46 protein-coding genes and 1 riboswitch are annotated in these 57,671 nt (G+C 41.7%); of the genes, 26 read left to right on the forward strand and 20 right to left on the reverse strand.

Annotation, left to right across the window (positions count from 1 at the left end; all coding sequences use genetic code 11):
• Nucleotides 1-301 precede the first annotated feature (301 nt).
• Complete coding sequence (locus AB6N04_RS02580; protein ID WP_369310368.1) at nucleotides 302-556, forward strand: helix-turn-helix domain-containing protein; 255 nt, start codon at nucleotides 302-304, stop codon at nucleotides 554-556.
• A 175-nt stretch (nucleotides 557-731) separates the two neighbouring features.
• Here the strand turns inward: AB6N04_RS02580 and AB6N04_RS02585 are convergent, their stop codons facing one another.
• Together AB6N04_RS02585 and AB6N04_RS02590 are read right to left on the reverse strand one after the other, a co-directional pair.
• A complete protein-coding gene (locus tag AB6N04_RS02585) occupies nucleotides 732-1,727 on the reverse strand; it encodes a hypothetical protein (protein ID WP_369310369.1) in 996 nt (331 codons plus the stop codon).
• 260 nt (nucleotides 1,728-1,987) lie between these two features.
• Nucleotides 1,988-2,824, reverse strand: a complete 837-nt coding sequence (locus AB6N04_RS02590; RefSeq protein ID WP_369310370.1) for a MurR/RpiR family transcriptional regulator — start codon at nucleotides 2,822-2,824, stop codon at nucleotides 1,988-1,990.
• Between the two features lie 394 nt (nucleotides 2,825-3,218).
• Here AB6N04_RS02590 and AB6N04_RS02595 point away from each other — a divergent pair, with 394 nt between their 5' ends.
• The 9 genes from AB6N04_RS02595 (at nucleotide 3,219) to iolB (ending at nucleotide 16,025) form a co-directional block, all read left to right on the forward strand.
• The gene (locus tag AB6N04_RS02595; protein WP_369310371.1) at nucleotides 3,219-4,730 is read left to right on the forward strand and encodes a CoA-acylating methylmalonate-semialdehyde dehydrogenase; all 1,512 of its coding nucleotides are present in this window, start codon (nucleotides 3,219-3,221) and stop codon (nucleotides 4,728-4,730) included.
• Between the two features lie 12 nt (nucleotides 4,731-4,742).
• Complete coding sequence (gene iolD / locus AB6N04_RS02600) at nucleotides 4,743-6,680, forward strand: 3D-(3,5/4)-trihydroxycyclohexane-1,2-dione acylhydrolase (decyclizing) (protein ID WP_369310372.1); 1,938 nt, start codon at nucleotides 4,743-4,745, stop codon at nucleotides 6,678-6,680.
• 507 nt (nucleotides 6,681-7,187) lie between these two features.
• Nucleotides 7,188-8,174 carry an inositol 2-dehydrogenase gene (gene iolG / locus AB6N04_RS02605; RefSeq protein WP_369310373.1) on the forward strand — a complete coding sequence of 329 codons (987 nt, stop codon included), beginning with the start codon at nucleotides 7,188-7,190 and terminating at the stop codon, nucleotides 8,172-8,174.
• A gap of 418 nt (nucleotides 8,175-8,592) precedes the next feature.
• On the forward strand, nucleotides 8,593-9,999 hold the full coding sequence (locus AB6N04_RS02610) for a sugar porter family MFS transporter (RefSeq protein WP_369310374.1): 1,407 nt from the start codon (nucleotides 8,593-8,595) through the stop codon (nucleotides 9,997-9,999).
• Between the two features lie 54 nt (nucleotides 10,000-10,053).
• A complete protein-coding gene (locus AB6N04_RS02615; RefSeq protein ID WP_369310375.1) occupies nucleotides 10,054-10,482 on the forward strand; it encodes a PTS sugar transporter subunit IIA in 429 nt (142 codons plus the stop codon).
• Between the two features lie 325 nt (nucleotides 10,483-10,807).
• Nucleotides 10,808-11,941 (forward strand): Gfo/Idh/MocA family protein, encoded by a 1,134-nt coding sequence (locus tag AB6N04_RS02620; RefSeq protein ID WP_369310376.1) that lies wholly within the window; start codon nucleotides 10,808-10,810, stop codon nucleotides 11,939-11,941.
• Nucleotides 11,942-11,966: 25 nt separating this feature from the next.
• A complete protein-coding gene (iolC, locus tag AB6N04_RS02625; RefSeq protein WP_369310377.1) occupies nucleotides 11,967-13,874 on the forward strand; it encodes a 5-dehydro-2-deoxygluconokinase in 1,908 nt (635 codons plus the stop codon).
• 28 nt (nucleotides 13,875-13,902) lie between these two features.
• Nucleotides 13,903-14,796, forward strand: coding sequence for a myo-inosose-2 dehydratase (iolE, locus tag AB6N04_RS02630; protein ID WP_369310378.1), 894 nt, complete (start codon nucleotides 13,903-13,905; stop codon nucleotides 14,794-14,796).
• Nucleotides 14,797-15,194: 398 nt separating this feature from the next.
• The gene (iolB, locus tag AB6N04_RS02635) at nucleotides 15,195-16,025 is read left to right on the forward strand and encodes a 5-deoxy-glucuronate isomerase (RefSeq protein ID WP_369310379.1); all 831 of its coding nucleotides are present in this window, start codon (nucleotides 15,195-15,197) and stop codon (nucleotides 16,023-16,025) included.
• 101 nt (nucleotides 16,026-16,126) lie between these two features.
• Here the strand turns inward: iolB and AB6N04_RS02640 are convergent, their stop codons facing one another.
• Nucleotides 16,127-16,768: an NAD(P)-dependent oxidoreductase gene (locus AB6N04_RS02640; RefSeq protein WP_369310380.1), complete on the reverse strand. Its 642-nt coding sequence runs from the start codon at nucleotides 16,766-16,768 to the stop codon at nucleotides 16,127-16,129.
• Between the two features lie 442 nt (nucleotides 16,769-17,210).
• On the reverse strand, nucleotides 17,211-18,221 hold the full coding sequence (locus AB6N04_RS02645; protein ID WP_369310381.1) for an FUSC family protein: 1,011 nt from the start codon (nucleotides 18,219-18,221) through the stop codon (nucleotides 17,211-17,213).
• A 208-nt stretch (nucleotides 18,222-18,429) separates the two neighbouring features.
• Here AB6N04_RS02645 and AB6N04_RS02650 point away from each other — a divergent pair, with 208 nt between their 5' ends.
• The gene (locus AB6N04_RS02650; protein ID WP_369310382.1) at nucleotides 18,430-19,050 is read left to right on the forward strand and encodes a malonate decarboxylase holo-ACP synthase; all 621 of its coding nucleotides are present in this window, start codon (nucleotides 18,430-18,432) and stop codon (nucleotides 19,048-19,050) included.
• A gap of 147 nt (nucleotides 19,051-19,197) precedes the next feature.
• On the opposite strand, the gene AB6N04_RS02655 is transcribed toward AB6N04_RS02650, so the two are convergent.
• Nucleotides 19,198-19,827 carry a glutathione S-transferase family protein gene (locus AB6N04_RS02655; RefSeq protein WP_369310383.1) on the reverse strand — a complete coding sequence of 210 codons (630 nt, stop codon included), beginning with the start codon at nucleotides 19,825-19,827 and terminating at the stop codon, nucleotides 19,198-19,200.
• Nucleotides 19,828-20,183: 356 nt separating this feature from the next.
• Here AB6N04_RS02655 and AB6N04_RS02660 point away from each other — a divergent pair, with 356 nt between their 5' ends.
• The 5 genes from AB6N04_RS02660 (at nucleotide 20,184) to tehB (ending at nucleotide 24,656) form a co-directional block, all read left to right on the forward strand.
• On the forward strand, nucleotides 20,184-20,741 hold the full coding sequence (locus AB6N04_RS02660; protein ID WP_369310384.1) for a cytochrome b: 558 nt from the start codon (nucleotides 20,184-20,186) through the stop codon (nucleotides 20,739-20,741).
• Nucleotides 20,742-20,754: 13 nt separating this feature from the next.
• Entirely contained in the window at nucleotides 20,755-21,333 is a 579-nt protein-coding gene (locus AB6N04_RS02665) for a YceI family protein (RefSeq protein ID WP_369310385.1), read from the forward strand.
• Nucleotides 21,334-21,615: 282 nt separating this feature from the next.
• Nucleotides 21,616-22,389: a topoisomerase IV gene (locus tag AB6N04_RS02670; RefSeq protein ID WP_369310386.1), complete on the forward strand. Its 774-nt coding sequence runs from the start codon at nucleotides 21,616-21,618 to the stop codon at nucleotides 22,387-22,389.
• A 180-nt stretch (nucleotides 22,390-22,569) separates the two neighbouring features.
• A complete protein-coding gene (locus AB6N04_RS02675) occupies nucleotides 22,570-23,649 on the forward strand; it encodes a linear amide C-N hydrolase (protein ID WP_369310387.1) in 1,080 nt (359 codons plus the stop codon).
• A gap of 119 nt (nucleotides 23,650-23,768) precedes the next feature.
• Nucleotides 23,769-24,656, forward strand: coding sequence for an SAM-dependent methyltransferase TehB (gene tehB, locus AB6N04_RS02680; RefSeq protein ID WP_369310388.1), 888 nt, complete (start codon nucleotides 23,769-23,771; stop codon nucleotides 24,654-24,656).
• Between the two features lie 52 nt (nucleotides 24,657-24,708).
• Here the strand turns inward: tehB and clcA are convergent, their stop codons facing one another.
• Nucleotides 24,709-26,094, reverse strand: a complete 1,386-nt coding sequence (gene clcA, locus AB6N04_RS02685) for a H(+)/Cl(-) exchange transporter ClcA (RefSeq protein WP_369310389.1) — start codon at nucleotides 26,092-26,094, stop codon at nucleotides 24,709-24,711.
• 306 nt (nucleotides 26,095-26,400) lie between these two features.
• Between clcA and hcp the strand changes: the two genes are divergently transcribed.
• Nucleotides 26,401-28,053, forward strand: a complete 1,653-nt coding sequence (gene hcp, locus AB6N04_RS02690; protein ID WP_369310390.1) for a hydroxylamine reductase — start codon at nucleotides 26,401-26,403, stop codon at nucleotides 28,051-28,053.
• Between the two features lie 110 nt (nucleotides 28,054-28,163).
• Nucleotides 28,164-29,168 carry an NADH oxidoreductase gene (hcr, locus tag AB6N04_RS02695; protein WP_369310391.1) on the forward strand — a complete coding sequence of 335 codons (1,005 nt, stop codon included), beginning with the start codon at nucleotides 28,164-28,166 and terminating at the stop codon, nucleotides 29,166-29,168.
• Nucleotides 29,169-29,270: 102 nt separating this feature from the next.
• Here the strand turns inward: hcr and AB6N04_RS02700 are convergent, their stop codons facing one another.
• Nucleotides 29,271-29,507 carry a HEAT repeat domain-containing protein gene (locus AB6N04_RS02700; RefSeq protein ID WP_369310392.1) on the reverse strand — a complete coding sequence of 79 codons (237 nt, stop codon included), beginning with the start codon at nucleotides 29,505-29,507 and terminating at the stop codon, nucleotides 29,271-29,273.
• Nucleotides 29,508-30,064: 557 nt separating this feature from the next.
• Nucleotides 30,065-30,237, forward strand: a riboswitch (M-box (ykoK) riboswitch).
• A 74-nt stretch (nucleotides 30,238-30,311) separates the two neighbouring features.
• Between AB6N04_RS02700 and AB6N04_RS02705 the strand changes: the two genes are divergently transcribed.
• Nucleotides 30,312-31,382: a magnesium transporter gene (locus AB6N04_RS02705; protein ID WP_369310393.1), complete on the forward strand. Its 1,071-nt coding sequence runs from the start codon at nucleotides 30,312-30,314 to the stop codon at nucleotides 31,380-31,382.
• Between the two features lie 32 nt (nucleotides 31,383-31,414).
• Here the strand turns inward: AB6N04_RS02705 and AB6N04_RS02710 are convergent, their stop codons facing one another.
• Nucleotides 31,415-31,948 (reverse strand): SprT family zinc-dependent metalloprotease, encoded by a 534-nt coding sequence (locus AB6N04_RS02710; RefSeq protein ID WP_369310394.1) that lies wholly within the window; start codon nucleotides 31,946-31,948, stop codon nucleotides 31,415-31,417.
• Nucleotides 31,949-32,057: 109 nt separating this feature from the next.
• Here AB6N04_RS02710 and AB6N04_RS02715 point away from each other — a divergent pair, with 109 nt between their 5' ends.
• The 3 genes from AB6N04_RS02715 to AB6N04_RS02725 are packed head-to-tail and all read left to right on the forward strand — an operon-like array spanning nucleotide 32,058 to nucleotide 33,238.
• Nucleotides 32,058-32,384 (forward strand): ArsR/SmtB family transcription factor, encoded by a 327-nt coding sequence (locus AB6N04_RS02715; RefSeq protein WP_369310395.1) that lies wholly within the window; start codon nucleotides 32,058-32,060, stop codon nucleotides 32,382-32,384.
• Nucleotide 32,385: 1 nt separating this feature from the next.
• The gene (locus tag AB6N04_RS02720) at nucleotides 32,386-32,823 is read left to right on the forward strand and encodes a YeeE/YedE family protein (protein ID WP_369310396.1); all 438 of its coding nucleotides are present in this window, start codon (nucleotides 32,386-32,388) and stop codon (nucleotides 32,821-32,823) included.
• Nucleotides 32,824-32,827: 4 nt separating this feature from the next.
• On the forward strand, nucleotides 32,828-33,238 hold the full coding sequence (locus AB6N04_RS02725) for a DUF6691 family protein (RefSeq protein ID WP_369310397.1): 411 nt from the start codon (nucleotides 32,828-32,830) through the stop codon (nucleotides 33,236-33,238).
• 57 nt (nucleotides 33,239-33,295) lie between these two features.
• Here the strand turns inward: AB6N04_RS02725 and metK are convergent, their stop codons facing one another.
• Nucleotides 33,296-34,447 (reverse strand): methionine adenosyltransferase, encoded by a 1,152-nt coding sequence (metK, locus tag AB6N04_RS02730; RefSeq protein ID WP_369310398.1) that lies wholly within the window; start codon nucleotides 34,445-34,447, stop codon nucleotides 33,296-33,298.
• A 919-nt stretch (nucleotides 34,448-35,366) separates the two neighbouring features.
• On the opposite strand from metK, the gene speA reads away from it, so the two are divergent.
• Both speA and speB read left to right on the forward strand, forming a co-directional pair.
• Entirely contained in the window at nucleotides 35,367-37,271 is a 1,905-nt protein-coding gene (speA, locus tag AB6N04_RS02735; protein ID WP_369310399.1) for a biosynthetic arginine decarboxylase, read from the forward strand.
• Nucleotides 37,272-37,721: 450 nt separating this feature from the next.
• Nucleotides 37,722-38,642: an agmatinase gene (speB, locus tag AB6N04_RS02740; protein WP_369310400.1), complete on the forward strand. Its 921-nt coding sequence runs from the start codon at nucleotides 37,722-37,724 to the stop codon at nucleotides 38,640-38,642.
• A gap of 90 nt (nucleotides 38,643-38,732) precedes the next feature.
• On the opposite strand, the gene AB6N04_RS02745 is transcribed toward speB, so the two are convergent.
• From AB6N04_RS02745 to AB6N04_RS02775, 7 genes are all read right to left on the reverse strand, one after another.
• Nucleotides 38,733-42,083 carry an ImcF-related family protein gene (locus tag AB6N04_RS02745; RefSeq protein ID WP_369310401.1) on the reverse strand — a complete coding sequence of 1,117 codons (3,351 nt, stop codon included), beginning with the start codon at nucleotides 42,081-42,083 and terminating at the stop codon, nucleotides 38,733-38,735.
• A complete protein-coding gene (locus AB6N04_RS02750; RefSeq protein WP_369310402.1) occupies nucleotides 42,073-43,209 on the reverse strand; it encodes a hypothetical protein in 1,137 nt (378 codons plus the stop codon). The genes AB6N04_RS02745 and AB6N04_RS02750 overlap by 11 nt, the downstream gene beginning before the upstream one ends.
• 3 nt (nucleotides 43,210-43,212) lie before the next feature.
• Nucleotides 43,213-43,479, reverse strand: coding sequence for a PAAR domain-containing protein (locus AB6N04_RS02755; protein WP_369310403.1), 267 nt, complete (start codon nucleotides 43,477-43,479; stop codon nucleotides 43,213-43,215).
• A gap of 244 nt (nucleotides 43,480-43,723) precedes the next feature.
• Nucleotides 43,724-44,638 carry a formylglycine-generating enzyme family protein gene (locus tag AB6N04_RS02760; RefSeq protein WP_369310404.1) on the reverse strand — a complete coding sequence of 305 codons (915 nt, stop codon included), beginning with the start codon at nucleotides 44,636-44,638 and terminating at the stop codon, nucleotides 43,724-43,726.
• Nucleotides 44,639-44,640: 2 nt separating this feature from the next.
• Nucleotides 44,641-45,531 (reverse strand): formylglycine-generating enzyme family protein, encoded by an 891-nt coding sequence (locus tag AB6N04_RS02765; RefSeq protein ID WP_369310405.1) that lies wholly within the window; start codon nucleotides 45,529-45,531, stop codon nucleotides 44,641-44,643.
• 33 nt (nucleotides 45,532-45,564) lie between these two features.
• Nucleotides 45,565-47,823 (reverse strand): hypothetical protein, encoded by a 2,259-nt coding sequence (locus AB6N04_RS02770; protein WP_369310406.1) that lies wholly within the window; start codon nucleotides 47,821-47,823, stop codon nucleotides 45,565-45,567.
• 12 nt (nucleotides 47,824-47,835) lie between these two features.
• Complete coding sequence (locus AB6N04_RS02775) at nucleotides 47,836-50,349, reverse strand: type VI secretion system Vgr family protein (RefSeq protein ID WP_369310407.1); 2,514 nt, start codon at nucleotides 50,347-50,349, stop codon at nucleotides 47,836-47,838.
• Between the two features lie 739 nt (nucleotides 50,350-51,088).
• Between AB6N04_RS02775 and AB6N04_RS02780 the strand changes: the two genes are divergently transcribed.
• A complete protein-coding gene (locus AB6N04_RS02780; protein ID WP_369310408.1) occupies nucleotides 51,089-51,868 on the forward strand; it encodes an acetoin reductase in 780 nt (259 codons plus the stop codon).
• 65 nt (nucleotides 51,869-51,933) lie between these two features.
• Here AB6N04_RS02780 and AB6N04_RS02785 read toward each other — a convergent pair whose 3' ends face one another.
• Nucleotides 51,934-52,809: an alpha/beta fold hydrolase gene (locus tag AB6N04_RS02785; protein WP_369310409.1), complete on the reverse strand. Its 876-nt coding sequence runs from the start codon at nucleotides 52,807-52,809 to the stop codon at nucleotides 51,934-51,936.
• Between the two features lie 151 nt (nucleotides 52,810-52,960).
• On the opposite strand from AB6N04_RS02785, the gene AB6N04_RS02790 reads away from it, so the two are divergent.
• The gene (locus AB6N04_RS02790) at nucleotides 52,961-53,209 is read left to right on the forward strand and encodes a helix-hairpin-helix domain-containing protein (protein ID WP_369310410.1); all 249 of its coding nucleotides are present in this window, start codon (nucleotides 52,961-52,963) and stop codon (nucleotides 53,207-53,209) included.
• Here the strand turns inward: AB6N04_RS02790 and AB6N04_RS02795 are convergent.
• The 3 genes from AB6N04_RS02795 to sgrR all read right to left on the reverse strand — a co-directional run bounded on the left by AB6N04_RS02795 (nucleotide 53,206) and on the right by sgrR (nucleotide 56,936).
• Nucleotides 53,206-53,937 carry a TerC family protein gene (locus tag AB6N04_RS02795; RefSeq protein WP_369310411.1) on the reverse strand — a complete coding sequence of 244 codons (732 nt, stop codon included), beginning with the start codon at nucleotides 53,935-53,937 and terminating at the stop codon, nucleotides 53,206-53,208. The two genes, AB6N04_RS02790 and AB6N04_RS02795, sit on opposite strands and share 4 nt — an antisense overlap.
• 71 nt (nucleotides 53,938-54,008) lie before the next feature.
• The gene (gene mutH, locus AB6N04_RS02800; RefSeq protein ID WP_369310412.1) at nucleotides 54,009-54,692 is read right to left on the reverse strand and encodes a DNA mismatch repair endonuclease MutH; all 684 of its coding nucleotides are present in this window, start codon (nucleotides 54,690-54,692) and stop codon (nucleotides 54,009-54,011) included.
• A gap of 564 nt (nucleotides 54,693-55,256) precedes the next feature.
• Nucleotides 55,257-56,936, reverse strand: coding sequence for an HTH-type transcriptional regulator SgrR (sgrR, locus tag AB6N04_RS02805; RefSeq protein ID WP_369310413.1), 1,680 nt, complete (start codon nucleotides 56,934-56,936; stop codon nucleotides 55,257-55,259).
• Nucleotides 56,937-57,671: the final 735 nt, after the last annotated feature.

Consider the following 57,671-nt stretch of genomic DNA (forward strand, 5'->3'; position numbering starts at 1 on the left):
ATTTAAAAATCTATTGTACAATTATAATGTTATTACGAGATTAATCCGAAAAAGATTGTTTTAGTTGTTATTTGTTGAATAAAAATGTGACTTGCATCAATAATTAAATGTAACATTGAAAGTAAATAAGTTATTTTATTTCAATGTGTTATTTCTGTTTTGGCTTTTTTTGATGAGTGAGATAGTCTTATTATGACGTGTTTAACTTAAATTTTATTATCATAAATCAATTTATAGAGTTAAATCTGATGATAATTTACGCATCCATTATTTATTTTGTTTTAAAAAATTAGGGGGAATTATGAGTAAAAATAATATCGCTAAAATGTTAGGTATTAAAATTCGTATGCAGCGTGAAAGTCATAAAATGAGCATTAAGCAAACAGCTACTTTAATTGGTGTTTCAGAGGATGAAATGAATCGTTTTGAGAATGGTGACAGCTGTATTGATGTTGATTCATTGTTTCAGTTTGCCTATCTGTTTAATTTAGAGCCAACGACTTTCTTATATGGCGTGGTTAACATTAATAGTGGAGCGCGTAGCACATTGCATTAACCCGTTATCGTTTTAAAACGTTATTAGATGATTAATTAATTAGATGAATTAATAACGGTTAGTATTTTAATTCGCTTTTTAGTGTATTCAAAAAATGAAAGCTGACGATAATTTAAATGATTTCAGCATGTTAAAATAAGTCACTACTTAACTTATTCGATTTTTGTGTTTTATCTTAAATAAAGCCACTAATATTTAGCTGGTTTATTATTTGATTAGTGAGTTTATTAGTTTGTAACCAGTGAGATACCTGTACTGATTTTGTATCACCACGTAGCTTCAGAACAAACTGATCTAGCTGCCTAACAATAACATTATCTTCATTAATATTCTGATTTTCTTGGTTAAAAACGAGTTTGTTTTCTACTTCATAGCTATGGTTACACTGCTTAAGGGACAGTTTATCGGATAGGTATCCGCTATTAAAAAACAGTTCAAATGAAATGAGTAACCCGCTTTTATGGCGAAGGTTTATGATGAGTACATCACCATCCTCCATTTTTGCGAACGGATGTGAATATTGAATTGAAGCAGTGGTTAGCGAAAAATCGGGTAATAACAGAAGGAGTAATTCAACTTGCTGCGTTAGTACGCTACGCAGTGTATTGAAAGGTAGTCTGTTTTCAGGTTCTATGATCCGATGGGAAGAAAGTCGTAATAACCCTGTTTCAGTTCCATTGTTGGCTAATAAAGAGGATTTTAATTGAGCAAATGACGCTTCAAAAGAAAGTATAGGGCTGTAATTGATGCGAGCCTCGTTACGCTTTGCTCGTTTAACTAACTCATTTAGCTCAGATTCATCATAATTTGGGATATTATTGAGTAAAAGATCTTTACCCGCATCAATAACACGTTCTATCGTAAATTTGAGTAACTCATCACTGCAAACGGAAGTCATAATGATGGAGTTTACTTCCTCATTATTAACTACTTCCTCTATTTTCCGCTTTTGACACATAAAATAGGTCATGGAAGGTAGAGGTGGATCGATATTGCAAACACCTTTGAGTTCACAGTGGTGTGAGCTTAATTTAATTGCTTGAATATAAGGTAAATTCTGGGTGTGTGTGCCAATTAAACCAACACCAGTACGCTCTAGGGACATGATGGAATGCTGCTCTTCAAGTAAACGAAGATGACCAAGTAAATACAGAAAATGTGTGTTTACCATGCTTTTATCCCTACGTTTGGTGTATATCATAAATTTACATAATCTCAACATAGCAGGGTGAAATAATAATTTCATTTGAATGTTTTGTTGGAACTTGTATTTTCTGATGTAACTCACAATTTATCGAAAATAATGTCAGAAAATCACAGTTAAGATGTCGAGTTATACGAAAAAACGCAGGGTGAGTTAAGAAAACAGATATAAGGTAAGCAAAGGGAAGGCGCTTAAATCATGGAGGTGTGAGGTAAGCGCCTTTAAAGTTAAACGAGTTTACTGCCTTGCCGATAGGCTAAGGCAACGGTCAATGATTGTGCTAAACATAATGTGGCGGATTGAGAGCGAAACGCATCAACTTGTGCTTCTTTGATCACAAAACATACATCACTAAAGCTGGCTAATGGACTAATTTGGCTATCGGTGATGACAATCTGTTTTGCCCCTGCCTGCGCAGCTTTTTCACTTACCATTACGGTTTCTGAAGCGTATGGCGTGAAGCTAATGGATATCACAACATCATTTTCGCTGATCCGACTTATTTGTTCTTTAAACATCCCACCGAGGCCATCAATTAACACAGGTCGACACTCTAAATGGCTAAGAGCATAGCTTAAATAAGTCGCGACACTAAAAGAACGGCGTAAGCCAATAATATAAACATTTTGTGCATCCGCTAACAATGACACCGCTTTTTCCATATCTTCTGCGGGTGTTCTAGCCGCCATTTGTTGTAAGGCTTGGGCGTTAGAATGGGCGAATTCTTTTAAAATATGCGCAGGATCATCACTTAATTCTTGTTCACTATCCATTTCACGAAAGAGCCTCGCTCTATCGGTATAACTCGCGGTTTCCTCGACTAAATTCATACGAAACAGTTGTTTCATTTCATTAAAGCCACTGAAATCGAATGCATTTGCAAAACGGATCAGCGTGGATGGCGGTACGTTGGCCTCTTTGGCAATAACAGCAACAGTATCAAATGCGACACTGTTAGTGTTGTCGAGGACATACCTTGCCACCTGTTGTAAGCGTTTGCTTAGCTCGTCATAACGAGCACGAACTTGCTCTTGAAACTCATTTAAATTTGATGCACTTGACATATAACCTCCATGATTTGGCTCTAATTGTAGTTGTTTTGTGCCGTTAGTCGAATCTTTTTGAAACAATTAGTTCATATGACGCCGCCTTTTCTCTACTGTTATCTTAACTAATTTGAGCTTCAGTCAGTAAATTGAATGGCTTAGCGCAAATTTTTCTTTTTGTTCAATAGGCAGTGTAGCAACATTTTTCATGATAAATAGGCATGCTAATTGCTTGGATAGTGGATGAAAAGAGTTTTTGAAACACACGTCTTTAACGTGAATAGAAAATTTCATAAAAACTTTGTCTGGATCACATATATTGAATGTTATTTCAATTTCAGTTGAAAATGAAACAAATATTTCATATACATTAAATAACACAAAGTAACTCTATCAGCTAAAGAGAGGCAGCATGGAACAGATTCATAATTTCATTGGTGGTGAAATCGTATCCAGTCAAAGTGGGCGTTTTGCGCCAGTATTTAACCCTGCAACAGGGACGCAAATTGCACAAGTCGGACTTAGCAGCGCTGATGAAACAAAAAACGCCATTAAAGTTGCGCATAAAGCCTTTCCTAAATGGGCTAAATTATCACCATTAAAACGCTCTCGTATCCTGTTTAAATTCAAGTCATTACTTGAAGATAATATGGATGATTTAGCACGTTTGATTTCGAAAGAACACGGTAAAGTTTTTTCTGATGCGCTTGGTGAGTTAACGCGTGGCCTTGAAGTGGTTGAATTTGCTTGTGGTATTCCACACTTACAAAAAGGTGAACACTCCGCTAATGTAGCGACTGGCGTCGATAGCCATTCATTAATGCAACCATTGGGGGTGTGTGCAGGTATCACACCGTTTAACTTCCCTGCAATGGTGCCAATGTGGATGTTCCCAGTAGCGATTGCAACGGGGAATACTTTCGTTTTAAAACCGTCAGAGAAAGATCCTTCTTTGGCATTAGCATTGGCAAAACTGTTAAAAGAAGCGGGTTTACCCGATGGGGTGTTTAACGTTGTACAAGGGGATAAAGAGTCCGTCGATGTATTATTGACAGCCCCTGAAGTACAAGCGGTGAGTTTTGTTGGTTCAACACCAATTGCGGAATACATTTATACCACCGCATCTGCCCATGGTAAGCGTTGCCAAGCATTAGGTGGTGCAAAAAATCATTGTATTTTAATGCCAGACGCGGACATGGGACAGGCGGCAAATGCCATTATGGGGGCTGCTTTTGGTGCTGCGGGTGAGCGCTGTATGGCCTTGTCCGTTGTGCTAGCGGTGGGGGATGAAACCGCGGATGCGTTGATTGAAAACTTGAAAGGCCAAATTGCCAAAATGACCGTGGGCCCTGGTATTACTGAAGGCAAAGAAAACGACATGGGGCCGGTGATCTCAGCACAGCATAAAGCTAAAATTTGTGACTATATTACCAGTGGTGAAAAACAAGGTGCGACCTTGTTAGTTGATGGTCGCGATTTTAAAGTCACAGGCTTTGAAAATGGTTATTTCGTCGGGCCAACATTATTTGATAATGTCACCCCTGAAATGGACATTTATAAAGAAGAAATTTTTGGGCCGGTTCTTGCCATCGTGCGTGTTCCTGATTTTGAAACAGGTTTAAAACTGATTAATCAACACGAATATGGCAATGGAACAGCCATTTTTACTCGTGATGGTGAAACGGCACGTGAATTCCAAGAGAATGTGCAAGCGGGGATGGTCGGAATTAATATTCCAATCCCTGTTCCGATGGCGTTCCATAGCTTTGGTGGATGGAAACGTTCAATTTTTGGCCCCTTAAATGTGCATGGAAATGACGGTGTACGCTTTTATACACGCATGAAAACAGTGACAAGCCGTTGGCCTGCGAGTGTGCGCTTAGAGCATCACGAAAGCAGTTTCACAATGCCCACCATGGAATAAATGGAGACCCAGATGAATAAGCAGAAAATGACCACAGCTCAAGCATTGGTAAAGTTTCTTAACCAACAATATGTTGATGTCGATGGTGAGCAGTATCCGTTTATTCAGGGAGTATTTACGATTTTTGGCCATGGTAACGTTGTAGGTTTAGGACAGGCGCTTGAAGAAGCGCCAGGTCACCTGCGCGTTTATCAAGGATGTAACGAGCAAGGCATGGCGCATATTGCAACAGGTTTTGCTAAGCAAAAGAAACGTAAACAAATTTTTGCAGTTACCTCTTCTGTAGGTCCTGGTGCGGCGAATATGATCACCGCTGCTGCGACCGCGACGGCAAACCGTATCCCATTGTTATTATTACCGGGTGACACATTTGCTACCCGTCAACCTGATCCTGTTTTACAACAAGTTGAGCAATATGGTGATGGTACAATCAGCACCAACGATTGTTTCCGCCCTGTTTCCCGTTATTGGGACCGAATTTCACGTCCAGAACAATTGATGGCAGCAATGGTTAATGCGATGCGTGTGTTAACTGATCCCGCCGATACAGGGGCGGTGACCATTTGTTTACCACAAGATGTGCAAGGAGAGGCGTGGGACTACCCTGACTACTTCTTTGAAAAACGCGTTCATCGTATCGAGCGCCGTCCTGCAACCACGGTGAGTATTGAAGAGGCAGTTGCCTTAATCCAACGTAAGAAAAAACCGCTATTAGTGTGTGGCGGCGGGGTGCGTTATTCAGAAGCGCATGATGCATTTGTGCAATTTGCAGAAAATTACAACATTCCATTTGGGGAAACCCAAGCAGGGAAAAGTGCCATTATAGCCAGCCATCCACTTAATGTGGGAGGGATAGGAACAACGGGAGGATTAGCCGCCAACTTACTGGCTAAAGAAGCCGACCTTGTTATTGGTGTCGGTACGCGGTTTACTGATTTTACTACAGCTTCTAAGTCTTTGTTTAGCAATCCTGAGGTTAAATTCTTAAATATCAATGTAGCGGAATTTGATGCAAGTAAATTGGATGCGTTAAAAGTGGTCGCAGATGCAAAAGAAGGGCTGCAAGCACTGGATGCCAAAATGAAAGGGACAGGCTACCAAGGACAATGGGGCGATGAAATCAAACAGGCTAAAGCACAATGGAAAAATGAGCTTGATCGTTTGTTTAGCATTCAGTATCAACCGTTGGATTTTGTACCAGAAATTGCCGGGCACCTTGATGATAAGCTCGAAGAGTATCGTAAAGCACTGGGCACGGAATTAACACAGACTCGTGTACTGGGGCTGATGCAGCAACATATGGAAGACAATGCCATCATTGTGGGGGCTGCCGGCTCATTACCCGGTGATTTACAACGTATTTGGTTGCCAAAACAACCTGATACCTATCATTTAGAGTATGGCTATTCTTGTATGGGGTATGAAATAGCGGCCGCTGTCGGTGCTAAAATTGCAGCACCTCAACAGCCTGTGTATGCGATGGTCGGCGATGGCTCTTATTTGATGTTACACAGTGAATTGCAAACGGCTATCCAAGAGAACATTAAAATTACCATTTTATTGTTTGATAACGCAGGGTTTGGTTGTATTAACAATTTACAGATGAGCCAAGGCATGGGCAGTTTTGGGACTGAAAACCGTCATAGAAACCCACAAACAGGCTTAATGGATGGGCCATTAGTGAAGGTCGACTTTGCCAAAAATGCCGAAAGTTATGGTTGTAAAAGTTATCGGGTACACGATGAAGCTCAGTTGGTGGAGGCCCTTGAAGGGGCTAAAGAACACTCTGGTTGCGTATTGATTGACATTAAAGTGTTGCCAAAAACAATGACAAATGGTTATGAAGCTTGGTGGCGTACAGGTACGGCACAAGTGTCTGAGAAACCAGAAATCGTTGCGGCAGCCGAGCGCATTAAGCAAATGGTTGAGAACAACGTTCGCCTCTATTAATGGCTGTTTTGTTTATCTGAAAATTGTCATCGGCGGTTACTGACCGCCGAAAATAGGCTTGGAGGTACTCTCTCTAACGTCAACATCGTCAGGTAGGGTCGTTATTGGAAAATTTGCAAGGATTGCATTTCACTTTATATTCTACGTGGCTAATTTACCTGTTAGCTTTGTCTACTTATGCCCAGCTTTTGCTGGGTTTTTTTATGGTTTTAATGGTTTAAAAAACAATATGTTGAAATATATATTCCAAAAAATGGTGTCGCTAAGATGTTAAAAGAAGTATTGAAAGAAAATAGCGCAATAAAGTGCAGACTTTATTGTCAAATATTGATAGGTTGCATTATTGTTTTGTGATCTAAGCGACACTAAAAATCCACTTTAATGTAACATTTGTTACCTAGCGCCCAAAAATATAATTTCCAAATAATTATAAATTGAAATGAACGTTTTATTTGGTATATTTCTTACTATCCAAATAGTGGATTTAAAGTATCAAGGAGCATTTGAATGTTCAACATAGCACTATTCGGCGCAGGACGTATCGGACAGGTTCATGCTGTTAATATTGCCGGCCATAAAGAAACCGCACTTTATTCTGTTATCGATCCCTATCAACCCAATGCGGTTGCCTTGGCTGAAAAATACCAAGCAAAAGTGCAAACCACAGAAGAAGCAATGCAAGACCCGAATGTTCATGGTGTGCTGATTGCCTCTGCGACAGATACTCACGCTGATTTAATCGAACTTGCAGCGAAACACAAGAAAGTGATTTTCTGTGAAAAACCCGTTCACCTTGACCTTGAGCGTGTTAGACAGTGCTTAAAAAGCGTTAAAGAACATAATGTGCCATTGTTTATTGGCTTTAACCGCCGTTATGACCCACAATTTCGCCACCTGAAAAATTTATTCCAACAAGGCGCAATTGGTAAAGCCGAATCCTTAATTATTACTTCTCGTGATCCGTCTCCTCCACCAGCAGAATACGTTAAAGTGTCTGGCGGCATGTTCAGAGACATGACAATTCATGACTTTGATATGGCGCGCTTTATGATAGGCGAAGAGCCATGTTCAGTATTTGCTCAAGGCAGCAATGTGGTTGATCCTGCCATTGGTCAAGCTGGTGATATTGATACTGCATTTATTATTCTAAAATTCCCATCGGGTGCAATGGCTACGATTTCTAATAGTCGTCGTTCAGGTTACGGCTATGATCAGCGTATTGAATTACACGGTGAAAAAGGTCTACTCACTGCGGGGAATATTAAAGAAAACAGTGTGTCATTGTTAAGCGAAGCAGGGGCTTTATCGGCGAAACCAGAGTATTTCTTCTTACAACGTTATCATGAAGCTTATAAAGCCGAGTGGGAACACTTTGTGGATATTTTAGCCGGTCGCGCCACATCAGAAACGACAGGAACAGATGGTGAGTTAGCGCTGTATTTGGCGGATAAAGCACTTGAGTCATTAAAATCAGGTAAAGAAATTAAGTTGTAGCTTGTCTTTTTGACGATGTTTTAAATTCGATGACCAATCTGCGGGCGAAAAACTATTTTCGTCCGCCAATACAATGCCAAATATATTTAAATATTTTTCTAATAAATTAAATATAAAAAAATAGTGGACTTTGTTCTTAATTAAAAAACGCTACAGACTTTTTATATTCCGATATAGATTGAGGACTTTTTACAATCTTATTTTTTGTTCCTTTTGTTAACTTGTTGTATTCATTGTATTTAATTGAACTCCCTCTAATGGAGAGATTTAAAAACATAATGGAAGTTAATCAAATAGCGATTCAATTCAGCGTGTTAAAAAGTGTTTTCATTATTTAATCCTTAAATTAACGCATTGACTTAAATACTGAAAAGGCATTTTTTGACTGACATAATGATTCAAATAATAAGGTAATAATATGTCATTAATAATGAATCTCAACCAACAACAACGAAAAAGGTTGCACCAAATTACATTGGTAGCCACCTTTGGCGGATTGCTTTTCGGGTATGACACCGGTGTCATCAATGGCGCATTTTCATCATTAAAAGAAAATATGGGGCTCACGCCAACGACAGAAGGTTTAGTGATGAGTGTTCTGTTAGTTGGCGCCGCGCTCGGTAGTGTATGTGGCGGGCGTATTGCTGACTATGTGGGGCGACGGACTTACTTACTGTACCTGTCTTTTTTATTCTTATTTGGTGCTTTTTTATCCGCTGCTGCGCCGAATATTGAAGTCCTATTAGTTGCTAGGTTTATTCTAGGGTTCGCTGTCGGTGGGGCTTCCGTGACTGCACCTACCTTTATCTCTGAAGTCGCACCGACAGAGATGCGGGGTAAATTAACAGGGCTAAATGAAGTCGCGATTGTTATCGGTCAATTAGCGGCGTTTGCAATTAACGCTATTATCGGTTCTATCTGGGGGCATTTACCTGACGTTTGGCGTTATATGTTGCTTGTTCAGGCTGTTCCTGCTTTGTGCTTATTATTTGGTATGTGGAGAGCGCCAGAAAGCCCACGTTGGTTAATGAGCAAAAATCGCCGTGAAGAAGCACTGGCTATTTTAAAGCAAATTCGTCCTGAAAAACGTGCATTGCAAGAGTTCGACGATATTGTCACATTGTTGGATGTTGAATCCGCAGAAGCCAAGAAAAATCCCGATGCCTATAAACGAAATCTAGCACTTATCTTCAATACCCCGTGGATTTTTAAATTGGTTCTCATTGGCATGGTGTGGGCAGCATTGCAGCAAACCACGGGTGTGAACGTCATTATGTACTACGGTACAGAAATTTTAAAAACAGCCGGTTTTTCTGAGCAAACATCGTTAGTTTTCAACGTACTTAATGGGGTGTTCTCCGTAGGTGGTATGGTTATTGGTGTACTGTTTTTAGTCGACCGCTTTAAAAGAAAAACGTTAATTGTCGGTGGTTTTGCACTGATGGCCTCATTACACTTATTAATCGCGGCGACGGATTACTTCTTAACAGGAGATGTGAAAGCCACGTTAATTTGGTTATTAGGTGCCGTGTTTGTAGGCGTGATGCAAGGAACGATGGGGTTCCTTACGTGGGTTGTATTGGCTGAGCTATTCCCTCTGAAAATTCGAGGCTTATCCATGGGGATCTCGGTTTTCTTTATGTGGATCATGAATGCGATTGTTAGCTATTTATTCCCAGTGTTGCAGGCAGAGCTAGGATTAGGTCCAGTGTTCTTGATTTTCGCTGTAATAAACTATCTCGCTATTGTTTTTGTCGTGAAGTTATTGCCTGAAACATCAAACAAATCTTTGGAACAGCTGGAAGAAGAGTTGTCGTCAATGTAATTACTGTGCATTCACAAGGTGAATGCACTCAATGAATTTACAAGAGGGTGGAATATGATTGAACAACTGACCACACAAAGTCTGCATTTAGGTTGCCAAGCGAGAAATAAAGCCGAAGTCTTGCAGATGGTTGGCGCTGAATTCAAACGTAAGGGCTATGTTGACAGGGATTGCGTCCACTTTTTAGCTGAACGAGAACAGCAAATCTCAACTTTTTTAGGAAATGGCATTACATTACCGCACTTGCCTAAATCAGCAAATGATATCATTTTGCACAGCGGTGTTGAGATTTTCCAATTTCCGGATGGCGTAATATGGGACAGAACCAATGTGATGTTTATTGCGATTGGTGTGATTGCAAAATCAAGAGAACATATTGATGTACTCAGAGAAATTGCCTTGATTTTTAGTGATGAATTTATTGCCAATGCGCTGTCGCTAACATCAAGTAAAGAAGAGTTTTTAAGTATTCTTCATCGTTAATATTTTCGTTGGGAAGCGGATAATTGTACGCTTCCCATTTCCTCTTATTTATCCTTTTTTATTCCATTTCATTTCACTAATTTCAAATTCGTTTCATTTTTTATGCCTGAAATCTCCGTTTTATAAGTTATTTTATTATTTTAATCTCTTTTAAATTATGTGATTACAGAAAAATTCATACCAGATCACATAATGAAATTAATATTTCTGATTGTGTTGTAAATGAAACAAATATTCCGTATAACGGTATTGTCAAATCAAAAGTATTCAATAAAAGCATTCGGATAGCCATTGCGCCAGACAGAATGTGCGAGGGAGAGAACAAATGAAAGAAATCCGTATTGGTATGATTGGAACTGGCTACATAGGGCGTGCTCATGCGATTGCTTATGCACAAGCATCAACGGTTTTTCCACTAAAAGGAAAACTCGTGCGTGAAATGATTGCGGAAGTGACCCCCGAGTTAGCACAAACCCGCGCACAGGAAATGGGCTTTAACCGTTCAACGGATGATTGGCGCAAATTGGTCGCCGATCCAAATATTGATGTGGTGGATATTTGTTCTCCTAATTTTTTACACAAAGAAATGGCAATGGAAGCGATCAAACATGGCAAACATGTTTATTGTGAAAAGCCATTAGCCCTCAATTCTCATGATGCAAAAGAGATGGTTGCTGCCGCAGAAAAAGCGGGGGTAAAAACCTTGGTTGGGTTTAATTATATGAAAAACCCTACCGCTCAGTTAGCGAAGGAAATCATCACCAATGGTGAAATCGGGGATGTGATCCACTTCTATGGTACCCATAACGAAGACTATATGGCAGATCCCAAAGCACCAATCCATTGGCACTGTTTTAAAGAAAAAGCGGGATTAGGAGCGTTGGGGGATCTTTGTGCACATATTATCAATATGGCGCAATACTTGGTTGGCGATATTGAAACGGTTTGTGGCGATATGGAGATTGTCATCAAAGAACGCCCGGAGAAAGCAGGCTCTTCAGTGATGGTGGCGGTAGAAAATGAAGATCAGGCACATGCGATGGTGCGTTTTGCTGGTGGTGCAATGGGGGTGATTGAGACTTCCCGCATCGCCTCGGGTCGTAAAATGGGACTAACCTATGTGGTTACAGGTACAAAAGGCACCTTGTCATTTACCCAAGAGCGCATGGCGGAATTGAAACTGTATCGTCACGATGAGCCATCGAACCGCCAAGGATTCAAAACAATCTTAGTTGGACCTGAACATCCAGACTATGCACCATTTTGTGGTGGTGCGGGTCATGGTATTGGTTTTAACGATCAAAAAACAGTCGAAGTACGCGATTTAATTGATGGTATTGCGACAGATAAACCCATATGGCCAGATTTTGAAGAGGGCTGGAAAGTGTCGCGTATTTTAGATGCTATTGCATGTTCTTACGAAGAACAGCGTTGGGTCAAAGTAAAAGAAATCAATTAATTCTGTTGCAGTTAAGGGGTGATTAATGGATAGGCAGAAGAAGTTAGATGTTATCTGTATGGGCCGTATTGCCGTTGACCTATACGGACAACAGATAGGTTCTCGTTTAGAGGATATGAGTACGTTTGCCAAATATTTGGGGGGCTCATCAGGTAATGTTGCATTCGGCACAGCTATACAAGGGTTGAAATCATCAATGCTAGCTCGTGTGGGGGATGAACACATGGGGCGCTTTTTACGCGAGGAGTTACAACGCGTAGGATGCGACACTAGCCATCTGATCACAGATAAAGACAGATTAACCGCGTTAGTGATTTTAGGCATCAAAGACCAAGATACCTTTCCACTGATTTTCTACCGTGATAATTGCGCAGATATGGCCATCACACCGGATGATTTTAGTGAAGAATATATCGCGTCCTCCCGTTGCTTAGCGATTACAGGCACGCATTTATCGAACCCGAAAACCCGTGCTGCGGTGTTGAAAGCACTGGAATATGCAAAACGGAATAATGTTAAAACTGCAATTGATATCGATTATCGTCCCGTATTGTGGGGGTTAACCTCTTTAGGTGATGGTGAAACACGTTTTATTGCCTCAGACACGGTTACGCAGCAACTGCAAGAAGTGTTAGGGATGTTTGACCTGATTGTTGGAACCGAAGAAGAGTTCCATATTGCAGGGGGAACAACTGACACCGTCCAAGCATTGAAAAATATTCGCCAACTAACAGATGCTGAATTGGTGTGTAAACGTGGTTCATTAGGGTGTTCAGTATTCAGTGGCGCAATCCCAGAAACCTTAGATGAAGGCATAACCGTACAGGGTGTTCGAGTTGATGTACTTAACGTGCTAGGTGCGGGCGATGCGTTCATGTCTGGCTTGTTGAGAGGCTACCTAAACGGAGACGGTTGGGAAAAAGCCTGTGCCTATGCGAATGCATGTGGTGCACTGGTGGTTTCACGTCATGGTTGTGCGCCTGCGATGCCAACAAAAGTCGAGTTAGATAACTACCTTGAGCGCGCAGCGGCTGTACCACGCCCTGATCTTGACCCAGTCTTGAACCATCTGCACCGTGTCACAACGCGTAGTACACAATGGAATGAACTTTGCGTGATGGCATTTGACCATCGCATTCAGTTTGTGGATATGGCACGCACCGCTGGGGTGGATATTGCTTGTATTCCATACCTGAAAAAACTGATTTTCCGAGCCAGTCTTGAAGTGTCACAAGAAGCGAATTTACAAGGTAAAGCGGGTTTATTATGTGACAGTACTTTTGGGCAAGATGTGCTAAATGATGTGACGGGGCGTGGCTGGTGGATTGGGCGTCCAATTGAATTACCTGCTTCAAGACCATTGTGCTTAGAACACGGCAATATTGGCTCCCAACTGGTGAGCTGGCCGAAAGAGCATATTGTGAAATGCTTGGTGTTCTTCCACCCAGAAGATAATCATCCGCTACGTTTAGAGCAAGAAAAAACCGTTCAAGAAGTGTATAGCGCATGCTGCCAATCGGGTCATGAGTTATTGCTTGAAGTGATTCTACCTGCGGACATGGAGCGTAATGATGAACTGTACTTACGTGCTATTAAACGCTTCTATAACTTAGGTATTAAACCTGATTGGTGGAAATTACCCCCGCTAAAAGCGGAAAATTGGGATGCAGTGGACGCCTTAATTCAAGAGCGTGACCCATATTGCCGTGGCGTGGTGTTATTAGGGTTAGATGCCCCGCAAGATGAGCTGCAAGCAGGCTTTAATGCCGCAGCAGGAAAATCAATCGTTAAAGGATTCGCAGTGGGTCGTACTTTATTTGGTAAACCATCATTAGAATGGATGAAAGGTGAGCTGAATGATGACGAGCTGGTGCAGAAAATTAAAACAAACTATTTAAACCTGATAGCCCTATGGCGTCAGCGTAAACAATAATCCCTTTTACCTACACAGGAGCTTCATCATGGCAATCCAACTTGGTATCAACCCTTTGACATGGACCAATGATGATTTACCCACACTGGGGGCGGAAACGCCACTGGAAACTTGTTTGACGGAAGGTCGTCAGGCGGGGTTTGCAGGCTTTGAATTGGGCAACAAATTCCCACGTAAAGCCGACGTTTTAGGGCCAATTTTAAAACAGCACGATTTACAATTAGTATCTGGCTGGTACTCGGGGGAGCTCTTAACCCGCAGTGTGGAAGAAGAAATTGCAGCCGTACAAGAGCACCTAGCATTACTGCGTGATCTTGGTGCAAAGGTTATGGTGTTTGCTGAAGTAACCCATTGTATTCATGGGGATCAAAATAAACCCGTGCATATGCGCCCACTTTTCCCAGCAGATAAATGGGAAGAGTATGGTAAAAAGCTGACAGAGTTTGCGAAATATACGTTATCTCAAGGGGTTAAAATTGCCTATCACCACCATATGGGAACGGTAATTGAATCTGCTGAAGATGTAGATAACTTAATGAAACATACTGGGGACGAAGTGGGTTTACTCCTCGATACAGGTCATTTAACGTTTGCAGGGGCAGATCCTGTTGAAGTGGCAAAACGCTGGGCAAAACGTATTAACCATGTGCATTGCAAAGACGTGCGTGCTGATGTGCTTAAAGATGTGAAAAACCGCAAAACAAGCTTCTTAGATGCTGTGTTGGCGGGGGTTTTTACCGTACCAGGTGATGGCTGTGTTAATTACCCAGAAGTCTTCAAGGTATTGAAGAATAGCCAGTATGAAAATGGTTGGTTAGTTGTGGAAGCAGAGCAAGACCCTGCGATTGCACATCCATTGACTTATGCCACCTTGGGGTTCAATAACTTGCATAAATTCGCTAAGGATGCAGGGCTGATCTAAGCGTTAGTTATATTTTAGTTTGTGGGGTTTTGGCTGCGTTTGCCTACCTAGGGGCTGTATATTTTTGCTGCTGAATTTACCGCTAAAAAAGGGCGAAAAACAATCCACAGGATGGATATGTCAATCAAGGGACGATTATGTGAATGAAGTTTGATGCTTAAAATGTAGCCCTACGGGGCCGATTAAAGCAGGTTTCACTTATTTGATGCGACGTTGAGAGGTGCTTGTCGAATTCACTCGGCAGCGAACCTCTCCCCTTACCTAAAATGGCGTTAATTCGAATAAAAATGGTCATTAACGATAAGCAGCCTCTAGCCACAAACTGATTTAATTGATGAAACAGTTAGTGTCTGAAAAGAATTATCTAACTAGAACCTAAAAAGTGTCAGAGGAAAGTTATGTCAAAACTACTGTCGAAATACCATGCTCCAGATGCACATAAGCGTACTCAGCATATTACACCGCAGATTGCTAACTGGGGATATGTACACTTTGATGTATACGAATTGAAGCAAGGTGAATCCATTTCGTTACCTGCGTCTGAAAACGAAATGTGTTTAGTACTAGTGGCTGGTAAGGCGACAATCAGTACACCAAATCAAAAGTTTGAAAATATTGGTGATCGCATGGATCCGTTTGAACGGAAAAAACCGTATGCGGTATATGTGACGGCACAAGAGTTTGCTGAAGTTAAAGCTGAAACTGCATTGGAACTTGCCGTTTGCAGTGCGAAAGGAAAAGGGACTTATCCAACCCGTCTAATTGGTCCTGATGATATTGGCGCAGAGCAACGAGGTCATGGTTATAATAAACGTTATGTGCACAATATTTTGCCAGATGATAAAGCCGCGGATAGCTTATTAGTTGTCGAAGTGTTTACGGACGAAGGCTGCACCAGCTCATACCCTAGCCATAAACATGACACCGATAATGAACCCAATGAAACCTATTTAGAAGAAACCTATTATCACCGTTTGAATCCACCACAAGGTTTCTGCATGCAACGTGTTTACACTGACGACCGTGAATTAGATGAGTGTATGGCAGTGTATAACAAAGATGTGGTTATGGTGCCAAAAGGGTATCACCCAATGGCAACTGTGGCAGGCTACGATAACTACTATTTAAATGTGATGGCAGGGCCGACACGTAAGTGGTTATTTACATGGGAAAAAGACCATAATTGGGTCAATAGCGATGTGTATACCGCCAAACACAAAGGGCAGTAAGTTGTTACCTGCAATCGTGAATAAAGTGAAATAAAGTTGTAAGCACCAAATCTGTTATCTATTTTGCCGGTAAAATTTTTTACCGGCTTTTTTCTGATTAATTAATAGGCTGCCGTAAATTGTTGGCGAATAAACTGAGCATTATTCACTTCATCAAGGAGAGCAACGGCAAAATCTTCAACTGAAATTTTCGCTGGTACGTTGCCATTCATTAACAATTCAGTGCCTCCCAAACGGAAGGTTTCTGTGCGTTCACCGGGTTCAAGCATGGCAGCGGGGGAAACATAGGTCCAATCAAGGGTATCTATAGTTTGTAACTGATTTTTGAATTCACGCATCGCTTGTGCACCCGGTTTAATTTCAGCGGGGAAATCAGGGGAATCAATTAAATCCATATTAGGCGCGATTTTTAAACTACCTGCACCACCCACAACAATAAAACGTTTCACCATGGCTTTTTGTACCGCTTGTAAAATAGCATGGTTTCCTGTGACAGTATCTTGGTATAAATTCGGGTTTTTCCAGCCACCATTGAATGCACTAATCACCACGTCTTGGCCTTTAAGGCGAGAGGTTAGCCAAGCAACATCCGTAACATCTCCAGATTCTGTTATCAAATGAGCGTGTTGTGGCAAAGTGTTACTGTGGCGAGAAATGGCGGTAACTTGATGCTGGCGGCGCAGCGCTTCAGCAACTAATGCTTTTCCCACAAATCCTGTTGCACCAATGATCGATATTTTCATACGTCACCCCTAGTGTTGTTTGATTATGTAAATATCATCTTATTAAAGTATAGGGTAGATTTATCTTCTACGGAATGTACTTAGTGCATTTTTTTGATTTTGCGTGTGACCGGTTAACTTGCGAGGAATATGAACAATCAGAAAATGCCGTTACCCTAGGGGCTGTTTATCTTTGCTACTGATTTCTACAGCCCAAAAAAGCTCAAAAAAACAATTCCCAAAATGGCAAAGTGGATCCGGCGTACTGACTGACGACGATTTGAATCAACTATTGTCCTTAAACGCTGCCCTACGGGTTCGATTAACGCACGTTTCACTCATTTAATGGTGCGTTGAGAGGCTTTTGCCGAGTTCACAAGGCGCAGAACCTCTCGCCTTGCCTAAAATGGCTATAATTCGAATAAAAATTGACCATCAAAGGTCAACAGCCCCCTAGTAAAGCCTATTGCTGTGGGGTATTAACTTTTTCGCCAGTTTGCTGAGTTGGGGTTCCTTCTCGGAATAATTTTAAAATAATACTTGTTATGATAGCAATTGCGCCGCCTAACGCAGTTTCCAGTACGCGGTCAAATAGCAATTCATAGGTTGGGTGCCGCCAATAAACCACTTGCTCAAGCACAGATAATATCAAACTGGTGACAACAAATGTCATAAAGGTATAACTGTGGTGAAAACTCATTGGCATTAAAAAAGCAAAAACAACCATTGCAATTAAACCAATATACGGCATCAATGGCGTATTAAATAAAAAAAACAGTAACAAAACAGAAATTAGACTACCTAAGACCCTTTGCAAAGTAATTTTGATGATACTTTCTGACTTGGGATGTAAGACAAACACAAAGGTCAGCAGCGTCCAATAAAAGTGCCCAAGGTCGATAAAACGTGGAATAGCCAAAGCGAGTAGCAACCCAAGTGCATAGGTCATTGATCGAGGAATAATGTTTTTACGCAGGGTAAATAAATTTCGTTCAACTAAGGCGCTGGTGATCACACTGTGGCGTGTCATTTTATGGCTAAGTACATAATAGGTAATGAGTGTTACACCACTACCAATAATAAAGCCCAGTGCCAAACTTTTGGAGATATCCGGCAAAATAGTGCCGATTGTCGACATGATGATCATAAATTTCATGGTTAGATCCATAGCAGGATCAGTGCCGTACAATTGGTAATAAATAAACGAGAAGATAGCGAGGTAAAGATAAAATGCGGTACCAAGGCGTAGAGTATCACCAATAAAAATTGACACTAAAATCATCAATAAACAAAACGTGGTATAGGCGTAGTTTTTATATTCTTTGGCTGCATTAAACAAATTAAAGGAATACAAGGTTGAGAAGGCTGCCCACATGGCTGCTTGAGCATCTAAAATCGTAAAAGCGGTCACTGCGCTAAAAAACATGCAACTGGTAAAAATAATTCCATCGTGTATAGCCGGAAACGCTCTCATAATACGACGCTCATAAAATGATATTTAACTTATTAATTATTAAGGTAATTAGATAATAAGCACCTTGGGATTTCAAGGGGAAATGGCGATTTTACCAGATTGGGAATAAATGTTATGACTCAAGCAAAGTCGAGGTAACTTCTGTTTTTATATGACAAAAAAGGCATAATAGGCAAAGAGCAGTCGTCACAATCATTAAGGTAAAACAATGCAAATAATCAATCCTCATGATTTTGTTTGGGTCGGTAATAATGAAGATGTCGAGGTAGGATCGCTTCCACAATGGGTGGAGGCCCAGTGGAATTGTAAGTTACCATTGACGGTATACCGAGATAAAGCAGAAGACGCAAACATTACAGTCGCAATACGGGGTATCAAGCCCCATCAACGTGTTACGACACAAATTAAAAAATCAGCGATCACCCATATCATGAACGTAGAATCATTGGTTGCTGATTCCGTTGAATTGCAACGGTCGATGTTTATTGCATTGCCGCCTGTGCAGGTCTTATGGTTAATCTCACAAACAAAATGGCCGTGGAAATGGGGAGTAACAGGCAGTTGTGCTTATACATTGGCGACTGATATTCAAAGTATGTTATCTGATTGCGATCTTGATGTGGTACTACGCTGTCCAACGCGCCACCAAAAAGAAGATTTTGCTGAATTTGCGATTAAAGCCAATACGCCTTATTGCCCTATCGATATTCATGTGGAAACCCCCAAAGGTGGCTTTTCTTTAGCGGAATGGTTTAAAAATGAGCAAGTGACATTGCATACCCCGCAAGGGGATGTGATGACGGCAGATCCTTGGGATGAAAGCCTATAAATTGTATTTGTCGTAAAAATGCACGTAATACGTTTGTTTGTTAAGCAAATCGTTTAATTATTAATTTTGATGTTCGTGCAGGTGATTTTTTACCGAACGATAATCGGCTAAAAATGGCGCAGCGGAGCAATTCCCTGCGCTATTTTGTTAGTGATCAATATGCGGTTCTTGAATACCGGCTTGTCGCCATTCTTGCATGGCTGGCAAACTTAGCATACGGGCAACCCATTGCTGTGCCGCTGTATTAACCGGCAACTGGTAACTGTGAATGCGAAACGCAACAGGTGCATAAAACGCATCCACTGCTGTAAATTCACCTCCTGCAAGCCACGGCCCCCCAAATTTTTTTAGTCCTTCTTGCCATAATTGTGAAATGCGATCGAGGTCTGCTTGTAACTCACGGGATATCTCTTTTAATGGCACATTACGAGAAATATCCATTGGGCATTGTTGGCGCAGTGTGGTGAAGCCTGAATGCATTTCGGCGCTGGCACTGCGCGCCCATGCTCTTGCAACACGGTCGGTTGGCCATGCTTGCGGGTGATCTTCTGCGATATATTCACAAATCGCTAAGGAGTCCCAAACCGTCAGATTTCCATCGACTAAGCAAGGGACTAAACCACTTGGCGAAAAACGACGAAATTTGTCATGGCTACTTTTGCCACTTTCAAAAAAACAGATATTTTCGTTAAAAGGAATTTGCAACGCTTTTAACAAAACCCAAGGGCGCAATGACCAAGAAGAGTAATTTTTGTTCGCTATCCAAAGAGTATACATAGGCAAACCTGCAAATAAAGAAGGGAGGATACCAATGTAAAAGGAATAGAATGGTTCTACAAATATTTTTTATCCTTAAAAAGAATATAACGGATAAGCATAAGATAGAAATAATGGCATTATTAAAAATAAGATATCACGGTGATTTACAAAACTGGAAAAAACTTTATTTAAATTTTATGATCCCATATAGACAAAATGAAATAACAAACTATTTTTTATAATGGTGATCGTATTTGAATATCTTCAACAAAATATTTGTTTAACTTTGGGATAGGAATAAAATTAATTTCACCTTATGATTATTATGGCTTAGTTAATTAAATATCACCTTCATCTTTAACTGGTTTTTTATCATGCAATGGAAAAATAATACAACCCGTTATGGGCACTTAACTCTGCTCATTCACTGGTTAGTCGCGATTGTCGTATATGGAATGTTCGCCTTAGGTTTATGGATGGTGACACTGGGCTATTATGATAGTTGGTACCATCAAGCACCGGAGATCCATAAAAGTATAGGAATACTATTATTTATTGTTATGGCATTTCGTGTAATTTGGCGTTTTATTTCACCGCCACCAAAGCCATTACCAACCTATAGCAAATTAACTAAAGTCAGCTCTATAACTGTTCAAATTCTGATATATATTATTTTATTCAGTATATTGATTAGCGGTTATTTAATTTCAACCGCTGATGGTCAGCCAATCAGTGTATTTGGTTGGTTTGATGTCCCAGCTTTATTTACAGGTGCTGCAACACAAGCGGATACCGCGGGTGAAATTCACTTGTACCTCGCTTGGGCAGTCGTTCTATTGTCAGTTCTACATGCGGCTGCCGCATTGAAACATCACTTTTTTGATCGTGATATTACATTAAAAAGAATGTTGGGTTTTAACCCCGATAAGTAACGTGGAGATAATTATGTTGAAGAAAACGGTTCTTGGTCTGGCTTCTGGCGCACTATTTTTAACAGCAGGTTCTGCGCTTGCGCAAACGTACCAATTTGATAAGCAAGGCCAACACGCTTTCATCGAATTTCGTATTCAGCATTTAGGTTATAGCTGGGTATACGGTAGCTTTAAAGATTTTGATGGTACCTTTACTTATGATGCAAAAGACCCATCAAAAGACAAAGTTGAAGTTACTATCAAAACGGGTAGCGTAGACACTAACCATGCAGAGCGTGATAAACACTTGCGTAGTGCAGACTTTTTAAATGCGTCTAAATTCCCAGAAGCGAAATTCGTTTCAACGGAAGTGAAAAAAGAGGGCGAAACTTATAAAATTACGGGTGATTTCACCTTAAATGGTGTCACAAAACCTATCACATTAGATGCAAAATTAATGGGTGAGGGTAAAGATCCATGGGGTGGATACCGTGCAGGTTTTGAAGCACAAGGTAATATCAAACTGAAAGATTTTAATATTAAGTCTGATTTAGGCCCTAAATCTCAAGAAGCTCAACTGTTGATTTCAGTTGAAGGTGTTCAAACAAAATAATTTGATTTTCCCCCTCTGGTAAATACACCTGAGGGGGATTTTGTGTGTCAATCCTTTCGTTTTTCTCTTGTAATTTCCCTTATTCCTATAGCTAGCCTTCATTGATACAGGCTAAAATAGCCACTATCACTTTTTTCAGGTTAATTCAGGACGTTATCTTAATGCACACTATAATTACCTAAATGACATAGTGTCATCAGGGGGTTAAGCATTTGGTAAGAAAACCTAATACCATGAAAACGCGAGTAGTTATTGGTTTGATTAAGAAAAGGCAGGGCGACTTTGAATACAAATAGTTCACGTAAAACCGCATTGATTGTTAGCATTATATTTATTGCATTTGCCGTCGGTTTTTACTGGTTAAGCAAAGATAATAATGTGTTATCTACGGATAACAATACCGCTATCCACTCAGAAGCGTTGGCGCAAGCTGAAAAAGAGCTGCCAATTATTGCGACAGTGAAAAAAATCAGCCCTGAAACCTACCAAAGTTTTGAGCATCTGATCACACAGTATTATCCTGAAAATGAAGATATTCGTCGCCAATTATTTGACCAAATCGTCGGCAGTGTAATGAAACTCGTTGTTGAGCGGATGGAATATGTGTCTGATGATGCAGTGATAAATTTTACCGCCAAAGTAAATGATTACCTTAAAGTTTTATTGGAAGAAGATCCAACAGGAAAGACCTGTTTTTATTCGCTGTTTCCTCATTTAAGAGAAACGGCAGAGATCATTCCACCGAAGAAAAGCCAAGCGGTTTTATTAAAACAAATCCAAGCAACCAATGAATTATTAATTTCCAGTGAGGCGGGTAAAACTCAAGCTTTAATGCCACCAACCGAATACGCGGAAATATTGGGTCAATTAGCATCTGGACTAAGCACTAAATATGGCGCCGACGCGGCTATTCTTGGGAATTTAAAAGCAGGTCAAAAATCCCCTGCATTAGCTTGCCAGGTTTCTATTAGTTTTTACGATGAAATCCTTGCGATCCCTGATAATGGCAAAAAAGCGGCATTATTACGTTCTTTATTTTCATCGGTGAATAATTAGTTTTTGGCTAAACAATAGCATCTCGTCATGAGATGCTATTACGTATGATCAATTATTACATTTCTTTTGTTCACATCTTCTGCCATTTTTTATACTTTATCTACGCACATCTTAGCATTTGCATTTATGTAGTATGCTTATTATATCAATATGTTAGTTTTAACCTTTTTTGGAGGTGGCATGAAGTTTGTTCAAAAAAGTATCGTGGCGCTCATCACCTTAACAACACTTTCTTTACCAGCAGTAGTTAGCCAAGCTTGCACCCGTGTTGTCTATTTAGGGGAAAATGAGCAAATCATGACTGGGCGAACCATGGACTGGAAATATGATATTGGCACCAACCTTTGGATTTTCCCCCGTGGGATGTCTCGTGATGGTGTCGCAGGGCCAAATTCTGTGAAATGGACATCAAAATACGGCAGCGTAATTGCATCTGGGTACGATATTTCAACCACCGATGGTGTTAACGAAAAAGGATTGGTGGCCAACTTATTATGGTTAGCGGAGTCTAAATATCCACAACTTAATGATAAACAAGCGGCACTATCGATTTCATTATGGGCGCAATATGTTTTAGATAATTATGCGACAGTTGCTGAAGCGGTTGCCGATTTGGAAAAAAATCCATTGCTAGTGGTCACGGATAATGTCCCCGGTCAAAACCGTTTAGCCACATTGCATTTATCCATTTCAGATGCCAGCGGTGATAGTGCGATTATTGAATATATTGATGGTAAGCAAGTTATTCATCACAGTCGCCAATATCAAGTAATGACTAACTCACCAATCTATGAAAAACAACTGGCGATGCAAGAATATTGGCAAGGTATTGGTGGTACTGTGATGCTACCGGGTACTAACCGTTCTGCGGATAGGTTTGCTCGTGCGCAATTTTACGTTAATGCAATTCCGCAAAATACCACGGCAAATAAAGCGGTTGCGAGTGTATTTAGCGTGATCCGTAACGTCTCTGTACCTTACGGTTTAAGTTCTGAATCTTCCCCTGAAATTTCGTCAACCCGTTGGCGTACATTGGTGGATCACAAACGCCAATTATATTTTTTTGAATCTGCGCTGACGCCAAATATCTTCTGGACCGATTTAGCCAAAATCGATTTCTCAGCTGAGACAGGAAAAGTGAAAAAGTTGGAGCTAGGTGAAGAACAAAGTCATATCTATTCAGGGGACGCTACCAATAATTATGTGGTGACAAAACCGTTTGAATTTTTAGGGCTTAGTGCAAAACAATTAGGCTATTAGTCATCAATCTTGGTATATCAACCTTCAGTCATTACGTAGGTTGATATACATCAAGAGCTCAGTAATTTATTGATGAATACTTTGCAGATAATAAATTAACAGTATAAGATGTATTTTAAATGCAACTTATTGGTGATGATATGAACGAGCTAGTGTGTTACAAAACCATGCCGGTCTGGGATAAGGCATCTCTTCCCTTAATGTTCCAAGAACGTCATAACACAAAAGAAGAGACTTATGCACAATTGAAAGTGCTACAAGGCACTTTAGATTTTATCATTTTTAATGATGATGGCAGCGAGCAATGTTTTACGTTTGATATTGAAAACCAACCGCCGATAATCGAGCCGCAAGTTTGGCACCGAATTTCTGCGTGTAGTGATGATATGCAATGCCAGCTTTCGTTTATGTGCAAACCTGAACTGCAATTTTATAAACAACACGGTTTGACCACCCCTCACTCTGAAATACGTTATCTGTGTGAAAACCACCTTTGTACACCGTGTAAGACGCTGGATTTGGGGTCAGGACGCGGGCGTAATAGTTTCTACCTTGCATTACAAGGCTATGATGTCACTGCTGTAGATATTAACCCTCAGCATATTCAGGCGATTGATTTTGTAAAACAACAAGCGGGTATCGACAATATCACCACTGCGGTCTATGACATTAATAGCCATCAAATCCAAGGTGATTACGATTTAATTATTTCTACCGTTGTTCTGATGTTTTTACAGCGGGAAAAAATTACCGATGTGGTCAAAAATATGCAGGAGCACACGCTTTCTGGTGGAATAAATGTGATTGTTTGTGCGGTTGAAACACCGGATGCGCCATTGGATTTCGTGCCATTTAACTGTTTCTTAAAACCAGGTGAACTAGAAGGCTATTACCAAGATTGGGAAATATTAAAATACAACGAAAACCCAGGTCATTTACATCGTACAGATGCACAAGGTAATCGTATTAAATTAAATTTTGCCACCTTGATTGCTAAAAAGAAATAAGCAATGATTGGCAGAAAAAGGGGCGTTCATTAGCCCCTTTTTAAATGAAACATTAAGCTTCAGCGGTTTTTTGTTTATCGCTGCGAGCTAAGGTTCTTTCTAATAAAACGGCATATAACGGCCGACCGCCTAAGAATTGCGCCATCATAGTGGCACCGATGCAAGTAATAATCATTGGTAGGATTAACTGGTAATTATTAGTCATTTCCAATACTAAGACAATCCCTGTTAGTGGCGCTCTCACCGTAGCTGCAAATAAAGCGCCCATACCTGCGATGGCAAAAGTGCCCACTTCGATTTGATATTCCGGGAAGATGGCTAATGCACTGTAACCAAAAATTCCACCAAATAGGGTACCTAACGCTAGTAAGGGGGAAAAAATACCACCAGGTGCCCCTGAACTAAAACTAATGGTTGAAGTGAGAAAACGGAGTGCAAAAAATAGTAATAGTAAGGTAATAGTAAAGCTGCCGGCGACCATCTGGTGGATCACGGCATAACCACCACCAACAATTTCAGGCATGTAAACACCAATTGCCCCACAAAGACCTCCAATTAAGCCGCCCATTAAGACGAAACGCGAAAGTTTGTTCTGGTAAAAACGTTGAAACTGGCTTTGTAGGAACAGCAAAAAGTGGTTAAAACAGATCCCGATAACGCCAAACAGCATCCCTAAAATAAGGTATAACCACAGGGTATTCATCGGAGCAGACGAAAATTGCCCAATATTTAATACCGCGGCTTCACCGTTGATTAAACGGTAGACAATTGTCGCAGTAACTACACCAATAAAAACGGCTTTAATGGAGATTAAGCTATATTTAAATTGCGGGCGCATCTCTTCGATAATAAATAAAATACCCGCAAGTGGTGCATTAAATGCGGTTGCTAAGCCTGCAGCGGCCCCTGAGGCAAGTAAAGTATGGCGAGATTCATTGTCTTTTAATCGAAAAAGGTCATAGAACATTTGGCTAATATTTGCCCCCAATTGTACCGTTGGCCCCTCTCGACCTAAAACCATTCCTGAACCCAATGTACCCAGGCCACCAATAAATTTTACGGGGATCACTCGCCACCAGCGAACCGGGCGTAAATCTTGTAATGCGCCTTCAATTTCGGGGATCCCAGATCCCCCTGATTCAGGGGAAAAGCGTTTTACAAGGTAATAACCTATCATCGCTAAAACAGCGGATACAAAAAACATGGCGATAACAACGAGCCATTTATGACTGACAACGTCACCGACAGATTGAATACGTGAATTGCTAACCCACGTCGTGCCCATTTCAAATAAAGAGCCAATTAACCCAACAAATGCGCCAATAATAGCGGATAGCAATAGGATCTTTAATGGCGTTTTATCTGAGCTTTTTATTCGTGTAAATAACCCTGCTTTTGAGGGGGATATCGATTTTGGGGATGAGTTAGCCTGTATCATCTTTATTGGACTCTCTAATTACGACCGAATAACAACTACTTATATTCAGTATACCAAGGCTTATCTCAAAACCAGCATAGGAAATGATTTTTTTCTTGGCTAAGGCTATGGCGGAACAAAAATAGCGTAAGAAAATGCAGACTCCATCTGCTTAGCATACTTAAATTAGCGTGAATAGTTCTCATTAACATCGGGTTTTAATCTAGATCAATAAACTGTGAAATAACTTCAGCGGCCTCTTTTTTATTCTAATAAAGGGCGTAATCTTAATGTTGTATTTTAAATGCAACTTAAGAGGCGAACAACATGTACTGTGTGCAATGTGAACAAACAATTAGAACTCCAGCTGGAAATGGCTGTGCATACGCGCAGGGTATGTGCGGTAAAACAGCTGAAACATCTGACCTGCAAGATTTATTAGTTGCTGTATTGCAAAGCTTATCTGCGAGTGCGGTTACGGCTCGCTCTTTAGGCATTATTGACCATGACATTGATAGCTTTGCACCCCGCGCATTTTTTTCCACATTAACTAACGTGAATTTCGATTCAGAGCGAATTATTGGTTATGCACGAGAAGCGATTTATTTGCGCGATAAACTAATCAAACATTGTCAATCGGTGAATAGTGCTGTGGAATTTAATCATCCACTGATTAATTTGCAATTAGAGGGCAGTGATATTCCGACACTGCAAGCACAAGCCGCAAAATTTGCCCTAGATATTGATAAAGTACAAGTGGGTGATGATATTCATGGTCTGCGCATGCTCTGCTTATATGGTTTAAAAGGGGCAGCGGCTTATATGGAACACGCCCATGTTTTAGGCCAATACGACAATGAAATTTATAGCCAGTATCATAAAATTATGGCTTGGCTTGGCACATTACCAGCAGATATGAATGAACTGCTTGATAATGCCATGGCAATTGGCTTGATGAATTTCAAAATCATGGAAATCTTAGATGCAGGGGAAACCGGCGAATTTGGCCATCCAACACCAACGGAAGTTAACGTTCGCCCAGTTGCGGGGAAATGCATTTTAATCTCGGGTCATGACCTGAAAGACTTAAAAATGCTGTTAGAGCAAACGGAAGGAACCGGTATCAACATCTATACTCACGGTGAAATGTTACCTGCCCATGGTTACCCTGAACTGAAAAAATACGCGCATCTAGTGGGGAATTACGGTAGTGGTTGGCAAAATCAGCAAGTGGAATTTGCTAAGTTCCCAGGTCCGGTATTGATGACCTCAAACTGTATTATTGATCCAGATGTCGGCGATTATAAAGATCGAATTTGGACTCGCAGTATTGTAGGTTGGCCGGGCGCAAAACACCTAGAAGGTGATGATTTTGCTGAAATGATCGCACAAGCACAATCATTAGCGGGTTTCCCATACACTGAAATTGAACACAAAATTACTGTTGGTTTTGGTCGTCAAACCTTATTAAGTGCCGCGGATGCGGTGATTGATTTAGTGTCACAGAAAAAATTACGTCATGTGTTCCTTGTTGGTGGATGTGACGGTAGCCGTGATGAAAGAAGTTATTACACTGATTTTGCTCGGGCAGTCCCCGAAGACTGCCTGATTTTAACACTGGCTTGTGGTAAATACCGTTTTAATAAATTGGATTTTGGCACACTTGAAGGCTTACCACGCTTACTTGATGTGGGTCAGTGCAACGATGCCTACTCAGCGATTATGCTTGCTGTCAATTTATCTGAAAAACTGGGCTGTGGTATCAATGAGTTACCATTAAGTTTAATTTTGTCTTGGTTTGAGCAAAAAGCTATCGTGATTTTATTAACTCTGCTGGCTCTTGGCGTAAAAAATATCTACACAGGGCCAAGTGCACCAGGTTTCTTAACTGAAAACTTACTCAATGTATTAAATGAGAAGTTTGGAATGCGCAGCATTACGACAGTTGAGCAAGATTTGGCTGAGATCTTACCAGCCTAATTAGCCAGATAATATAACAAGCCTTAAACCCAAAGTGGGGAAAAGCGTGGTTTTTCTCACTTTGTCAACAACCTCAAAGGGGCTGTAAGTCCCTTTAAAGGAGTTATGCGATGACAGTGCCAAGCAGTTTGTGTCCAAATAGAATGCAAATTCATTCGATAGTTCAAGAAACATCGGATGTTTGGACGATAAACTTAATCAATCACGATTTTTATATGTATTCGCCAGGTCAATACGCATTAGTGAGTATTAAAAATAGTGATGATGTTATGCGGGCTTACACTCTCTCATCATCACCCGGTCAAAGCCGTTATATTTCAATTACAGTTAGGCGATTAGAAGGCGGTGCGGGTTCTAACTGGTTAACTCGTGCAGTAAAACCTGGGGACTACCTTTGGTTATCTGAAGCGCAAGGTGAATTTACTTGTGCGAATATAAAAAGCCAACAATATCTAATGCTTGCAGCCGGCTGTGGTGTGACGCCGATTATGTCAATGACACGTTGGTTGATGGCGAATCAACCTGAAACACATGTAAAAGTGCTGTTTAATGTGCGAGACGACAAACAGGTGATTTTTGCGCAGGAGTGGCAACAACTCACCCGTACGTATCCGGAACGCTTACAATTATGCATTATGGCCGAAACACCGGATAATGGTGAGTTGGCTCAAGGTCGATTAACTGAAGAAAAACTGCAAACATTAGTCCCCGATATTGCTTCACGGGTGGTGATGACATGTGGCCCTGTTCCTTACATGAAAAATGCCCAACAATTTGCGGCTAATCTCGGCGTACCTGCCGAACATTTCTTTATGGAACGTTTTTCAACTGAACCTGAAGTGGTTGATAGCGAAGATGTGCTAACATTGAAAATTCGCCAACGTTTAACTGATTTTAAAGTACCGGTGGGAATTTCTTTATTATCTGCTTTAGAACAAAACAAACAGCCTGTTATTGCTGCATGCCGTGCAGGTGTTTGTGGAAGTTGTAAGACAAAAGTAATCGCGGGTAATTATACAACGACAAGCACTATGACATTAACTCCAGCAGAAATTGCTGAGGGATATGTTTTAGCTTGCAGTTGTCAATTACAAGGCGATACTGAAATCGCCTAATCAATAATTAGGAATAACATACAGCCTTTCTGAGAATTAATTAGGCTGTGTGTTATCGGAAAAGGATTTTAAAAATTAACTCACCCATAATAAGAGTTAAGTTTAATGTTCTACTTGCGGATTGTTTATAAAATGAACTGATAACTTACTTAATGTGTTAATTGCAGAAACAGCAACTTCTTTATTTGGGTCTTGGCATAAGTCTATGATCCGTATAATGGCATCATTATATTCGATCGTTGCTTTAAAATCGCCTAAAGCGGAGATCGCCGCGATTTTGATTTCATCATTTACGCGGTATGTTAGGCTTGTTAACATTCCAACAATTACTTTATCCATAATAAAATTTTCATGGTTAATAAACTTTTAGTTTATTCTAAGATAAATCCAGTAATATTTAATTCCGAATTAAAATAAAAAATAAAATGAATAAATTGCAAAAAGTGAAAACGGGATGTAATTTGGAATTAAATTTCAACATAAGTAAATTTCCCTACAATTGTGTTTTTTGTTTGTTTTTTATTTTTATAAAAAATTACAAAATATAATAGTTTTAGAGATTACCCGCACTCATTATGCGAGTTAATATTATATTTAATTATGCAATGGAAGATAAAAACATTTAAATGTATACCTGACTCAAAATTCGATAAATATATTGTTATATAACATTAATATTATTAACGATTATTCTAAATGCTATTTTATTATTCTGCATAATGAACAGTGATGCAGTTATTAATATGCACGTAATTTTACATTTAGTTACGTTTTGAATTTATATTTAAATAAAACTTAAATAGAACTTAAACGATGCGTTTTCAATGCGTAAAAAAACGTAGATATAGGGTGGTAATTAATTTCTCAGTGGGTATAATTCGCGCCGCATCCAAAGTGCAGTATCTCGTTAGGCGAGGCTCCTATACAAACATAGGTTACTGATCTGACGACGTCGAGAGACGCCCAAGATTAGGACAGGATATATCGACCGAAGGTATATCCCCATGTAACTTCCTGCTAAATACAGGATACGTTGTATAGTGCTAAAACCGAGACGAAGAGATAGCTTTCGCATTCTCTCATCTGGTTTCGCCCCTATGTGAGTACTGTTTGAGTAACCAACAGTAACTAGGGACTAAAAAAATGACATTCACTACCCAGAACAAAGCGGGAGCAGTTGCAATTGCTCAATCCGCGATGAAAGACGCACGTCTAAAAGGCCATAACACTCAACAAGCAAAAATTGATGACGCAACTGTCAGCGCGTATATGAGTCAATCATATTTGCCTGTTTCTGTAGCAGATTCAATTAGTTGTGTAAAACAAAATCTTATTGAGCATCTTGATGGCGAACAAATCCCCACCTATTTATTTGTTGTCGATAGTGACAATTATTTAAATGGTGTTCTTTCAGTTAAATCATTATTAGCATCTGCGGAAGATTTATTGGTGTCAGATATTATGCGCCACAACTATTTCTCCGTTGCGCCAGAACAGTCACGTCATGATGTTTGTGACCTGATTAATCACAGTGGGTTAGATATGATCCCAGTGGTGCAGTTTGGCAAGCTGATGGGGGTTTTGCGTCCGCAAGATATCGCAGAACTGATTGAAGATGAGAATACACTGGATGCGCAATTGCAAGGCGCAACCACACCACTTGATGAACCCTATTTAACCACAAGCCCTGTTACTTTATGGCGTAAACGTGTGGTTTGGTTATTAATGTTGTTTGTGGCAGAAGCGTACACAGGCACAGTATTAAAAGCATTTGAAGAACAGCTCGAAGCGGCAATCTCACTGGCATTCTTTATTCCACTGTTAATTGGAACAGGGGGCAACAGTGGAACGCAAATTACCTCAACCTTAGTCCGAGCGATGGCCTTAGGTGAGGTCAGCTTACGTAATTTAGGTACGGTGTTGAAGAAAGAGGTTTCAACCTCATTTTTAGTCGCCATTACTATCGGGGGGGCCGCCCTGATCCGTGCTTGGATGTTAGGTGTTGGCTATGAAGTGACTATCGTGGTGAGCTTAACTATCGTTGCCATCACCATGTGGAGCGCAATTGTTTCTTCAATTATTCCAATGGTTTTGAAGAAATTGAAAGTGGATCCTGCGGTTGTTTCTGCACCGTTTATCGCTACCTTCATTGATGGAACGGGGTTAATTATTTACTTTGAAATTGCTAAATTAGTGATGACGGAGTTCGCTTAAGTACACACCTCAAACGTGATGCGGCAGGAAAATCAATTTTCTGCCGCAGCATCAATCCATGTTCCTTGTTTCAAAATTTCCCCACATTGACGACACAAATATTGGTTTTCACCACGTATCACTTTATTGTGGCGGCGGATGGTTAATTGATGCACGGTTTGGCAAGCGCAGTGATAGGCAAATGTTTTACTTTTGACCGTTGAAACAGCAAAGTTGTGCGTACGTTTTGCATCAACCTCCAGCACCTGTTGCATCATCCATTTCCATTCCTTGCCATGGGGAGCTATCCCTTTGCGACCAAATACATGATAAACCAACAAATGTGCTAGCTCATGAGGAATGACCTCATCGATAAATCTCACTGTATTTTCAATGAGTAATGTCGGATTTAGACGAATTTCCCACTCTTTTAGGTAGGCACTACCCGCGGTAGTACCTCGTTGTTTATAGTTAACAACAGGTTCTGGAAACGTCTGTTCCAGCTTTTGTTCCGCTAGAGCCAGTTTTTCGCGTAAAACTTGCATAACTTGTTGTTGTAGGAAAATGGGGACTCGAATAATTTTCATAGACTAAGAATACGCGATGCAGGTACTCTCAAACAAGGAATAATTGACACTCATTATATTAAATAATATATTGTATTTATGTATAATATTGTGAACTATAAGTGAGTATATGAATAATCTCGCCTCTGAACAACAGCTGTTGGCTATGAAACAGGCTGCATCACAAACAGCATCCTTATTAAAAACACTAGGTAATCCAGATAGATTGATTTTATTGTGCCAATTGACACAAGGGGAAGCTTGCGTCAGTGATTTGGAACAGCAGCTTGGTATTCAACAACCGACACTCTCCCAGCAGCTTACCGTGTTGCGTAACGATGGGCTGGTGAAAACTCGCCGTGATGGCAAACGCATTTATTATGCGATTGCAGATGAAAAATTATTTACATTACTCAATACGTTATATCAACTTTACTGCCCTGTACAGGAGAAATAAGATGACCATTGATTGGCTAAATTTCACCCCCGGATCGGCAGCAATTGGCGGAATATTTATTGGTGTGGCGGCGGCAATTTTACTGATTTTTAACGGCCGAATTGCTGGAATTAGCGGCATTTTAGGGGGGATTCTAAAACCCACTAAAGGGGATACCGCGTGGAAGGTTGCATTTATTTTAGGCATTATTATTTCGCCAATTCTATTTGCGTGGTTGGCTTACACGCCAGAAGTCACAATTGCTGCGAGCACAGCGGTTTTGATCATTGCAGGTCTATTGGTTGGTTTCGGCACTCGCTTAGGGAGTGGTTGCACAAGTGGACACGGCATTTGTGGTATGGCACGTTTTTCCCGTCGCTCAATCGTGGCTGTGTTGATTTTTATGGTGGTTGCTTTTGCCACTGTCGCGATTTCTCATCATTTTGGGTTAGGGGGATAAACGGATGCCCATTCTTATTGCCTTAATTTCCGGTTTATTGTTTGGTTTGGGGCTGATTATTGCGGGAATGGGAAATCCTGCAAAAATTTTATCTTTCTTAGATATTACAGGAAATTGGGATCCTTCATTGTTGGTCACTATGGCAGTTGCAATGGTGATCAGTGGAATTTCCTATATCTTAGTTAAAAAGCGTCGTGTCAGTATGCTAAATTGCCCATTACAGATTCCAACTAATCAAAAAATAGACAAAAAGTTAGTCATAGGTAGTGCATTATTTGGACTAGGTTGGGGACTTGCCGGGATTTGTCCAGGGCCTGCTTTATTATTGACTGGGTTAGGGATCTCCCAAGGAATAATTTTTACACTGGCAATGGTTGCTGGAATGTCAATGTACCAATTTAGTCAGAAATCATAAGCAATAAAAAACCCATCTCAAGGACGGGTTTTTATATAATACAATGTATTAAATGTATTACAGACCAGCGGCGTCGCGTAAAGCTTCCGCTTTGTCAGTTTTTTCCCAAGGGAATTGGGGACGACCAAAATGACCGTAAGATGCCGTTTGCTGATAAATTGGGTGTAATAGGTCAAGCATATTAATCAACCCATAAGGGCGTAAATCAAAGAACTCACGCACTAATTGGATCAGCAGAGACTCGTCAACTTTGCCAGTACCAAAGGTTTCCACCATAATCGAGGTTGGCTCAGCAACACCAATGGCATAAGACACTTGGATTTCACAGCGATCAGCCAGACCCGCAGCAACAATATTTTTTGCCACATAGCGAGCTGCATATGCTGCAGAACGGTCAACTTTCGATGGATCTTTACCCGAGAACGCACCGCCACCATGGCGCGCCATGCCGCCGTAAGTATCAACGATAATTTTACGACCGGTTAAACCGCAGTCACCCATTGGCCCACCGATAACAAAACGCCCTGTTGGGTTAATAAAGTATTTAGTTTCTTTTGATAACCACTGCGCTGGCAGAACCGGTTTGATGATTTCTTCCATCACCGCTTCATGTAGCGCTTTTTGCTCAATATCTTCAGAATGCTGAGTAGATAAAACAACGGCATCAATACCAACAATCTTGTTGTTATCGTATTTGAATGTTACTTGGCTTTTAGCGTCTGGACGTAACCATGGCAATGCACCATTTTTACGTACTTCCGCTTGGCGTTGAACTAAACGATGTGCATAAGTGATTGGTGCAGGCATAAGCACATCAGTTTCATTGGTTGCATAACCAAACATCAGGCCTTGGTCGCCCGCACCCTGCTCTGAGGGGTCGGTACGATCAACACCTTGGTTGATATCCGGGGATTGTTTACCAATAGCGCTTAAAACAGCACAAGAATTGGCATCAAAGCCCATATCTGAGCTGGTGTAACCGATTTCGCGAACAGTCTTGCGTGTGATTTCTTCAATATCAACCCAAGCGCTGGTAGTGATTTCTCCCCCAACCATTACCATACCTGTTTTGACGTAGGTTTCGCAGGCAACGCGAGCTTTTGGGTCTTGTTCAAGAATAGCATCAAGCACTGCATCGGAGATTTGATCCGCAATTTTATCTGGATGCCCTTCTGATACAGACTCAGAAGTAAAGAGGTGTGTAGCCATGAGATAAATACCTTAAGAATTCGCAGAATTTATAGTTGGATGTTTTAACATCTAGACGGCTATTCTAGCCCTATGCGGTAAAAATTTCTACCTGTATTTATACAAAAAACGAATGGAGACAAAAATAGTCTTTCTCAGCTTAGGTAAAAGTCCTAATAACAGGTCATAAAGCATGCAAAGTCTCTGTAAATCATAAGAAAAAAGGCATTTTATCTTATTTGGCTTTTTCATGACTTCAGGCCTTATCGGCTCAACGAAAGCGTCTTTATGAGTCAATATTTGTTAGTGACCTTACGATGATTAATGCTAATACTTTCCAACAAGAATTATCGTGTTTAAAGTTTTATCTTAATTTAAGCATTTTGGTTTTGCTTTTTGAGCCCAATAGATGTATAAACTGCGACCGTAACGGATGGTTGTTTTTTCCCGTTATATACCAGTAGGGCAAAATAAAGCACCTACTATCTATCAGGAATGTTTATAACCTTTTGAATTTCAATAAAAACACAAGGTGATATAGCTTAAATCAACAGGTCAACCTGCCAAAATAGCGCTACAACATTGAAATTTGAAAGGGCTAAACAGTTATATTGGGGGTTAATGGGTAATGATCCATAATCTACTGAATAACAGTATCCAACCGTCATATGCGGATCGCCGCGTGACTTTGGCGTTTACTTTCCTGTCATTTTTTACTTCATCACGAAGTTACCGTCACATCTTTAATACACCTTCGAGGCTGAGTCATTAATTTGTCAGCTTAAGGTCGTATATTGTCACTGTTTAGAATTCTAAGCACTTTTTATTAAAATCTGAGTATTGCTGTTTCCCCAACATAACTGCTTGGCAGTGCTATGTCTTTATTAGCATGTAGCAGGAAGGAAAATGCGCCACTCACCCCTCCATACAGGAGTTTATTATGAATGATAATATCGCACGCAAAATGCATCAGACCTATAACATTGCGTATTGGGGCGGTAGTTACTATCAGGTGAATGAGCGCGGAAATGTCTGTGTTTGCCCAAACCCTGAAAACCCTGATACCTTTGTTGATTTAGCTGAATTAGTGAATCAGGTCAAAGAAGAGCAACAGCACTTGCGTTTACCCGCACTGTTCTGTTTTCCACAAATCTTACAGCATCGTCTGCGTTCAATTAATGCCGCATTTAGACGTGCGCGAGAGTCCTATGGCTATAAAGGCGACTACTTTTTGGTTTACCCCATTAAGGTTAATCAGCAGCGTCGTGTGATTGAGTCATTGGTCAATTCGGGAGAGCCATTAGGGCTCGAAGCGGGTTCTAAAGCAGAACTTATGGCGGTTTTAGCGAATGCAGGTCGTACTCGTACGGTTATTGTCTGCAATGGCTATAAAGACCGTGAGTATATTCGTTTAGCCTTAATTGGGGAAAAATTGGGTCACAAGGTTTACCTTGTGATCGAAAAAATGTCCGAAATTGAGATGGTGTTAAAAGAAGCGGAAAGCTTGAATGTGACACCACGTTTAGGTGTGCGCGCACGTTTGGCCTCTCAAGGTTCTGGCAAATGGCAAGCAAGTGGTGGTGAGAAATCAAAATTTGGTTTGGCGGCAACGCAGGTACTGCAATTGGTGGAAATTTTACGTAATGCGGATCGCTTAGATAGCCTGCAATTACTGCATTTCCATTTAGGCTCGCAAATGGCCAATATTCGCGATATTGCTACTGGTGTTCGTGAATCTGCCCGTTTCTATGTGGAATTACACCGCTTAGGCGTTAATATCCAATGTTTTGACGTGGGTGGTGGTTTGGGGGTTGACTATGAAGGAACGCGTTCTCAATCTGATTGTTCCGTTAACTATGGCTTGAACGAGTACGCAAATAACGTGATTTGGGCGATTGGGGATGCATGTGAAGAATTTGACCTTCCACACCCAACGGTGATCACTGAATCTGGTCGTGCATTAACCGCACACCATACGGTACTGGTCTCTAATGTTATCGGTGTTGAGCGCAACGAATTTACCAAAACGTCCCCCCCAGCCGAAGACGCACCGCGTTCGCTGGTATCGTTGTGGGAAACGTGGGAATCCATGCAGCATCAAGGGAATAGCCGTTCTCTGCGTGAATGGTTACATGACAGCCAGTTCGACTTGCAAGAGGCCCATACCCAGTACGCTCACGGGGTTCTTGATTTAACCCAGCGTGCATGGGCTGAGGAATTGTACCTCAATATTTGCCGTCGTATTCAGCAAGACTTAGATCCCAGCAACCGTGCTCACCGCCCGATTATCGATGAACTACAAGAGCGCATGGCAGATAAATTTTATGTGAATTTTTCATTATTCCAATCTCTGCCTGATTCATGGGGTATTGACCAAGTTTTCCCAGTATTACCGATTGAAGGCTTAGATAAACCGTTAGACCGCCGTGCAGTGCTATTGGATATCACTTGTGACTCCGACGGGATCATCGACCATTATGTCGACGGTGACGGTGTGGAAACTACCATGCCAATGCCAGCCTATGATCCTGAAAATCCGCCAATGATTGGCTTCTTTATGATAGGGGCTTACCAAGAAATCTTAGGCAACATGCACAACCTATTCGGTGACACCGCAGCAATTGATGTCTGGGTCGACAGCCAAGGTAATATTCGCTACCTGCAAAGTGAAGAGGGCGACTCAGTGGCAGATATGCTGCAATACGTCAAACTGGTGCCAGAAGTACTGTTAGACAGCTTTACGGAGCAAGTTAAAGGTACAGGTCTGAGTGAGCAGTTGCAAAAAGACTTTGTAGCAGAATTTGAAAATGGACTGTATGGTTATACTTATTTAGAAGACGAATAAATGCGCGTCATATTTCGCACTGTCGCGTTGTTGGCTGCATTTGCCAACCCTAGTCACATACTGGTAAATGCGCGTCATATTTCGCACTGTCGCGTTGTTGGCTGCATTCGCCAACCCTAGTCACATACTGGTGTATGCTCCTAGGGCTTGGCTCATTTTGCCGCCTAGCGACAGCACGAACTATTTAGCGCATTAAGGTATTAAAGAATTGAAGTATTAAAAGCATTAAGCGCGTTTTATTTTGTATTGTCGCGTTGTTGGCTGCACTCGGGTATCCGGATCACTGGCTAATATATGTCTTTCGGGTTCCCTCGTTTGCAGCCTAGTGTCAGCATGAACGATTTAGCGCACGAAGTTAGAGTATTGCTGATAATATTTTGATGCAAAAACGTGATTTGAACCGAATATTAAAAGGGCTTGCTAATGGGTAAGCTTATTTGAGGAACAAAAATGATTAATAGTACATTAGGCAATCAAGTTGATAATTCACTGGTTTCTAACGCATTTGGTTTTTTACGTTTCCCGTTGAACTTTCAACCATATAACTCAGACGCTGAGTGGGTTATTACGGGGGTGCCATTTGACATGGCAACCTCGGGTCGTGCTGGTAGTCGACATGGGCCTGCGGCAATTCGCCAAGTGTCTACTAACCTTGCATGGGAAAGCCATCGCTGGCCGTGGAACTTCAAGCTAACTGAACGTTTAAAGGTTGTCGATTGTGGCGATGTGGTGTTTGCTTTCGGTGATGCGCAAGACATGTGCGACAAACTACAAGCACACACCGAAAAACTGTTAGAGTCAGGCAAACGTTGCTTAACATTTGGGGGTGATCACTTTGTCACGCTGCCACTGTTACGTGCCCATGCAAAACATTTTGGCAAAATGGCCTTAGTACATTTTGATGCTCACACCGATACTTACGGTAACGGTAGTCAATATGATCACGGCACGATGTTCTACCATGCACCGAAAGAGGGGCTAATTGACCCAACACGTTCAGTACAAATTGGTATTCGTACTGAACATGATAGCGACAATGGCTTTACAGTATTAGATGCAGGTCAAGTGAATGATCGCGGTGTAGATGAGATGGTTGCCCAAATTAAAGATATCGTTGGGGATATGCCTGTATACCTAACTTTCGATATTGACTGCCTTGATCCTGCCTTCGCTCCAGGTACAGGAACTCCCGTTGTGGGCGGTTTAACCTCAGATCGTGCACTGAAATTACTGCGCGGTTTACAACCATTAAATATTGTCGGTATGGATTTAGTGGAAGTCGCACCTGCTTATGATCAGTCTGAAATCACGGCATTAGCTGCTGCGTCAATTGCTCTAGAAATGCTGTACATTCAAGCATCTAAAAATTAATTAGCCCTTATTGATGAAACAGAATCTGCACAGTGTAGGTTCTGTTTGTTTAGAAAATTAAACAATCCTTACCTTCAATTCTTATCCCCATTAATCCAAAAAGATTTTTTCCGGTAACACAAAATCGCGCAGTTTTAACAGCGCGAGGGGGCCTTCCCCCATCTCGGTACGCAACATAAAGGGCAGGGTATTGCCGTTTTTGGTTTGCCACGACAGGGTGTAACTGCTGGTGGTGCCAGCGTAAGGGGCGACTTGGGCACTTTCCAATAGGCGGATCACGCCCCACACCCCAGGGTGATCTGCCAGTAAACGCGTGCCGGACGTATTGCTCATCCAGCGCAGGGACGCACCCGATGCGATGGTGTCCCCCGGCCAGACAAACCGCTGCCATTCAGGGAACTGGTTGTCATAGGTCAGGGTTTGTTTATCAATCACCAGAACTGTTTGCATCACATCGCGGCTGGTGGATGGGCGAATTTCAAAGTACAGGCGCGCTTCCCCATTGGCGAAGGCCACATCCCCCAAATAACTCAAGGTGTCTAACGCCTTGAGGAACGCAGGGTTAAAACGCAGCCCTTGTGCGGTGGTGCTGTTGGCCACCCAGTGGTTACCTTCTTTGCGTAATACTCCTTGAAGGCGCGTTTCTAAAAAGCGTTGAATGCGACCGTCATCCGGGCGTAAATATTGCGCCATCAACGGCAGTGATACCTCGCTCTGGGTGTTTTTTAGGGGGTAACGACCACCAAATGCGGTGTTCCATTCGTTGACGATGGCATTTTGCCATTCGGCGTTGATCCCCTCAGCGGTGGGGGCCAGCAACTGCTCCCACGCTTGGGCCATCGGTTGGACTAACAGGGTTTCACCAAAGCCGCTCCACTCTTGCCCAAGGCTGGCGGCGATCAGGCTGCCGTAATCCCGGGTTTCAGATAAATCGACGGTTTTACCGGCGAAAATACTCTGGGCAAGGGCTTGGGACATGGCCTGCGGATCTGGGGCGTTGGCGATTTGTTGCAGCTTTAATCGCACACGAGTCACGCGGGTGAGGTAGGCTTGCAAACTGAGGTTATCGCTATTGTTACTGGCTTGCGGATCGGTCAAGTTTAATACGGGTCCAAAGGTGGCTTCTAAGGGGCCGCTAAACTCGGTTTTTTGGCTAATGACCGGCGTTTTATCTTTATTGAGCAATTCCTTGGTGGAGTTGATAAACGAATCGGTGAGTTTCTCTTGCTGACGTCCCGTTTTGCCTTGGTAAGCGAGGGTATTCATCAAGGCGATCATCGGCGATTGGCGCACGTCCCCCATTAGGGTTAACTGGTCGATGGCATCGGACAAGTTTTCGGTGTGACGCCATTGCAAACTGTTCATAAAGTTTAGCCAACTGCCTGCAAAATCGGCGAAATAGCGCTCGGTGAGGCGCAGTTTGAGTTGCTCAGGGGACATATCACGGTCGACGGGCTGTTGGTTATCGCTCAACACCCAGTCAATCTCCTCGCGGCGCGTGTCCGCGGCGCGGTTAATGGCGGGCTCAATGGTGGTTTCCCACGCACGGCGGGTAAACACTCCGGGGATAAATTCATCCGTGGTGAACAAGAAATGGGCATCGGTGTCCCCGGTCATGTCATCGAGTGTCATGTCCGCATAACTATTTTTGGCTTGCAGAAGGATTTTTTGATACAGAGCGGACTCGCCATTGCGCTGACCAATTTGGCGTACCAATAAATTACGGCTGCTGCTAACCAGCGAGCGGTTTGTGTTGATGGCCCACTCGGCGTGTTGCGGCAATTGGGTGGCATAAAAAGTCAACCCTTCACGGCCTAATGTCTGCCACTCACCGCTATTGACCCCCTCAATGGCGGTAAGGTTGTCTAACACGGTTCGAGTGAAAAATTCGGGCTCCATGCGCTCGGGGGTGCTCATCATTAAATAGGCTTTTAACAGAGCGTAGGTCGCGGGGGTGGCTTCGGCACGGGCCGGGCTATCAGGGGGAAGCTCGGCATACTGTTGCAATTTGGCTTCCAATTGCTGGCGCACGTTGTCGCGCAACAGGGGCAACATAGTCTGGGTGTAAGTGGGCCATAACTGGGCGAGTAGGGCATCATGTTGGTTTAAGCCAAAGCGCTGCCAAACGGGGATAAAAGTGGCGGCGTGGTGGTCGATTTTCCCTAACATTTGTTGGAAAGCGAACTGGGCATTCAGGCGTTCGGTCCCATTGCGTTGGCTATCAACGGCGGCAAACGCCAGTTGCTGGCTGTCATTAATCAATTGGCGATTGGCAAAATAGGATACCACCAACCCCACTCCCCACAAGGTCATGGCGGTGGCAACGGCATATTGCATCACGCGTTGCGGGTTGATGCCAAGGGGGGACGGTTGTAGCGCTGGCGCAATGTCGGCTTGGGCGGTGAGCAGGCTTTTCCAGCGGTTATCTTCTAACCATGTGTGGGGTAATAGGGTATTACTGGTTTGGGTTACTGGGGGGCTAAACGCCAGCCCTGCAAAGGGCAATCCGCGGATGCCAGAGGTTAGAGGGGCTAATCTTACGGCTAACGCTTCGCTGCCGTTATCACGTAAAAACTGCGCTAAAATTAGCCAATAAGTGTACGAACGATTGAGAAACAGGGCTTGGCTGCCGTGCCGAGAGAGTGCAGGAACCAGCTCACGTAGCGCAGGGGTGAGTTGCTCAGGTTGGGCGTGAGGTTCGGTTAAACACAACACCGCAGGAGCATCCGCAGCGCAAAGCTCGGGATTATCACTGACATTCCACACCCAAACAGGGGCTTGCCATTTTAGCGCTTTAAACAGCCCATAGATAAAGCGGCTGGCCATATCAGCGGTGGGGGCATTGAGGTGATTAAAGGTGAGCGTACTGTGCATCAATTGGTTAGTGACGGTGCTTTCGGTCACCCAAATCAGCGCATCCACAGGCCGACGACGGCGTAATTGTTTGAGCATCAAGGCGTTGTCTTCATTCACTGCGGCGGTGACATCACCACCATAAATCAACACGGTGCCATTGTTTTCCTGCCAGATTTCTTTAGATAACCGTGGTGCCAGTTTGTCAATGGCAGTGGGGGAGCCGATAAGTAGTTGGATAGAGACTTTTTTACGCCAAAAAAGGCCATGTTGGTTATGGAGGTATTCTTTTATAATATTGGCTTGCCCTGAATGTGCTAACTCAGTTACGCGTTTCTCTTGTTCCGGCTCATTGCGAGTATTATTCCGGTTTTGATTATAACGGCGTTTTTTGGATGACGTGATGTAATCGATAAACTTACAGATAAAGGTCACCAGTGCGATCGCTGCAATTATCGCTAGGGTTTTATGTTCTTTGCTATATAGGCTAATATTATCCCCATATTCCCAAATAAAGACCCCAAGTGATACACACAATAAAATAAATACGGTAGAGCGTAGAGGTAAATTCAATTGATTAAATTTCATTATTTAATACCGGGGTAACTGTGCTGAAAAATGTTCGATTGCCTTCGTTAGATACCATCAGAACAGGTTTATTTTGTTGGTTTGCGTATAAAGATGAAAGTGCTGCGACAAACCAAGGAGCATATTTGCCTGTTGGTCCTGAATAGAACTCAAGGTCAATGATTTTTTCGGGATAAATAAATGGAAAGTTCGATTCACTTTGATAAATTGCAGATGTAATATTTGAATCAATATTTCCAGAGGAAATCAACCGCACGGCTTGTTGCGCATCGGTTTGGATTTCATTAAACAATAGGATACTCGTTTTAATATCCTCATTAACTTCTAGTAGCATTGGCCTTTCTAGGTGACTTTCTTTACTTAATTGATATTTTTTTGCAATATCATCAGAGGTGATAATAAGAATTGCCAATAATTCTGACTGTGTGTTTTTTTCTTCTTTTTGTTCAATAATTAAAATTTCAACACTTTCTTTGTTATGTTTAATAATATTTTCGATTTTATCGAATGAAAGTGTATTTTCATTTTGATAACTCCCTATTTCTTTAGATTTAAATAACGTCTGCCAAATTTGAGGTATATCACGATCTTTTGGCATTCTGTCAGATAAATAAGTTAAATTAATAGGTAGTGTATCAGGTAATAAACTGATGGTTTCTTTGACACTCCGAAGTAAATAATATGGTGGCGGATTATCCTTAGGGAGGTAATCAATTTTTTGAGTAAGATTAAAACGAGATGTATGTTGTTTACTATGTCGTAAAATATAATTTAAGGTAATTTTATCGGGTAGTAATAAAGTGCTATCGAGTATACACACTGAGCGCCTTCCCCATTCAGTCCATTGCCAATCGTTGTGTTTTTTTTCTTCTTTAAGGTAAAGGTAGAACCGGTAATCACGGATATAAGTAAAAAAAAGAATGGTCATGGAAATGATAACAATAATAAAAGGGAGTACTGCTGGAATAATTTTAATTGCTTGGGTATCTTTATTATTCAGGTTATCTGTAATATACAGTATATAAGCTGGGATCATAATAGACGCAATTAACATGGCTAGCCATTTAATCAATGATGGAGCAGGTGGCTTATCAACTTGTAAGATGGTATTTTTAGACCAAACCATAAATTACCCCGTAATAAAATCGGATGTGCTAGCAATTAAGGTACAACCGCATTCGGTATGGCTACCGGTAACGGCAAGGGGAATGCCATTGCAGGTTATAGTCGGGTCACCCTCAATAATTTTATTCACACCATGCCCTTTTTTGGGACAACTGACTAAATCGCCAACTTTAGCCGCATTTATTCCATTAATAATAAACTCAGAGGTTGCACTAATAACGGTACCACCATGGGTGGTTTTATCACCTAATACAATAATAGATTTAGCCATGATATTTTTTTAAATTCCAAAAAATGATGTTTGATATTTAATGTAAAATTAATATTTAAAAATAGATTAATTTATATTTTTATACTGTTGCTAATTGTACAAAGTGTATTTGGCTCTATAAAGTTGTGTTAATAGGCTATTTCAATTATGCAGTGTTAATGCGTCAGTAATTGATAACAACCCATTAATAGCTCGAGCCCCATCAGCCAAATAGCACTGTGTATTTTATTCAATAATCGCATAGTTATTTCATTATGGGTTGGACAGGGGTTGAGGATTGCACAGCACAGCGGAAGCCGAGAGTAGGAATATTTCCGTTAATAAGAGGTCGGGGAGCTCTAATAATGGTTAAGGTTTCGCGGATAGCACTGCTGACTGAGCCACGAGCCACTTTTTCTGTGCCCTGTTTAGGGCCTTGAGGGTTTTTAGATGGGGAATGTTCATAATAATCCGCAGCATACCAGTCATTGGTCCAGTCTAGACCATTACCCATCATATCGTACAGACCTAATGGGGTGGGAGGGTAACTGCCAACGGGATAAAAACCGGCTGCAAATAATGCTTCCCCACTATTGCTAGGATTTTCACTGCTAATTTTATTATAAGTGCCATCTTTTGAAGCAAATAAAATAAATTGGCCTCGGTTACGGGCAGCATATTCCCACTGGGCTTCAGTGGGTAAATCGATAGGCAGTCTCGTTTGTTGGCCTAACCAAAGGCAATAATCTTTGGCGTCTTGCCAATCTGCGGAGGCAGGATAATTATCTTGGGTGGAGGCTTGCCAATCTTTTAATCTATCTCGGGTTTTCAGCTTTTGATATTTTTCAGTCAGTGGCTGAGCGGTTAATTCACGCCATAAATTAAACTGTCCCCAAGTTACACGGTATTTGGATAAACTAAAGCTGTCTAAGGTAACGTTATGGACAAATTTATTGTCTTTATCTATAGAATACGGCAGGGTGGATTTACCGTCATGACCGCTGCCAAAATCCCCCATTAAAAAGGTACTCCCCTCGATAAATACCATATGGTTTAGCGAATCATTGAGTAGTTGCTGTTTTTGCTTTTCTTGCTCAGCGGTCAGTGGTTGATCACAACCCGTTAATAGCCCGAGCCCCGCTAGTAAAATAGTGCAGTGTGTTTTATTCAATAATCGCATGGTTATTTCGTTATGGGTTGGACAGGGGTTGGGGATTGCACAGCACAGCGGAAGCCGAGGCCAGGAATATTCCTATTTGTTAATGGGGTAGGATAACGATTCATAGTTAGATTTTTTAGATAAAAAGAGCCATCCGCTCCTCGAGTAACTTTTTCCTTACCTTGTTCAGGTCCTTGGGGGTTTTTTACGGGGGAATGTTCATAATAATCGGCGGCATACCAATCATTCATCCAATCAAACCCCACCGCCATCATATCGTAAAGGCCTAAAGGTGTTGGTGGGTAAACCCCTACCGGGGCAAAGTCGGTGGCAAATAAGGCTTCTCCTCCTTGGCTACCATCATTATAAGTGCCATCTTTTGAGGCAAATAAAATAAATTGGCCTCGGTTACGGGCAGCATATTCCCACTGGGCTTCAGTGGGTAAATCGATAGGCAGTCCCGTTTGTTGGCCTAACCAAAGGCAATAATCTTTGGCGTCTTGCCAATCTGCGGAGGCAGGATAATTATCTTGGGTGGAGGCTTGCCAATCTTTTAATCTATCTCGGGTTTTCAGCTTTTGATATTTTTCAGTCAGTGGCTGAGCGGTTAATTCACGCCATAAATTAAATTGTCCCCAAGTTACACGGTATTTGGATAAACTAAAGCTGTCTAAGGTAACGTTATGGACAAATTTATTGTCTTTATCTATAGAATACGGCAGGGTGGATTTACCATCATGACCGCTACCAAAGTCCCCCATTAAAAAGGTGCCTCCCTCGATAAATACCATATTGTTTAGCGAATCATTGAGTAGTTGCTGTTTTTGCTTTTCTTGCTCAGCGGTCAGTGGTTGATCACAACCCGTGGTCACTAGTACTGCACTTAATAAAAGATAGAATGATTTATAATTCATGAAAACCTCAATGTTATTGGTGTGATTGATGGGTTATTTGCTAAAAAATATTTCTGACTGGCTTTCAACCATCGCAGCAGTAATAAATTCTTGATAGGGCTCATTGGCATAAATATGGGCTAATGTGTCATCAGGTAAGCACTGCTCTATTTTGCTAAAAATATCGGCGTAATGGCTGGGGTTAATCATCGGTGTTGGGATCAATACCCCATACTTTTTGCCTAACGCATGATTAGGTATAGGCTTCACCTCTTCCCCCATCAACATAAATTCAGCAATACGTAATTTATTTTCAGTAATGCTCTTTTTGGTTTCGGAGGGGATTAAGCTGGCGTGTTGCAAAATATTGTCAAAATCCCGCCTTGACTGTGCCCAGCGTAGTATATGCAAGATGGCGCGCTTGCGTTGGCTAAACACGGCCATTGCTTCACCACTGGCTTGTGCGTGGCTTGCAGGGCTAAAATAGTCATCCCAAAAATTATGTTCGAGTAAAGAGGCAATAGCGGCACCTTTGGTTTCTGGTGGGCAATATTTTAAAAACTCACCTCTAGTTTTGACGATAGTCTCCATCAAATTCACTCGCTTATTCTTATTTTCCCACGAGAGTTCCAATTCATCTCTTATACTTTGAAGATTTATATAGGCAATGTTGACTAACTCCATACCAATTAATAAGGGTAACGAGCAAATGGCATAAAAGTCTTTTGGCTCCATCATGGCAACTAGTTTTTGATAATCCATATTTTTTAGCATATAGCCAAAACACGGCATAAAATCCTTCATAATTTTATCTGTATTGATTTCAAAAGAGGTACTGCCTTTGGCGCCAGCCCCCCAACATAACCCCCCTTGAACGGTAATGAGGATTTTGCCGTTATAATACGTAAAGGCTAATGTCCCTGATGCCCCAGCGCCGAGCATGCCTTCAATGCCTGCACTTAGCTCGCCTAAGGGCGCAAAACCGTCGTTTTCTGCGGTACTTTTTTCAGGATTACGCCAAAGCAGTTCGCCAGACATTTTTGCCCCTACTTTGATCCCTGCGAAAACTTCCCCTTGACCAACAATACCGAGATCATTGGCTTGCTTTGTGATATCAATCCCTTTGATTTCATTAAGATCTTTGGGGTCATCAACTGCGGTTTTTGACGGTATTCCCATAATGCCATGTTGCGAAATATTGACACTACCCTGTAGCCCAACACTGGCACCTACATGGCCGCTGAGGGACAGAACAAGGTCAAAGCGTAATGCGCCCATTAATGCGAGCTCATTAGTGTCTCGTTTCGGGTAGCGAATTTGAATACCTTGGCGGCAAGGCAAATGCACTTTCCCTTGTGTTTTGGCTTCCGCTAAGGCTAAGTTAGTGTACAGCGCAACTTTGGCACTGGCTTTGGGGTTGGAGGCGTCACCAAGATTGCCTTTGGTTAATTCGAAATCACCATTTACACCAAAGCTAAAACGCATTAATTGGGCTTTTTTATCAAAAGAGGCGTATTTACCGCGATAAGGTGGGGTTTCATTTAAGCTTTTATTGATGTTTTCAGCCCAGTGATATAAGCCACTGACCCAGTTATCATCATCTTTATAATCTTCAAAGATACTGCGATTTTCATTGTCAATTTCAAAGAGTTTGTATTTTAACGTTGGCGCAATTTCAGATAGCTGTCTTTTTAGTTCTTGTGTATCAATTTTTTTAACGGTGATCTCTTCATTTGTTTCACTGTTTTTAACTGTTTCGGTTTTTACTAGTGTGCTGGTTTCGCTTTTAATACCCTCTGTGCCTAACTTATGGATAATATGGCGCTCGCCGAGTTTGTTTGAGCGAATATAGCTGTATTTGTATTCTCTGCCTTTTTTTAACCGGATTAATTCCAAAATACTGTTGTCGAAACTGATTGAATTTGATTCCAAAGAGGTGATTGGAACTTCTTCACCTTGCGCGTTTTCTGGGATCGCGCTAAGTTCTTTAATGACAGTATTAAGTTCTTCAGAGGCCACATCATAGTCTTGGTATAGCGCTAACAGTTCTTGTTGATAATTCTGAGGGTTTCTTTCCCTTAGCGTCAGAGGGTATTTATCATTGAGCTCATCAATTTTAAACTGTAGCACGCGCTTTTTGATGACGAGGTCGCAAAGGTATTGGCTTTCCCTTTCGAGTTCATCATCGGGCACTTCAATCAGTTCATGGGTATTCGGGTGGTAGTACAAGACAGGTCCACAGGTTGAAAATGCATCCGTGCTGCCAGTTCCGCAATTGGTTTTTGATGAGGTTTGGTTTTTGGAATTTGACATAACTCGGCCTTTTTAACGGTGGATTTTTATCGAGATTTTTTGTGGGGTTGGTGTATAAATTTCTACCGTTTTTCCATTTTTATCTGATTTCCCTTCATAAATTTCACCATCTTCCGTTATTAGGGTGTAAAGTGTTTCTGCAAGTATTTCATTGGTGATTTCATCTTTTAGCGTAAACTGTTCACGGAAACCGGTTGGAATGGCCTGTGAGGGTAGCTGCAAATTAGCAGGTCCCATTTTTTGGACACTTGTAGTTTTTAAAATGACATTGTTCGGTGTGCCGACTTCGATATTCCCGTCGGCGATTTTGATATAGGCCCCACCACAGCTTAAGATAATTTCTTTTTTGGCACTGATATGAATGGCATCTTCCAGCGATTCAACGGTGATGTTTTTTTTCGCCAACAGGGACATACTATCGTTTTGTGCTTCAACTTTGATATCACCGTGTTTTGCCATCACATTAACGCCTTTGGTTTGGGCAAATAAGTTGGCTGAATGTCTCGCATTGAAGGTCAGGTGCTGATTGGCACTTAGGTTAATATGTTGATTCGCCGTTAACGCAATACTCTCTTCCCCTGAGCCTATATGTAATGCTTTAGGCGAAAAGACCCCAATGCCTGCGGGCGCATGGACAAGTATGGCGGGATCAGTGAGGCCTTTAATCTGCTGCTTAAGGCTATCTTGTGAAGCCAAATCACTGGTATCTGCACCACTGGTCTCTGCTGATTTAGATAAACTTCGTGCAATCGCCAGTGCTTGCTCCAGTTGGGCAATCGCTTCTTCCATCGCCAACACATCACCGCCAGCTTTTTCTTGCTTATCGGTGGAGATAAACAACCCTTTACCTGCTCTTATTGCCCCCCAACTGTCGGTGCGTAATTCAAAACCATCGCCGCGTTTTTTCCGTTCACTGTCTACCAAATGCCCCAAATTGAGCTGGGTTTTACCGCCGTATTCGGTGCTGATTTTAATGTGTTCTTCCCCGCGCAGGTCTTCCATGCGCAGTTTGTTATTTGCCGGGGTGCGTATCACATTGCGGGTCCGATTGCGCTCGGTGATATGGTCAGGGTGAGACGAATCGTGCAGGGCATGGGCGATATACGGTCTGTCGGGGTCGCCTTCGTGGAAGGCAATCGCCACTTCCGTGCCTTGAATTAACGGAAAATGCATGCCATACGTGTCCCCTGCGTAGGGTTTGGCAAGACGTACAGGCATACTTTCAAACCCTTGAGGTTTGGCATCGCGGTCGGCATCAAATTTGACCCAATAGTAGCCATGTTCGTTTTGGTTGGCATAAATATCATTGTTTATTGGGCTGGTGACACGGGCCATCAAGGTACCGGAAATCACTGGGCGTGGTTTGAGCTCAGGACGCCAACAGATGGATTCGGTGTACGGCACGGCATCAAATGTCACGATTAACGCATTGGCGCGGCTGGCGGCAAAGTGCAAGCGGGTTAGCAGCACTGGGGATTGAAAAATGGAGGGCAGGGTAGATATTGGCGAGTCATCAGTGATTTTTAGCACCATTAACGGCACCACATCGGGTGCGGTGGTTTTTCCGTTCAGTAAGGTTTGGCGAGCGAGAAAGCGCTCGTGGTCTAATCGCGCCCAAAAGTTAGCGGTTTCCGGCTCAGGTTGAATTTTGTCGCCGCGAGTGAGGTGGCGTGCCTTGTAATGGTAGACATCACCGTAACTGAGCGTTTCATACTCCCCGTAGCTTCTATCCGCCACCGCTGAAATCATAGTGTCTTCAGCCAGCAGGGGGTTATAGTCCTTGGTAAAGACACTGCTTTCAACCACTTGGTGACGTAATGCCAAGCCCCACACGCTGTCGGCATGGTTATCACTGAGCCCCGATGGGCTGTTTAATGGCAAGGATTTACCATAAATATACCCGCGCTGACTGTCGGTAAAGTTAATCACCTCAGTTTGGGTATCTACTTGCAGGGTAAAGTGGTAAAAAATCCCCACTTCACTGAGTAAACGCTCAATAAACTGCTTATCACTTTCATTGATTTGGTTGATTTGCAGGCGTTTGGGGTATTTTTTTTGTAGAGTAAACTCAAACTGCCAACCTTTAAAATCGTGTTCACGCAGAATTTGCTCCACGACTTGAGGCACCGATTGGTTGATAAAAAAGCGGTGGGTGCGAATTTGGTGGCGCAATAGGGCAAAAAACGGCTCGATAACCAGTTGGTAACGCGCTTCGTCGGCGGAGCCAGATAATCGCTGGAAATCGGTGACGGTCCCGTGCACGCGTTTGGTTACGGTGCGCGTCGGGACGCCTAAAACGGTGGTGGCGGGGGCGTTAAAGGTCAATGTGGCATTGCGGCGCAGCAGTTGCTGGGGTTGCAGGTCTTTATCAGTGCAGGTAAAGGTGATTTGGTAGCGGTAGGTGTCACTAACGGCTTCATCCCCTGAAAAATGTTCCACATCCAACAGGCCTTGATAGCCTTGAACATCAAGTTGGTAGCGGTTTTGCCCGGGTAAGAGGGCGTTTGCGGTCTCGATTAAACGCATGTTTGGCTCCATCAATTCGGTTGTTCTTTAAGTACGCTACCGCCCATCACCATTCGCTTAGGTGCATTAGCATTCGTTTTATTTGCTTCTTATGCTTATTTTAAATGGTTAATTGTGCAACTATACAAACTTAACGTGTAATAATTTGGTTTAGAGTAAACTTTTTACTTATACTGTCATTTTTCTATCAAATCAACTTTTCTTATTAATGGTTAGAGTGTTGAATTTTGAGTCTTTTTTGATAAAAATAGATACCTTTGCTTTATTTTGTTATTTATCAATTGCTTATGTTTATTTTTTAAAGGTTTTAATAACAGGTTCAAGTAAAGTTATTAGTTTGTAACATTATATTTCAATGGGACTTTAGAATAATTGATAAATATATTTACTCTTATTAAGGGGGTAATCTGAGTAATGCGTAAAAAGGCAAGTGCGCGTGATTTTAAATAGAAGAGGTGGAGAGACACTGTTTGTGCTGGCTTTTGTCGGTATGGTATCAATTCCGCATTTTTTGTTTACCCAGTTGATAATCGTTTTTATTAGCAAATATCTGTGAATTTACGTATTTGTGTGCTTTTTGTTGGCAAACAAAATAAATAATGTTATCAAACGGTGGAATGTTTTTTATAAGTATACAAAGTTAGATTAAAATCATTTTTTTGTGACTTATTGTTATTACTGTTAACTTATATCTAATAGTTGACTAGTCATTTTGGCTATAAATTAGTAGGAGGTAAGTATGGCTTTAAATAACAAAGTTATTTTAGTGACCGGTGCGGCACAAGGAATTGGTCGTGGTATTGCACTGCGTTTAGCAAAAGAAGGTGCGGATATTGCACTGGTGGATTTGAAAAAAGATAAGTTGCAAGATGTTGCAAAAGAAATTGAAGCACTTGGTCGTAAAGTCACGACATTTGCTGCAGATATTAGTCAGCGTGACCAAGTGTTTGCAGCAGTTGCTCATGCGGAAGCAGAGCTTGGTGGTTTTGATGTGATGATCAATAACGCAGGGATTGCACAAGTTAAGCCAATCGCCGACGTTCGCCAAGAAGATATGGATTTAATCTTCAAAATCAATGTGGATGGCACTATGTGGGGCATTCAAGCCGCCAGTGAAAAATTCCAAGAGCGTAAGCAAAAAGGGAAAATCATTAATGCCTCATCCATTGCTGGTCATGACGGTTTCGCTATGTTAGGTGTGTACTCTGCAACCAAATTTGCGGTACGTGCTTTAACACAAGCTGCCGCGAAAGAGTATGCAAGTTCGGGTATTACTGTAAATGCATATTGCCCAGGTATTGTTGGAACAGATATGTGGGTAGAGATTGATGAGCGTTTCTCTGAAATTACGGGTGCGCCAAAAGGTGAGACCTACAAAAAATACGTTGAAGGCATTGCGTTAGGTCGTGCTCAAACGCCTGATGATGTTGCTGGTTTAGTGGCGTTCTTAGCAAGCGATGACTCAGATTATATTACAGGTCAATCTATCCTAACGGATGGTGGAATTGTCTACCGTTAATTCAGTGTTGTTATATCGGGACGATAATGATGGCCGCGGTGGGTAAGTTACCGCGGCTTTTTTGTTTATTCTGCATGATGCTGTAAGTCAGCTAAAATGGCGTCTGCTTGTGTCCAAAGTATAGACCCTCCTTCTTGGGGGGATAAATGATGGCGGCAATTGAAAAAGCGTTTAGCCAAAATATCACCAAAGTCAGGGGAGTGCACGGTGCTCATATCTAATTGACCGTACCATAATGATGTTGGGCAAGAGATATCTTCAGGGGCGAATTCCCAGTTTTGCAAAGAAAGTAATAAATCCTGCACATACCCTTGATTACCTTGGGAAAATGCACGGCCTATACATGCTGTATAGGCATCTAAAAAGTGCTCCTCGTTGTACAGTTTCTGGTCTATTTCTGCACTGCAATTGAGGATAAACGCCAGTAACCATTCACCCGTAACATTTCTTTGTAACCAGTCGGATAAATTTTCAGGTGTGTTCAACGCTTGTTCCTGCATATTCACTACATCAGCCGTTAGTTTGGCGCGTGTGGCGGGGTATTCGAATTGATCTTGTCCAGAAACAATCGACAGTGAAACAGGCTGGCAATAGTGGGCGACGGCCATCGCAAAAACACCACCTTGGGAAAAGCCCAACACAGAAAATTGTGTAATACCTTGATTATTGAGTAGAGCTTGAATATCTAGTGCAACACTTTTTAATGACTTTTGGGCGTGAAAAGTTGACTCACCTAGCCCTGCTCGTTCAGGTACAATCAAGCGGATATGATATTTTTCTAGTAAATCTAATCCAAAACCGAGGTTGCCACTCATCCCTGCACCAGTACAGAAAATAACAGGAAAGCCTGTTTTTGGCCCTGATTCAAACCAGCAAAGTTGACGACCATCGGGCAGCGTCATGAAATATTGGCGTGAGTTAATCAACGGTGCATTGTACATGGCAAATTCCTAAAACAGGCAGAGACAGACTGGGTGATAAGATAGGTCAGTTACTAATTATTCAAACTGGCATTGTTATAGTTGCAATTTTAAAGTATTAAAAAGGTAAATTGCAAAATATTAGCGGAATAATTAATAAATAGAGGTTGATATGGCATTTTCTGAGTCAGAAAAACAGGTTTTATTAGCGGTTAAAGGGGTAGGCCCGCAGGTGATCAGCCGTTTGGAGCAAATGGGCTTTTCATCTTTGGCCGAGCTTAGTGAGGCCTCTTATAGTGAAATTTTGATTTCGGGAGCTGCGCTAACAGGATCACGTTGCTGGAAACATAGTCCCCAAGCGAAAAACGCTGTTGAGGGGGCGATCTTAGCTGCAAAACAAGCCCTAAGCTCAGGTCATTAATCTGTTTTGTGCTTCATTTTCCATTTTTTGCTGCGCAGAATATTGAGCATTTGAACAGCCATGGAAAAAAACATTGCAAAATAGATATAGCCTTTGGCAACATGGACTTGCACACTTTCAAGTAGCAATGTAAAGCCGACTAGAATTAAAAAAGAGAGCGCAAGAATTTTAATAGATGGATAGCGTTCAACAAATTCCCCAATACTTTTTGCCGCTAGCATCATGATAAGTACGGCAATGATCACCGCTGCCATCATAATAAACAGATGATCGGATAGCCCAACAGCGGTGATAACTGAGTCAAGGCTAAAGATAATATCTAGCAGTGCAATTTGCACAATTGCTCCCCAGAAGGAGTGCACTTGCCGCTGTGCAAGGTCACTTTCGTCTTCTCCCTCAATGGTTTCAAAAATTTCTTGGCTGGCCTTCCATATAAGGAAAATCCCCCCGGCACACAAAATAATATCGCGAGCAGAAACAGTATGATCAGCAACGCTAAAGAGTGGCGTAGTGAGGCGCGATAACCATGCTATTGAGGCTAATAAGGCGAGGCGCATTATCATCGCCGCAATCAACCCCGTGCGTCTGGCGCTATTTTGCTGGTGAGCAGGGAGTTTACCCACAACGATACTCAAGAAAATAATATTATCGATGCCTAAAACAATTTCCAATATAGTTAGGGTGGCAAGTGCCATCCATGCATTGGGGTCGAGTATCCACTCAAACATCTGTGTACCTTCTACAATGAAACAGTGATAAAATTTTATCGTCTGCTTTGGTACAGGCGACACCTTGTTGATTAAGCGAGGTTAAAGTGCCGAGCTAACAGCGGGGCAGTAAAGTCTTTTTTAAGGTAAAAGCCACGAGGCAACGTCATAATGGGTTGGCCAAATTCGCCAATCGCTTCAGTTAGTGCTTTATTATTGGCCGCTTTTGGGCGAATTTGTAGGACTTGCCCATGGCGTGCTGTAATTGTTTCGACCTTCCCCAATACAATCAAATCCATTAACTCTTCCCAATCTTGTTTTAATAATTGTTCCTCAAGGGGGGATGGGCTCCAAATGAGAGGATTCGCTACTCGCCGTTCGGCTAGGGGAATTTGGCGTTCCCCCTCGATAGGAAACCATAAAATGCGTGATAGTTTACGGCGAACATGGCTATTTTCCCAAGTTAAGCCGCTATTTCCTGTCAGGGGCGCAACAGAGACAAAGGTGGTTTCGAGTGGAACACCATGGCGATCGATAGGGATGGTTTTAAGTTCAATGCCAATATGTGCAAAATCTTGCTCTGCTTTACTGCCTGCACTAGCGCCTAAATAATACTCAAGTAACATGCCTACCCAACCTTTATCCCGTTTCAGATCAGGGGGAATGGGGATATCTGCGAGGTGGGCGAGCTCACCTAAAGTATAGCCGGCAAGCGCTTGAGCTCGACTCATTAAGGTGGCTTCGTTATCTGGCGGTAGTGGTGGTGTAAATGGCATAATGCTCTGAAATTTAAGTGTATAAAAAACAGACAAAAATAATTCACATAGTAGCAAGAGTATAACACTTTTTTGTGAAGATTTTTAACTGCATGATATATAAGTATTTAATGTTTTTTATTTGATTGTTCTAAAATCTGTTTATCGGGTTATTCACGTTCATCCCAAGATAATCACAGGATCATGCACTAGGTTATCCACAGGATTTCTGGATAACTGTGTAAAACAGCGATTACTGTGTGTATTTACAGCCTTGACTAATAGCGTTTTATGACGTTTGTCACAGAAAATGAGTAAGTTAAAAGCATTAGTTGTGGATAAATACGACGTTGTTTGATATTTGTTCAGTTGAAGTCCTAAGCTTTTTAGCCAAAAAGTTGAACGGTGGATAATGGGTTTCTTGAAGCGTTATTCATTTGATTTATCAAAGTTTATTAGATTAAGATTATTTTTGATAAAAAACCACTTTGGGGATATACCCTGATTACTATAAGGTTGTTCACATAGATATCCACAGAAAAAGTGAATAACATCCTTATTATTCACTTTGGTTGTTTATAACTATCAATAATTAGGTAGGTTATCCTCAGCGGGTTTGAACCATGCAGATTTAAAATCAAACCAACCGAAGGTGTTCATACGTACACCACGCATCGTACGCTGCCCTTGCAGCTCTAACCAGTGATGAAACACAGGGTGGAAGATCTGTGAGTCAATTAAGCTTTCACACCACGCTTCTACATCGAAGGTATTCGCTCGCCATTGGTTCAGTTGGCTATTAAGGTTATCACCAAGACATTGGCGTAACAGTGGCATTTCATACAAGGTGGCAAAAATCGAAAATTCGAGAGGCTTAAAAAAATTGGCGGTGGCTAGCCAAATATCGCTGTGTGCGTCACCATTATACCAGTCATCATAATCAATAATATTGATTTTTAGTTCTACACCTTGTTGATGCAAAACGCGTTTCATAATTTGGCTGATCGCATAGAACTCATGGTGGTTATGGTAAAAAGTGACGGTGAGTTCGGTAAGATCTTCTGGTTTTGGAAATAAGGTTAGCATCTTACTGTGGTGCCAGTGCAACAATAACCCATAAGCAGGAGCCCAGTGGCGTTGGTAAAAAGGTTCACAATGCGCCAACAAATTGACGGGGGTGAGAAAGCTGCATAGCCATTTGCGCACATCTTCTCGCTGTGATAGCTCGGAGCGTTGATCCATTAGTAAAAAATAGCAGCCTTCTTCCATGCGGCTTTCTAATGAATCATTATGGTGTTTATCGCCATCCATTTTTAACGTTGTGCAGACCATTTGTTCCGAAAGCTCTGGCACTACCCAAATAGTGACTTCATCTAATAGGGCGCGATAGCCAAAATAGCGGTCAAAAGCTGTAATGGTTAGCTTTTGTGGCAGGTTTTTATCAACTTGGTAAGGTCCTGTACCGATAGGGCAGCGGCTAAAGTTTTCTATACTTTCCCACTCTTTAGGCAAAATAGCTGCATGGTGGCTACCTAACAGCCAAGGAAACTGTTTATCAGGTTGACTTAATTGAATATCAATCACATAGGGTTGAGGAGAGCTAACGGATTGAATATGGGAAAATAATGGCCAGCACTGTTGTAAACGTAATAGTGAATAAATAATGTCGTCTGCAAGCATTTCCCGACCGTGGTGGAAATAAATCGCAGGGCGTAAATAGAAACGCCAATGGGTATCATTGATGGCCTGCCAATGGTGAGCGAGTCCATCTTCTACTTCCCCTTTTTCCTCATTTATATGAGTTAAGCCATTAAAAATTTGACTCATTAAATGAATTTCAGAACGGCGCATAGGCGCTCCGGGCAATAAATTAGGAAAATCACGGTAGTAGATAATACGTAATAGGTTTTTTCCTTGCCGATAACTGCGTTCTAATTCCGAAAGCACCATTTGTCGAATGGTTTCTTTGTCACCCACTAAGGCCACTAATTTTTCAATACTTTCTTCTTTGAGTAGTTGTTCTGCTTGGGCCTGTTGGAGTTCTAAACCATTTACGTGGAAAACAAGCATTGAACGCTTGCCACGACCTGACTCAGCCTGCCAACTTAGCCAACCATGGCTTTGCATATTATTTAATAACGTCCGTACATGTCGGCGGGAGCAGAACAAAGTATCAGCAATATCTTGCAAGGTGGTTTCACTGTCTTGCCCTTGGAAATGTTGCCAGAGGCGAACGAACTGTGTTTGTAAGCGTGTATTGGACATAAAAGAGGAACTCCGGCAAAAATTGCATCAATTTTAATTTCCTAATATCCGCGGATAATAGGTGGCAGTAAGTAGCTCGTTTGGCGTGCAATTGCAGGCCGACTCCCCCATTTAGAGTAATGGTGTTTATCACCAAGCCGGTTTTTACCGGCTTTTTTTTCGTTATATTTCGCGTTATGGCTGTGTTGGCTTCGCTCAGCCACCTTCGTCGCAGACTAGCATATGCCCTCAAGGGCTGTTTATCTTTGCTGCGGATTTTTACCGCTAAAAAAGGGTAAAAAACAACCCAAAAAATGGATAAATGACTCCGTCGTGCTGACTGACGACGATTTGAATCAACTATTGCCCCTAAATGCTGCTGCCCTACGGGGTCGATTAAAGCACGTTTCTCTCACTTGATGCTACGTTGAGTGGCACTTGCCCGGTTCACTCGGCGGCGAACCTTTCCCGTTGTCTAAAATGGCTTTGATTCGAATAAAAATTGACCATCCAAGATCAACAACCCTTTGGGATATGCACACTTGCTGTCTTGCTATAATGAGAGCTATTTAGAAAAACATCGTTAATTACCAAATAATCAATACTTGGCATTTTGCTTAAATAATTATACAGGAATAATTTAATGGGGAAGTGATTAAGGCGCGTAAAGTCGATAAATATTGACGGGTTCCGCATTTTTGAAGTGAAAAGCGGCAATATAAGTAAAAGAGGCAATAAAAACGCAACTACGCCCAC

The organism is Providencia rettgeri (assembly GCF_041075285.1).
Lineage (GTDB): Bacteria > Pseudomonadota > Gammaproteobacteria > Enterobacterales > Enterobacteriaceae > Providencia > Providencia rettgeri_G.

Excerpts from the sequence above, each read along its gene's own strand:
- AB6N04_RS02700 (WP_369310392.1), bottom strand. The coding sequence starts at position 29,507 with ATGGATAAAGTAATTGTTGGAATGTTAACAAGCCTAACATACCGCGTA.
- mutH (WP_369310412.1), bottom strand. The coding sequence starts at position 54,692 with ATGCCATTTACACCACCACTACCGCCAGATAACGAAGCCACCTTAATG.
- speA (WP_369310399.1), top strand. The coding sequence starts at position 35,367 with ATGAATGATAATATCGCACGCAAAATGCATCAGACCTATAACATTGCG.
- AB6N04_RS02650 (WP_369310382.1), top strand. The coding sequence starts at position 18,430 with ATGCAAATAATCAATCCTCATGATTTTGTTTGGGTCGGTAATAATGAA.
- AB6N04_RS02795 (WP_369310411.1), bottom strand. The coding sequence starts at position 53,937 with ATGTTTGAGTGGATACTCGACCCCAATGCATGGATGGCACTTGCCACC.
- AB6N04_RS02705 (WP_369310393.1), top strand. The coding sequence starts at position 30,312 with ATGACATTCACTACCCAGAACAAAGCGGGAGCAGTTGCAATTGCTCAA.
- AB6N04_RS02615 (WP_369310375.1), top strand. The coding sequence starts at position 10,054 with ATGATTGAACAACTGACCACACAAAGTCTGCATTTAGGTTGCCAAGCG.
- iolG (WP_369310373.1), top strand. The coding sequence starts at position 7,188 with ATGTTCAACATAGCACTATTCGGCGCAGGACGTATCGGACAGGTTCAT.
- AB6N04_RS02585 (WP_369310369.1), bottom strand. The coding sequence starts at position 1,727 with ATGGTAAACACACATTTTCTGTATTTACTTGGTCATCTTCGTTTACTT.
- AB6N04_RS02710 (WP_369310394.1), bottom strand. The coding sequence starts at position 31,948 with ATGAAAATTATTCGAGTCCCCATTTTCCTACAACAACAAGTTATGCAA.
- AB6N04_RS02590 (WP_369310370.1), bottom strand. The coding sequence starts at position 2,824 with ATGTCAAGTGCATCAAATTTAAATGAGTTTCAAGAGCAAGTTCGTGCT.
- AB6N04_RS02760 (WP_369310404.1), bottom strand. The coding sequence starts at position 44,638 with ATGCGATTATTGAATAAAACACACTGCACTATTTTACTAGCGGGGCTC.
- AB6N04_RS02745 (WP_369310401.1), bottom strand. The coding sequence starts at position 42,083 with ATGAAATTTAATCAATTGAATTTACCTCTACGCTCTACCGTATTTATT.
- hcr (WP_369310391.1), top strand. The coding sequence starts at position 28,164 with ATGACAGTGCCAAGCAGTTTGTGTCCAAATAGAATGCAAATTCATTCG.
- AB6N04_RS02610 (WP_369310374.1), top strand. The coding sequence starts at position 8,593 with ATGTCATTAATAATGAATCTCAACCAACAACAACGAAAAAGGTTGCAC.
- AB6N04_RS02755 (WP_369310403.1), bottom strand. The coding sequence starts at position 43,479 with ATGGCTAAATCTATTATTGTATTAGGTGATAAAACCACCCATGGTGGT.
- clcA (WP_369310389.1), bottom strand. The coding sequence starts at position 26,094 with ATGATACAGGCTAACTCATCCCCAAAATCGATATCCCCCTCAAAAGCA.
- iolE (WP_369310378.1), top strand. The coding sequence starts at position 13,903 with ATGGCAATCCAACTTGGTATCAACCCTTTGACATGGACCAATGATGAT.
- AB6N04_RS02640 (WP_369310380.1), bottom strand. The coding sequence starts at position 16,768 with ATGAAAATATCGATCATTGGTGCAACAGGATTTGTGGGAAAAGCATTA.
- speB (WP_369310400.1), top strand. The coding sequence starts at position 37,722 with ATGATTAATAGTACATTAGGCAATCAAGTTGATAATTCACTGGTTTCT.
- metK (WP_369310398.1), bottom strand. The coding sequence starts at position 34,447 with ATGGCTACACACCTCTTTACTTCTGAGTCTGTATCAGAAGGGCATCCA.
- AB6N04_RS02620 (WP_369310376.1), top strand. The coding sequence starts at position 10,808 with ATGAAAGAAATCCGTATTGGTATGATTGGAACTGGCTACATAGGGCGT.
- AB6N04_RS02675 (WP_369310387.1), top strand. The coding sequence starts at position 22,570 with ATGAAGTTTGTTCAAAAAAGTATCGTGGCGCTCATCACCTTAACAACA.
- sgrR (WP_369310413.1), bottom strand. The coding sequence starts at position 56,936 with ATGTCCAATACACGCTTACAAACACAGTTCGTTCGCCTCTGGCAACAT.
- AB6N04_RS02720 (WP_369310396.1), top strand. The coding sequence starts at position 32,386 with ATGACCATTGATTGGCTAAATTTCACCCCCGGATCGGCAGCAATTGGC.
- AB6N04_RS02655 (WP_369310383.1), bottom strand. The coding sequence starts at position 19,827 with ATGTATACTCTTTGGATAGCGAACAAAAATTACTCTTCTTGGTCATTG.
- AB6N04_RS02595 (WP_369310371.1), top strand. The coding sequence starts at position 3,219 with ATGGAACAGATTCATAATTTCATTGGTGGTGAAATCGTATCCAGTCAA.
- AB6N04_RS02770 (WP_369310406.1), bottom strand. The coding sequence starts at position 47,823 with ATGTCAAATTCCAAAAACCAAACCTCATCAAAAACCAATTGCGGAACT.
- AB6N04_RS02775 (WP_369310407.1), bottom strand. The coding sequence starts at position 50,349 with ATGCGTTTAATCGAGACCGCAAACGCCCTCTTACCCGGGCAAAACCGC.
- tehB (WP_369310388.1), top strand. The coding sequence starts at position 23,769 with ATGCAACTTATTGGTGATGATATGAACGAGCTAGTGTGTTACAAAACC.
- AB6N04_RS02785 (WP_369310409.1), bottom strand. The coding sequence starts at position 52,809 with ATGTACAATGCACCGTTGATTAACTCACGCCAATATTTCATGACGCTG.
- iolC (WP_369310377.1), top strand. The coding sequence starts at position 11,967 with ATGGATAGGCAGAAGAAGTTAGATGTTATCTGTATGGGCCGTATTGCC.
- AB6N04_RS02790 (WP_369310410.1), top strand. The coding sequence starts at position 52,961 with ATGGCATTTTCTGAGTCAGAAAAACAGGTTTTATTAGCGGTTAAAGGG.
- hcp (WP_369310390.1), top strand. The coding sequence starts at position 26,401 with ATGTACTGTGTGCAATGTGAACAAACAATTAGAACTCCAGCTGGAAAT.
- AB6N04_RS02765 (WP_369310405.1), bottom strand. The coding sequence starts at position 45,531 with ATGAATTATAAATCATTCTATCTTTTATTAAGTGCAGTACTAGTGACC.
- iolB (WP_369310379.1), top strand. The coding sequence starts at position 15,195 with ATGTCAAAACTACTGTCGAAATACCATGCTCCAGATGCACATAAGCGT.
- AB6N04_RS02665 (WP_369310385.1), top strand. The coding sequence starts at position 20,755 with ATGTTGAAGAAAACGGTTCTTGGTCTGGCTTCTGGCGCACTATTTTTA.
- AB6N04_RS02750 (WP_369310402.1), bottom strand. The coding sequence starts at position 43,209 with ATGGTTTGGTCTAAAAATACCATCTTACAAGTTGATAAGCCACCTGCT.
- AB6N04_RS02580 (WP_369310368.1), top strand. The coding sequence starts at position 302 with ATGAGTAAAAATAATATCGCTAAAATGTTAGGTATTAAAATTCGTATG.
- AB6N04_RS02660 (WP_369310384.1), top strand. The coding sequence starts at position 20,184 with ATGCAATGGAAAAATAATACAACCCGTTATGGGCACTTAACTCTGCTC.
- AB6N04_RS02715 (WP_369310395.1), top strand. The coding sequence starts at position 32,058 with ATGAATAATCTCGCCTCTGAACAACAGCTGTTGGCTATGAAACAGGCT.
- AB6N04_RS02725 (WP_369310397.1), top strand. The coding sequence starts at position 32,828 with ATGCCCATTCTTATTGCCTTAATTTCCGGTTTATTGTTTGGTTTGGGG.
- iolD (WP_369310372.1), top strand. The coding sequence starts at position 4,743 with ATGAATAAGCAGAAAATGACCACAGCTCAAGCATTGGTAAAGTTTCTT.
- AB6N04_RS02780 (WP_369310408.1), top strand. The coding sequence starts at position 51,089 with ATGGCTTTAAATAACAAAGTTATTTTAGTGACCGGTGCGGCACAAGGA.
- AB6N04_RS02645 (WP_369310381.1), bottom strand. The coding sequence starts at position 18,221 with ATGAGAGCGTTTCCGGCTATACACGATGGAATTATTTTTACCAGTTGC.